Genomic DNA, 47,309 nt, shown 5'->3' with positions numbered 1-47,309 from the left:
AGCTCGGAAACAGCAAGCTCCGGCTGTCGCGCTGGGCCGAGGGCTACGAGCGGGAGCAGGGCCGGATCAGGGTCGAGAGGCGGGTCAAGAACAACGAGCGGCGGCGGGCGGGCGAGGAGGTGCTTCGCCCCATATGGGACCGGCCGCGTCACTGGGCGCGATACCGCCGCGAGGGGATGCTTCCAAGGCGGGCGCGGCGGGCGAGGAAGCCGGTCGACGAGGAGCGCGTCGACATGGAGGCCTGGCGACGTGCCGAGGCCCAGGCTTGGGAGAAGGTCGAGGACGGGCGCTGGCTCGGGTTCTGGCGGCTGGAGACCCGAGCGCGGAAGGAATGGGCCGAGCTGCACAAGCGGCAGGAGGACAACCGACAGAGGCTCGACCGGGAGAGCCGCACACTGCGCGGCCGACTCCGGATCTGGCGGCTCGATCGCTCGCTGCGGGAACTGGTCGGAGCGGTCCGGGGCCGGGAGGATCTGGTCGAGGGCTGGCGCGAGGATCTCGACCGGTACCACAAGGGCGAGCGGGCCGCGCTGGGGAAAGCACACGGTGAAAGCGCCCGCCAGATCGAGCGGAAGGTGCGCGAGGGCTACCGAAGAGGGCTGCGGGACGCGGAGCGGTACGGACGGGCGTCGGGGGAGACGAAGGAGCGCGAAGGGGCATGGGGGCGGGAGCGCGGCCGGAGCGTGACCCGTATTCCGCCCCGGCAGCCCCGGCCCCGAGGCCCCGAGCGTGGCGGGGGAGGGTTCGAGCGATAACCCCTTGATGTTGGCATCAAGCCGGGTGTTTTCGAGGTCGACGGCGTTATATTGACTGATCGTTCTGACGCGAGGAGAGACGCCATGAAGACCCTGCCCGAGCGGATCGTGCGGCACCCCGCTCGACCGCAGAAGACATGCCGAGTTGGCCATTCGCCCCGCCCACCTCGGTGCGCAGGGAACGGTGAATCACGCGCCCTCGGTGCTGGCCCGCGACGCGCTTCCAGAGCCCTTGCGCGCGCGACCCCGTCCACGCCGTTGACGACGATGGTCCGCCGACCCCAACCAGCGGCTGAACCGGACCACGTAGAAGGGAGACTCACCAGCTGATTCACGAATCGTCTCAAGCTCTCTGGAAGGGTCCCGAGGCGCCGGTTGGTACCGGTGACTTCAACGAAGGCCTGTCCACTCTTGAGCTGGAGTTGGACTACCGCACTGGCGAGATGGATCTAGTCGGAGCCTTCTTTGTGCCTTGCCTTCGCCGCGCGACCAGGTATGATCGCGCCGTCGGTTTCTTCCGGTCCACCGTTTTCGAACTCGCTAGATCTGAGGTTCTGGATTTCGTCCGGCGTGGCGGCCGACTCCGCGTCGTATGCTGCCCTGATCTGACAGGAGAGGACATCGATGCATTGCGCGTGGGGTACCGTGAGCGGATTGACATAGCTCATGACCGACTGACGGTCCAGGTCGAAGAACTCCTGAGCCTGCGCGAGCTGCGTCCGCACGCCGAAGTCCTCGCGACGTTGGTCGCGGTCGGCGCTCTTGATCTGAAGGTCGCGATTCGACCCGTCGAGACGGGACACTATCACGAGAAACTAGGTGTGTTCCGAGATCAACACCGACGCATGGTGACGTTTCGCGGCTCTTCAAACGAGACATGGCAGGGTTGGCATAGGAGCGGAAACTTCGAGTCGTTCGAGGTTTTTTGTTCGTGGAAAGGCGGGACCGAAACTCACCGTGTAAGTAATCATGCTGGCTATTTTGAGCGGTTGTGGGTCGGATTGGTCACCGATCTCCAGGTCTTTGAGTTTCCCGATGCCGTCAAGCAGAGACTATTGACGGTTGCTCGTGGTGACGTTGCCGATCTAGAGCTGCCCCAACGCCGTCAAGGAGTATCCCGGACTCCGTTTCCACACCAAGCCGCCGCCCTCGACGAATGGGAACGACGGGGGTATCGCGGCATCCTCGAACACGCCACAGGGAGTGGAAAGACCTACACCGCTATCCTTGCTATCGAGCGCCATATCTCTCCTGCTGGCGTGGCCATCGTAGTGGTTCCCAGCCGAACACTGCAACGGCAATGGAGCAGGGAGTTACAGGAGTGCCTTCCCCAAGCTACAGTCCTTCGCGTTGGCGGAGGTCACGACTCGTGGCGCAACGCGGAGAGACTGGAGCGGTTCACGATGGCAAACGACGCCTTGGGCCCGCGGATTGTCCTAGCGACGCTGCAAACCGCGGCTAAGTCTGCTTTTCGACATCGCGTTCTTCCGCGAGACCGCCTACTTCTGGTGGTGGACGAAGTCCATCAAGCCGGCAGCACCAAGCATGCCGAGCTGCTCAATCTGGACGCGGATCGTCGCTTGGGGCTGAGTGCTACCCCACGCCGGTTTGGCGATCCCTTTGGCACGCAGCTTCTAATGGACTATTTCCAAGGTGTTGTCCCACCACCCTTCACTCTGTCGGACGCAATCAAGGCAGGTCGCCTTGTGCCGTATGAGTATTACCCCCACACAGTGTCATTGACCGATGACGAAGCAGCCCAATGGGCAGTTCTTACGACGCGCATCGCCCGAGCCATTGCCGGCGTCCCAACCTCGAACGGCGATACTCAGGTGCCGGAACACATCCGTCTCTTGCTGATCAAGCGGTCCCGTATCGGAAAGAAGGCGGTGGGGAAGATCCCCTTGGCCACGCAAGTACTGGTCGATCGTCTTGAGAGCGGCCAACGGTGGCTCGTCTACTGCGAAGACCTCGATCAGCTCACAAAGCTACGAGATGCCATAGCTGCGCACGGAATCCAGGCGGCGGAATACCACTACGCAATGGAAGGGGATCCGGAGGCCACCCTTGATTGGTTCTGCGCCGCGGGTGGTGTGCTGCTATCGGTGCGCTGCTTGGACGAGGGAGTTGATATCCCCGTCGCAACGCATGCGTTGATTCTTGCTTCGTCGCAGAATCCACGCCAATTTATTCAACGTCGAGGCCGCGTACTGAGAAGAGCACCTGACAAGTTCCATGCGGTCATCCATGACGCGCTCGTCGTGCCTCCGCCATTCACTGACGAAGATCAGCGGGCGTTGGCCCAAGCGGAACTTGCACGAGCGCTTGAGTTCGCACTCTCTGCCCGGAACCAGTCTGCGATCGTAGCTGCGAAGAGAATGGCCGCGCAGTGTAACGTCGATTTGGAATCAGTGGAGACAATTGAGCATGAGGAGGACGAGTGAGCCATCCTGAAGCGTTGCAGGTTCTGCTCGAATTGAACCGCCAATCAAAGCATCCTGTCAGTGAGGCATTGGTGCAATCGTGTTTCGCGATTGAGTATGACTCTCGGTTCTCAGACGATCGGACATCAGTCCACGACAGACTTCGCGAAGTGGTAGGCCAAGAACTGATGAGACAAAAAGACCGCGTGGCTAAAGGTACAGCCCAATGAGACTCCGCCGGTTGACTGTCACCAACTTTCTCCCGTTTTACGGCGAACAGACGTTGCGCTTCCCCGCCGATGGCGATCACAACGTCCTCGTGGTTTTCGGCGATAATATGCGAGGTAAGACTAGTTTGCTAAACGCGGTACGGTGGGTGTTTTACGGCGAGGTCCTCGATCGGAATCGCAAACCCCGCGCCTACTGCGATATTGCGAATATGGATTCCGCCGACGAGGGGAATCACGAGTTCGGAGTGACGGCGACGTTTGAGTACGACGGCGTGGACTATGAGCTAGGTCGGTCGATGCGATTGGCACCGGGCGTCAATCGACCTACGAAGAACCGTGATTATACACAGACTTTGTTCTTGCGACGGGGACCTACCGTGCTGCCTTTTGATGCGATCGAAGGCCAGTTGAGTCGGATCGCCCCAAGACAAACGGCCCGCTTCTTTCTGTTTGATGCCGAATTGCTCGCCGAGTACGAAGAGCTATTGATCGAAGATAGCGAGCAAGGGAACCGGATCCGGAACGCTGTTGAACAGGCACTAGGCGTACCGGCTCTCATTAACGGGCGGGACGATCTGACAGGCCTGAGTAAGGAGGCGTCGGCAGAACTTGCAAAGCTCGCCAAGCAGAGGAGCGGGCTAGAGGCACTGAGCAAGGAGTACGAGGTAGCGGATGCCGATTTGGACAGTCTGCGCCGTGATCAGCGGGCGTTAGAAAAACAGAAGGCGGAGCTACAGCAGGAAATCTCGGGATATGACCGGCGCTTGGAGCGTACAGCGCGAGCCGAAGAAGCAAAGAGGGATATCGACCGAGTGTCACAAGAGTTGAACGACTTGCAGGATCGCATGACAAGTCTGGAGCAAGAGCGGCTAGGACACGCAAGCGAGGCATGGCGGGAGATGCTAACCCCTCAATTGCAGAGGGAGATCGATCGATTACGACAGGAACGAGAAAAACTTCAGGCTGCATTGTCGGAACAGGGGGCTAGGCGGCACGAAGTGGAGCAGCTGAACAGCCTCTTAGATTCTGGCGTGTGCCCGATTTGCGTGCAGCCCGTATCCGAAGAGGGAGCGCGTAGCGTTGGAAAGAGACTAACTACCCTAAAGGAGCGTGAGGATGCCACCGAGGATGTCGCGAGTCACCTCGGCGTAGTGGGCTTGCGCATCAAGCAGCTTGGGACCGTGATTCATCGAGGTGCCAGGGAAGGACTGACTGCCGCAGCAGGCGAGCTCGGTGGTCTCGCGGTGCAACAGACGCGACTTGAGAACAGAAAGCAGGATCTCGAAGAGCAGATACGAGGAGTGGATACGCGTGAGATAGCGCGGGTACGCACGCTACGGGATCGACAGGTTAAACTCTTGGGCCAAGTGGAACAAAAGGTCAGGGAGGGAGCGGAAGCCATCAAGCACGCCCAGGTGGCGCAAAAAAGGCGTGCGGAGATCATAAGCCGCGGAGTGTCTGGTGGCCGCGAGGAGGACCGTGCCCGTCTCTATAGGATTTACGGTACGCTCGAATCTGTTTTTAGGAAAGGCGTCGACCGTCTCCGTGATCGCCTACGAGCTTCGGTAGAACGATCTGCCACCGAGGCATTTCTGGAACTCACTACGGATAAGTCGTTTGAGAAGCTAGAGATCAATGACGTATACGGATTGTCCATTGTAGACAGAAAAGGACGCAAGATACCGCAGAAGAGTGCCGGAGCCGAGCAAATCGTGGCACTAGCTCTGATTCACGGCCTGAATCGTACTGGGCAGCGGGCTGGCCCGATCTTGATGGATACTCCTTTGGGTAGACTGGATCCGCGACACCGCCACAACGTGCTCCAGTACCTACCCGTGATGGCGTCGCAAGTTGTGTTGCTGGTACATGAAGGCGAAGTGTCGAAAGAGGGCGGCCTTTCACCGGTTGCATCTCGTGTAGGGGCAAGATACGAAATTGAACGTATAACGTCGTCCAGATCAAGGATTCGAAAGCTGTGAGAGATACGTTGAAAGAACCAACCACGCTAAGCGTGAGCTTAGAAGCGGCGGAGACCTTGCGGCAACTCCAAGAGGCAGGACTGTTTCAAGATAAACTGGATGCCTATCGATTCGCTCTAGCGCTTGCGCTGGCGTCTGGAGAAGAGGGAGCTCGTGCCAAGGGCGAACGACAGACGATGTTCAACAGGGGAACCTTCGATCCGGACGATACGATCTATCAAGCAGTGTTGGCCCTCCGAACATCGACGACTGACGAGCCGGTGTACGAGACGTGTCAGCGCTTGGCGGAGTGGGGACTCGAGGAGTTGCGCCGACGCTTGGTGCAAGGACCGGTCCACCTAGCGGGCATCTTGAATGAAGTCATTGGTGCCGAGAAATGAGTTCCGTTGAGCAGCCTCGACGTCGAACGGCGATACGCGAGATCCTCGCGGCGGGGTTGGAACGATTGGACGAGCGCGATCGGATGGTCCTCGCAAAGCGGTTTCCGCGAGAGGGTGACGGGTCCACGCTGGAGGCGATAGCTCGCGATTTCGGCGTCAGCCGAGAGCGCATCCGACAGATTGTGGCAAGAGCCACTAGGCGAATCGGGGAGGCGAAGCATCTCCGTGTGACTCTACTCGCGAAACTCGGTGTGGCTTTGGCCGACCGACGGCAACCTGCCTTCCTGGAGATGTTGGACACTGAGGATCACTGGTTTCGCGGGATTGACGATAACCCGTCTCTCACCGGTCACCTGATCCGCACTTGGTCCGTCAACACGCTTCACGTATGGCGATGGGATGTCCGGCACATCGTTACTCGGTTGTCGGAACGACACTGGAAGGCTCTATGCCGGGAAAGCACGGACATAGTTGCCGGGTTCGGATCATCGCGGCTCACACGGCAAGACGTTAGCCTGCTCGTGAATGCGACGGCTCGCCAGAAGGGAGCTGGCGATCTCGCCCAAGACTTGGTCAGGATCGTTAACGAGTCTGCACAATACGGTTTCGATCCAGATTCCTCCGAGGAAGTTCTCTTAGGCTTGGGGCGTGACTATAGGACGATCCTTCGCGTAATACTCTTCGAGGCCCCCGCGCCGCTGGCGATGCCGGCCATCTGCGAAAGATATCGCGCACGAGTGGGCCTCAACGGGAGAAGCTTGAAGACCGTGACGAGTGGATTACGAAACGCTCTGCGACAACCCGACGTATATCAGTTTTCGCGACGCCGCTATGGTTCCCGAAGGCACTTCAATCTTACGCAGGTACAGGGCAGAGAGTTACGGCGAGCAGCCGAGGACCTACTCACAACGGACCCCAATCGCCAATGGCATTGTTCGGAGATAGTGCGGTCCCTGTCGGATCGCTTGAGATTCCCCCAAGACGGAATCGACGAATACACGGTGGAGGCCTTCTTGAGGGACTCCAAGAAGGTGATTTCACTGAACAGACTTGTATGGGCGATTCGTGGTTCGCCTGCGGCCGAACAGGAACGCCGCAACATCGAAGATCTCGCCGTCGAAGCGCTAGTACGAGCAGGTGCGCCCCTTTCAACGGGCAGACTTCGGAAGGCTATACGGGCGGTGCGGGGAGTCCGATCCACTCTACAAATCGTGCCGTCCAATCGCCTGATCGCATTGGGACGCGGACGATGGGGGTTGAGGGGGCGGGACGGTGATTCCAAGAACACGGAAGCGGATAGCGACCATGACACGTGATGAAATGTTAGAGCAAGAGCCGAGGGTGTTTTGCCACACGAAGCATGGCCGAATGGTACTTGGCGACTCCCTGCGGTATATGAAGTCACTAGCAGACAAGAGTTACGACTTGATCGTCACGAGTCCGCCGTTCGGGTTAGTGAGGAAGAAGGATTACGGAAACGAGGATGCCGACCGATACGTCGAATGGTTTGAGCCGTTTGGAAGGGAGTTCAAACGCCTACTTAAGGAGTCGGGCAGTCTAGTAGTAGATATTGGCGGGGCATGGAAGAAGGGACAACCAACGCGCAGCTTGTATCATTTCAAGCTGTTGGTGATGCTCTGCGAGGACGTGGGGTTTCACGTCGCCCAAGAGTTCTACTGGTGGAATCCGTCGCGTCTACCGACTCCTGCGGAGTGGGTCAACATCCGGAGGGTTCGCGTAAAAGATGCGGTTAATTCAGTGTACTGGTTGGCTCCAACGCCCTGGCCAAAAGCAACGAATCGAAGGGTGTTGGTGCCATACAGCGACAGTATGAAGTACTTGTTGAAGAACGGATACAGGGCGAAGCGCCGACCGTCAGGACATGATATCAGCACGAAGTTCGAGCGCGACAACGGAGCGGCAATTCCGCCAAACCTGATTGCTATCGCCAACAGCGCTAGTAACAGCTACTACCTAAGATACTGCCGAGAGCGAGGGATTAGGCCCCACCCGGCGCGATTTCCCGACGAACTTCCAGAGTTTTTTGTACGTATGCTGACCGATGAAGGTGACGCGGTCTTGGATCCCTTTGCTGGCAGTTGCGTGAGCGGAGCTGTGTGCGAACGGCTCAAGCGGAGATGGACGTGCGTTGAATCTATCGAGGAGTACCTGGAAGGGGCGAAGGGACGTTTCGAGGCAGGACAGACCGAACGGAGGAATGCGGAAGAGCAAAACAGAGTGAGCCATTACAAGGTCTCGCGACCGGATGCTCTCTGGGTTGGGACGCCAGCTGATCCATTGGTAGAGGACGGTGGGAGGAGGAGGAGTCCGAAAGATCCGCCGACGTCGCCGCCACCGGCTGGGGGAGAAGAAGACGGTTAGTCGCTCTGTCAGCAGTCCGAGCCGGTGCCCGACGTGGAGTCGGGGAGGAATTGGCCCCGCTGCGTTCTCGGCGAAGAGGGAGTGTGGGGCGGGGCTTCCGAGCTTGCCACGGATACCCCATTGGGTTACCATGTTCCCATGCAGACCGTCGCCGAGACTCCAACATTCTCTCGTCAGGCCGACAAGCTGTTCACCGAGGACGAGAGACGCAACCTGATCGACTACTTGGCCGAGCATCCCTTGGCGGGCGACGAGATTCCCGGCACGGGCGGGGTCCGAAAAATGCGATTCGGAGCCTCCGGGCGCGGTAAGCGGGGCGGCGTCCGCGTGATCTATTTCTTCGGGGGCGAAGGAGTGCCGATCTACGCGCTTCTCGCCTACTCGAAGTCCGACAAGACCGATTTGAGCCCCAGCGAGCGCCGAGCGGTGGCCGCGCTCGTGGCCGCCATCAAGCTCCAAGGAAAGCAGAGCAAATGAGCACGTTCGGAGAAGACCTGATCCAGTCGTTGAACGAGGCTTTGGACCATGAGAAGGGCGAGGGTCCCGCCATCGTTCACACCCCGATCTCGCCCCGCGAGGTTCGGATGGAGGCGAAGCTGACGCAGACGCAAATGGCGGCCCTGATGGGAATGAGCCTTTCCGGCTACCGAAAGTGGGAGCAGGGGAGACGCCGCGTGAGCGGTCCGGCAGCGGCGCTTCTGCGCATTATCAAGCACGATCCGAACGCGGTGAGGCATGCACTGGTGCCGTCGCCGTGAGTGGCAGAGCCGGTCGTACCCCGTCCTTGGGAAAGCGTGAGGCCTGCGGGTGAGCCCATTGCTTCTTGGTGGCTGGATGAGGGATCGGGTGCGGATTCGTAGGTCGATGTGGATTGCAAAGCCATGAACGAGCACCCCGCTGATCTCGATTCGGCGTCCAAATCAGGCGCTACTACTCCCGCCATTGACGCCCGATTTTCCCGCTCTGGCAACTCGTTCCAGCAAGATCCAGTACAATGGCAGGAAACGCAGATCGTGCAGCCCTGTAAGTAGTTAGAAGATTTCCTGCCGGGATTCAGACCTTTGGCGACCCGCTGGGCCAGCGCCTGTCCGCGTCGTCCGAGATAGAAGTTGTGGGCGCCCACGACGCCGAACACCACGAGGAGAATGTACGCCACGAGCGGCGTCTGCTTCTTCGCTTCGTATTCGACCATCCGACGATCCATCTTCCGGCCTCCGTTTTCTGCGGGGATACACCAATGTCGCCGGGCCGGCCGGGTCCGGCGATATCTCCGGCGACATCTCCGGGCGACATCGACCGCGCCGCTCGGGCGGCAACGCCTTGCGGGTCGTGCGGCCCTCGGGCGACAATGCGCCTCGCGCCGTCACGGGCTGCCAGGCTCGGCCGCAACCGGTCCCGCGCGGACCACACTTGCGAAACACGCGAAGAGGCTCCGATATGCGCCACCCGACATCGTCCGCCAGCGTCGCCATCCTCGGCGCGGGGAATATCGGGCGCGCCATCGCCGAGGGGCTCGTGGCCGCGGGCTCGCACGCTCCGGCGGAGGTCCACGTCACGCGCCGCCACACGGAGAGGGTGGCGGATCTCGCGGGACGGGGGTTCCCGGTGTCGTCCGACAATCCGGGCGCGGTGGCCGCCTGCGACACGGTGATCGTCGCGGTCCAGCCACAGGCCCTCGACGCGGTGCTGATGGAGATCGCCCCGCACGTGGAGGCCGGGCGCCACCTCCTGGTGTCCGTCGTCTCGGGGGCGTCGATCGCGGCGATCCGCCGGCACGTGGGCCCCGACGTGGCGATCGTTCGCGCCATGCCCAACACGGCGGTCGCCCTGCGCGAGTCGATGACGTGTCTCGCGGCGGAGCCCGACCACGCCGGGGCGCTCGACCGGGTGGCGGCGTTGTTCCGGGCCGTCGGTGCCACGCTCGTCGTGGAGGAGGAGCACATGGTCCCCGCCACGGCCCTCTGCGCCTGCGGCGTGGCGTTCTTCCTGCGGGCGGTGCGCGCCGCCTGCCAGGGCGGCATCGAGATCGGCTTCCACCCCGACGAGGCGCTCCGGATGGCGGCCCAGACCGCGCTCGGCGCCGCGGCCCTCGTCCGTGACCAGGGCCGCCACCCCGAGCGCGAGATCGACAGCGTGACGACGCCGCGCGGCTGCACGATCGCCGGTCTCAACGAGATGGAGCACCGCGGCTTCTCCTCCGCCTTCATCAAGGGGATCACGACCTCCGCCGTGAAGGCGGAGTCGCTCTATGCCGATGACTGATGACTGACCGGGTCCCGCCGTGACCGCGCAGACGCTCTACATCGTCGCCGTCCTGTGCCTCGTCATCGCCGGGACGGAATGGCTCGTGCGCCGGAGCTTCCTGCGGCACGGCGGCACCGCGCTGATGGTCATCATCTTCACCGCGATCATCGCGAACTTCGGTCTGCTTCCGACCTCCTCGACCGATACGAACCCGGTACCGGCCTACGACGCGATTTTCCGTACCGTTGCCCCGCTCGCGATCGTGTGGCTCCTCCTCAAGGTCAACCTGCGCGACATCCTCCGCGCCGGACTGCCGATCATCACGCTCTTCCTCATCGGATCGCTGGGGACCGTGGCCGGCGTGATCGCGGGCATGGCCCTCGTGGACGGGCCGGAGCGGATCGGTCCCCTGTTCGGGCCGCTGGGGGGGATGTTCACGGGCACCTACACGGGCGGCAGCGTGAACTTCAACGCGGTCGCGCTCAGATACGACGTCATGCGCGAGGGCGTGTTGTTCGGCGGCGCGTCGGCCGTGGACTCGATCATGACGACCGTGTGGATGGCCGCGACGATCGCGATTCCCCGCTGGCTGCGGCCGCACTGGCCGAAGTCCCGCTGGGGCGGCGGGCCGGCCGACACGGCGCCGGGTTCCGCCGACCGGGCCCCGGACCTCGGAGTCGACGAGGACACCGAGCGCGTGCATCCGGTCGACCTCGCCCTCGTCCTCGCGATCGGTTTCGGGACGCTGTGGGCTTCCCAGCGGCTGGAGGCGTGGACCGCGGCCATGGGGTTCCCGATCCCCGACATCCTGATCCTCACGGTGATCGCTCTCATCCTCGCCCAGTTCCGGGCCATCACGGATCTCGCCGGCAGCCGGACGCTGGGCCTGTTCTCCGTCTACCTCTTCCTATGCGTGATCGGCGCCCACTGCGACGTGCGGGCGCTCGCCGACATCGGCCCGCTCGGCCTGGCGCTCCTCGTCTTCACCTTCACGATCATCGTCGTGCACGGGTTCATCACCTTCGGCGCGGCCCGACTTCTCCGGCTGGACGTGGACATCGCGGCCGTGGCGTCGCAGGCCAACGTGGGCGGCGGCACCTCCGCGCTCGCACTGGCGCGCAGCCTCGGGCGCGGCGACCTCGTGCTCCCGGCCGTTCTGATCGGGTCTCTCGGCAACGCCGTGGGCACCTTCCTCGGACTTTGGGTCGCTCGCGTGCTCCCGTCGTTGCTCGGATGATCGCATGACGCGGATCCTCGAACGGAGGGCCTTCCCCATGCGGTTCCGAACGCTGACCGCCATCGCCGCCGCCGTCGTCTCGGCCCTCACCTCGACCGCCTCCGGGACGGCCGCCCAGAGCTACGACCTTGTCCTCGCGGGCGGGCGCGTGATGGATCCCGAATCCGGTCTCGACGCCGTGCGTCACGTCGGCATCCGCGACGGGACGATCACCGCGATTTCCGAGTCTCCGCTGGACGGCGAGACGGTGGTCGATGTTTCCGGTCTCGTCGTCGCGCCCGGGTTCATCGACCTCCACGCCCACGGCCAGGACCTCTTCTCGAGCCAGTTGCAGGCGCAGGACGGAGTCACCACCGCGCTCGAACTGGAGAGCGGCACCGGCGACGTGGACGAATGGTACGCGAGCCGCGAAGGGAAGGCCGCCATCCACTACGGCGCCACGGCCTCGCATGGGGCGGCCCGCCGACTCGCCCTCGGCGGGCAGCGGCAAGCGGTCCGGCTCGCGGCCGACCTCGAGCAGGTCGTGGTGATGGAGGACCGGCTGCGCGACGAACTGGGACGCGGAGCGCTCGGCCTCGGCTTCGGCATCCAGTACACGCCCGGGGCCCGGCGCGAGGAGATCCACCGGCTGTTCCAACTCGCGGCGGAAGAAGGCGTGGCGAACTTCGTCCACGTCCGCTACGCCGGACTCGTCGAACCCGGGAGCTCGATCGAGGCCGTGCACGAGATGATCGCGAACGCGGCGTCGACCGGGGCCGGGGTCCACATCGTGCACATCGGATCGAGCGGCCTCGGGCAGGTGCCCACGCTCCTGAGCATGATCGAGGGGGCGCAGGCGAGCGGGCTGGACGTGACGACAGAGGTCTATCCCTACACCGCGGCCTCCACCGACATCCGGGCCGCGATCTTCGACCCGGGCTGGCGGGAGCGGCTTGGGGGCGACTTCGGCGACATCGAGTGGGATGCGACCGGCGAACGGCTGACGGAGGACACATTCAACGAGCGGCGGGAGACCGGTGGCCGGATCATCGCGCACATCATCCCTCAGGAGATGTTCGAACTGGCGCTGGCCCACCCCGCCGTGATGGTGGCGAGCGACGGCGTCCCCTTCGTCAACGGCCAGGGACACCCGCGCGGGGCCGGCACCTTCGCCCGCGTGCTCGGCCGCTACGTGCGCGAGGAGGGCCTCCTCACCCTCATGGACGCGCTACGGAAGATGACGCTGATGCCGGCGCAGCGGCTCGACGCCTATGTGCCGCAGATGGCGAATAAGGGCCGGATCCGGGTCGGGGCGGACGCCGACATCACCGTCTTCGACCCCGCTACGGTCATCGACAACGCGACCTTCCAGTCGCCCACGGAGCCGTCATCCGGGATCGAGCACGTGCTCGTCGCAGGCACCTTCGTGGTCCGCGACGCGGAACTCATCGAGACCGCCCTCCCCGGCCAGGCCATTCGCCGCGACTGAGCCCGGCAGTCGGTGGCACCCGCTCACGCGGTGGCGCCGGCCTCGACGCCGGCCTCGGCGCCGACGCGTGCCAGCCGGCCCGAGATCTCCCGCAGCCGCAACCACTGCTGGTAGTAGAAGGGGAGGGCCATCAGCGATTCCACGAACTGGAAGACGTACATGACGATGGCGAACACGGCCCCGTACTCGACGGTGCGCTCCGCCGAGATGCCGACCGCGAATACCAGCAGACCCATCATCAGCACCCAGTTGATGCCGAAGGTGCCGGCCTCGAGGTCGGAGAGTCGGATGTTCCACCGCGTCATGGCGCGCAGGTGCTCGCCGAGGCGGACGGGATCGCCGCTGTCGACGGCGTCGACCTGTCGTTCGTGCTCATCGTTGAGCCCCTCGTTGTAGCGCGTCGTCAACCTTCCCGTGAGCGCGTACAGGATGCCCGTGGCGATGGCGACGACGACGCATCCCAGGAACACCGAAGCGTTCAGCGTCGAGAGGATCACGATGGTGCCGGCGAGCCCGATGGTGCTCGTGATGAGCTGGGGGAGGGAGTGCTCGAAGAACTCCACGATCTCCCGGAGCATCCCGAGCCGCGCCGTCCGGGTCGAGGTGCTGCGCTCGTCGGCGGAGGCGACCATCTCCTCGCCCAGCCGGACGTAGATGCCGGCGTAGGCGCGGCTGTCGACGACCCGGCGGCCGATCGCGATGAAGATCGTCCCGATCCCGAGTCCGGCGAGTTCGTACAGGCCCCGCGTCGAGCCCGCGAGGACGCCATCGATGGCGCGGCCGATGATGAGCGGAAAGAGCAGCCAGCCCGCGGACTCCAGCACCACCATCGACAGCGTGAGGGTGAGGCGTCCGGCGAAACGCTTCAGGAGCATGTGCATGAACCCTCTCTTCTGTCGGCGGCGTCGGGCCGCGGTGTATTCTCTGCGCCCCAATCGCGCCCAATATGAACCCGGGTCGGCGCGGTGCCGACATCCCAGCGCGGAGGTTTGCTCCCATGCGGTCGATCGAAGCGAGAACACCCACCCCGTCCTTCCCGCGGCGCGCGGGGCTTCTGCTTCTGACGCTGGTACTCGCGGCGCCAGCGGCGGAGGCGCGCGCGACAGCCCCGGTCCAGGAGCCGGCCGGCGACGCGGAGGGCGAGACCGCGCTCTACCAGTCGATGCGCTGGCGCAACGTGGGGCCGTTCCGCGGCGGGCGGGCCGTGGCCGCGGCGGGGGTCGCCGGCGACCGTCTCACGTACTACATGGGGACGGCCGGCGGCGGCGTGTGGAAGACGTCCGATGCCGGCATCAGCTGGCGTCCGGTGACGGACGGGTTCGTGGGCACCTCGTCCGTGGGCGCGGTGGCCGTCTCGGAGTCCGATCCCAACGTCGTGTACGTCGGGATGGGCGAGCACTCGATCCGCGGCGTCACGACCTCGCACGGCGACGGCGTCTACCGCTCGACGGACGCGGGCCGCACCTGGACGCACCTGGGTCTCGCCCCCACCCGTGTCATCTCCCGCATCCGGGTGCATCCCGAGGATCCGGATCTCGTCTACGTCGCCGCCCAGGGGTCGCCCTTCGCGCCGTCACCGGAGCGGGGGATCTATCGCTCGGCGGATGGCGGAGAGAACTGGGAACTCGTCCTCCACGTGGACGAGAACACGGGAGCCTCGGACCTCGCGATGGACCGCACGAACCCGCGCATCCTCTACGCCTCCATGTGGGACCACGACCGCGAGCCGTGGTACATCCGGAGCGGCGGGGCCGGCTCGGGCTTCTGGAAGTCGACGGACGGCGGGGACACGTGGGAGGAGATCAACGCGGGCCTGCCCGATCTCATGGGGAAGACGGCGATCGACGTGTCTCCGGCCGACCCCGACCGGGTGTGGGCGCTGATCGAGGCGGACGAGGACGTGGACGGCGTCTACCGTTCGGACGACGCCGGAAAGAGCTGGTCGCTGGTGAGTTCGGAGCGGCAGCTTCGGGGGCGGGCCTGGTACTACATCGAGCTGTACGCCGACCCGCTGGACCGCGAGACCGTCTACGTGATGAACTCGCCCTTCCTCAAGTCGATCGATGGCGGGCGGAGCTGGGAGACGATCCAGACGCCGCACGTCGATCACCACGACCTGTGGATCAACCCGTTCGACAGCGAGGTCATGCTCTCCGCCAACGACGGGGGAGGGACGGTCACCTTCAACGGCGGCGAGACCTGGTCCACGCAGGAGAACCAGCCCACGGCGCAGATCTACCGGCTCGCGGTGGACAACCGGTTCCCGTACCGCATGTACGGGGGACAGCAGGACAACACGAGCGTGGGCATGCTGGGCTGGGCGACGCACGCCGGCGGCTTGGGCTGGAAGGACTGGATCGACGCGGGGGGCGGGGAATCGGCCTGGGTCGCCTTCGATCCCGACAACCCGCGCTACCTGTACGCGACCTCGATCCAGGGGATCATCACGGAGCTGGACACGGAACTCGGCTCCGCGCGCAGCGTGCAGGCGTACCCGCAGTTCCAGCTCGGGATGGATGCCGAGGATATGCGCTACCGCTGGAACTGGAACGGGCCGGTCGTCGTGTCGCCGCACGATCCGAGGGTCATCTACCACGGCGCGCAGCACCTGCTGCGGTCGAGCGATCGCGGGGTGACATGGGAGGAGATCTCCCCCGACCTCACCCGGAACGAGCCGGAGAAGCATGTCGCGGCGGGTGGGCCGTTCACGAACGAGGCGGCGGGCGGCGAGGTCTACAACACGATCATGACGATGGCCGAGTCCGCGCTGGAGGCCGGGACGATCTGGGTGGGAGCAGACGATGGCCTCGTCCACGTCACGCGCGACAACGGGGAGACGTGGATGGATGTCACGCCGGACGGGATGCCCGAGGGGATGGTGAATTCCCTCGACCCGTCGCCGCACGAGCCGGGCGGCGCCTACATCACGCTCGCCCGCTACAAGTTCGACGACTTCGCGCCCTACATCTACAAGACCGTGGATTACGGCGAGAGCTGGGAGCGCATCGACGCCGGGATCGGAGCCGACCGGCCCGACGCGTGGGCCCGCGTCGTGCGCGAAGACCCCGAGCGCCGCGGGCTGCTCTACGCCGGAACGGAACTCGGGATGTACGTGAGCTTCGATGACGGCGCCTCGTGGCGGAGCCTGGACCTGAACATGCCCCTCACGCAGATCACGGACCTGCAGGTGCAGGCGGGGGATCTCGCCGTGGCGACGCAGGGACGCGGCTTCTGGGTGCTCGACGACCTCTCTCCGCTGCGGCAGCAGGCGGACGCCGAGGCGGCGGGCGGGCACCACCTGTACGCGCCCTCCACGGCGTACCGCGTGAGCTCGGGGCTCGGGGGCCCCGTGGGCCCGACGACATCGGGGCAGAACAAAACGCCGGGCGTCGCGATCGACTACGTCGTGGGCGCTCCGCCGCGGGATCCGGGAGCCGGGGAAGCGCCGGACTCGCCGGACATGCCGGACACCTCGCTCGTGCTGGAGATCCTCGACGCGGAGGGCGCCGTGATCCGCACGTTCAGCACGGATACGGCGATGACGGCCGCGGGTGTCCGGCGCTCGCCCGCGCCCGCCGCGCCGGGCCACAATCGGGTGTACTGGGATCTGCGCGTGGAGAGCGGGCCGAGGGTCGCGGAGTCGTACGCGTTCTTCGGTGACGCGCAGGGATATCGCGTCATGCCGGGCACCTACAGCGCCCGCCTGACGGTGGGAGAAGCGCCGCCGCAGACCCGGCCGTTCGAGGTGCGCGGGGATCCGCGGATACCGGCTGCCGAGACGGACTTCGCGGCGAACGGGCGCTTCCTGGAGTCGGTGTTCGGGGCGATCGTGGACCTCCACGTCGGGCTGAATGACATCCGGGACGTGCGGGCGCAGGTGAACGAGGTCGTCGGGCAGGCGGCGGAGGCCGGCCTCTCCGGGGCGGAGGCGCTCGGAGCGGCGGGCGCCGCGCTCGCGGATTCGATCACGGTGCTGGAAGACCGGCTGTTCCAGAAGCGGCGGGCGGCGCAGCAGGACATGGTCGCCTACGAGGGGCTGCTCAACATGCAGTTGACGGCGCTCATGGGTGAGGTCGATGGCTCCGATCTTCCTCCCCGCGCCGGCGTGCTGGAGCGCTGGAGCGATCTGGAGGCCGAGTGGATGGTGGAGGAGGCCGGGCTCGCGCGGGTACTCGGCGAGCTGCTCGACGCGTTCAACCAGCTCGCGCGGGATTCCGGCGTACCGGCGGTCATCGCACGGAGCCGGCCGCGCGCCGTCTCGTAGCCCATGACGGGCCGCTTGGCGATCGACGGCGGCACCCCGGTCCGCACCGCGCCGTGGCCCGCGTGGCCACGCTCCGGGGCGGCGGAGCGGCGTGCCCTGACCGAGGTGCTCGAGTCCGGCCGGTGGGGACTGGGCGGCGGGGCCGTCCCGGAGCTCGAGGCCCGCTTCGCCGCGCTGCACGGCGCCCGGTACGCCGTGGCCTGCTGCAACGGCACGATGGCGCTTCAGGCTGCCCTCGTCGCCGCCGGGGTGCAGCCCGGCGACGAGGTCATCACGAGCCCGTACAGCTTCGCGGCGACGGCCCACGCGATCCGGTCGCTGGGCGCGGCTCCCGCCTTCGCCGACGTGGCGGCCGGCACGCACAACCTGGATCCGGAGCGGATCGAGGATGCGATCACGGAGCGCACGACGGCCATCCTGCCCGTTCATATCGGCGGACGCCCGGCGGACATGGATCGCGTGAGCGAGATCGCCGCCCGCCGGGGCCTGCGGGTCGTCGAGGATGCCGCGCAGGCGTGGCTCGCGAGCTGGCGGGGCCGCGCGGTCGGCACCCTGGGCGACGCCGGCGCGTTCAGCTTCCAGTCGAGCAAGAACCTCACGGCCGGCGAGGGCGGGATGGTGCTCACGGACGACGAAGCGCTCCATCGGCGGGCGTGGTTGTGGCACGACTGCGGCCGCGAGCCCGGCGGTTTGCCGCACGCGCACGCCGATGTCGGTCTCAACCTCCGCATGACCGAGTTCCAGGCGGCGCTACTCCTCGCCGGACTGGAACGCCTCCCCGCCGAGCAGGCCATCCGCCGGCAGGCCATGGACGCGCTCGCGAAGGGTCTCGACGACATCGACGATCTGCGAACGCCGGACCCGGACGAGCGCATCACCGCGCATGGCTGCCACATCTTCATGGTCCGGCTCGACGAGTCCCGGATGGCGGCGGACCGGCGCGACAAGCACCGCGTGATCGAGGCGCTCCGCGCGGAGGGGATCCCCGCGCATCCGGGCTACACCGCACCGCTCGAAAGAGGGCTTCCGGTATGCGATCGGCTCTGCCGCACGACGATCTGGATCAAGCACCACGTCCTGCTTGCGGGGGCCGACCAGATGCAGGATGTCGTGGACGCGTTCGCGAAGGTCCTGACACGACGGTGAAGGTCCTGACACGACACCGAGGAAGGCGATGAAAAGCTACCAGTTCCGCGAATACGGCGGGCCGCTCGAACCGGCGGAGCGGCCGACCCCCGAACCCACGGGCACCGAGGTGCTCGTCCGCGTCCACGCCTGCGGTCTCTGCCACAGCGATCTGCACCTGTGGCAGGGCTACTTCGAGATGGGCGGCGGCCGACAGCTGGACGTCCGGGCCGTGCGTGAACTGCCCTTTACGCTGGGCCACGAGATCGTCGGCGAGGTCGCCGCGGCCGGGCCCGATGCCGATGGCGTCTCCATCGGCGAGCGCCGCGTGGTCTTCCCGTGGATCGGGTGCACCGCGTGTGAGTTCTGCGACGCCGACCGGGAGCATCTCTGCCACCGCCCGCGCGCCCTCGGCACGCACCTCGACGGCGGCTTCGCGGACCACGTCGTCGTCCCGCACCCGCGCTATCTCTTCGACTTCGGAGACGTCGCGCCCGAACTGGCCGGCACGTACGCCTGCTCCGGCCTCACCGCCTACAGCGCCCTCCGCAAGGCGGAACGCCGGCTCGAGGATCAGCTCGTCATCATCGGGGCCGGCGGCGTCGGCTTCGCCGGCATCCAGCTCGCGAAGGCGCTCTTCGACGCCGAACTCATCGTGGTCGAGGTCGACGACGCGAAGCTCGAAGCGGCGCGGCGGGCCGGGGCCGCGCACGTCGTGGACGCCCGCGAGGACGACGCGCCCAAGCAGTTGAAGAAGCTCACGAACGGTGGCTGCGCCGCGGTGGTCGACTTCGCCGGCTCTTCGGCGTCCACGGCGCTCGGCTTCCGGACGGTCGCCAAGAGCGGAAGCCTCGTGGTGGTAGGTCTGCTCGGAGGCTCGCTCTCCGTCCCCCTCCCCCTGCTCGTGCTCAAGGATCTCACCCTCGAGGGGTCCGATCTCGGGAGCCTCGCCGAGATGGGGGAGCTGATGAAACTCGTCCGCGCCGGGCGCATCGACCCGATCCCCTACGCGACGCGGCCCATGGACGAAGCGGAAGCGAGCCTGCGCGACCTGGAGGAGGGCCGGATCGTGGGGAGGGTCGTCCTTACGGTGTGACGGTTTTCCCGGGGATCAGCAGTCGACGAGTTCGATCCTGTCGGGCTGGTTCGGCACGGCGCACAGGAACTCGAAGGGTTCGTCGCCGACCGCGTCGTAGGAGTGCGGCGTCCCCGCCGGGATGTAGACGACATCCCCGGACTTCACGTCGTGCACTTCATCTCCGATCGTCACCCGGGCCCGTCCCCGGAGGACGTACTGCTCGTGTTCGACGATGTTCGTGTGCCGCGGCATCCCGCCGCCCGGCTGCATGACGAAGCGCCGCAGCGCGAAGTTCGGTCCCTGGTCCGGGCCGATGAGAACCTGCGTTTCCGTGCCCGATCCGGCGGTGACCGGCGTCAGCCCGAACTCCGAGACATGTCGAACGCTCACTCGATCCTCCTCCTGGATTCGTCGTCGCGTGCGCTCGAAAACTTGCCCGTTAGCCGGCCCGGTCGCCAGATTCGACGGCCTCGCGGGCGTAGCTCAGTTGGCAGAGCGTCAGCCTTCCAAGCTGAAGGTCGCCGGTTCGACCCCGGTCGCCCGCTTTCAACATTACGAAATCTGCGATACGACCCTTTCCGTCTTCCGTGTTTCCCGATCGGGAAATTCTGCTTCACACTAGTTCTGAATACCTGCAAATATTCCCGATCGGGAAAAATACGGTTGACAAGCGGCTGGGAAACACCCGATATTCCCGATCGGGAATATCATGAGAAAACGAACCGTCACGCCTTCCGATATCGGCGAAATCGTCCGTACCGCGCGCAAGCACGCGGAACTGCGCCAGCATGAGCTTGCGGGTGTCGCGGGAGTGGGTCTGCGCTTCATCGTAGATCTTGAAGCGGGAAAACCGACCGCGCAGATCGGAAAGGTCCTTCAGGTGCTGGCGGCGCTCGGCTGTTCCGTCGAGATCGTTCCCCCACCCAGAGGCGACGCGACCGCACCCGCCAGCGTTCGCGACACGTGAGCCGCGTCCTCGACATCTGGTGGGATGGGCGGCTCGTCGGCCGTTTGACGCAGCCGCGGCCTGCCACCCTCCAGTTCGCGTACGCGGAGGACTGGCTGCGGGACGGCCGGGCCCCGGCACTGTCCGCATCGCTGCCCAGGCGTGCGGAACCATACCCCCGCCGCGAATGCCGCCCGTTCTTCGCCGGCCTCCTGCCGGAAGAGATCCAGCGGGACCGCGTGGCACGATCGCTGGGCGTCTCCCCCCTGAACGACTTCGCCCTTCTGGATCGTCTCGGAGGCGACGTGGCGGGCGCGCTCCAACTCCTGCCGCCCGGAGAAGCGCCGACAGATCTCGAATCCGATTATTCGCCTCAACCGCTCGACGACGCGGCACTGATCGAGGTGCTCGACAGGCTGCCGTGGCGCCCCCTGCTCGCCGGCGAGGCCGGCCTCCGCCTGTCGCTCGCTGGCGCCCAGTCGAAACTGCCCGTCGTCACGGTCGACGGTCAGATCGCTCTTCCGGCGCCGGGGCAGCCCACGACTCACATCCTGAAACCGGCGATCCCCGACTTCCCCCACACGACGGAGAACGAGGCCTTCGTGATGCGGCTCGCGCGGGCGGTGGGCCTGGATGTCGCATCCGCGGAGCCCCGAAGAGTGGGGGACCGAACGCTGCTGTTGGTCGCACGGTATGATCGATCGACGGGACCGGACGGTCGAGTCCGCCGCGGTCACCAGGAGGATTTCTGTCAGGCGCTCGGGATACCGCCCGAAGCAAAATACGCGGCGGAGGGTGGTCCGGATCTTAAGGGTGGCTTCGAGCTCCTGCGGCGGGTGGCCCTCCGCCCCGCCGTCGACGTTCTCAAGCTCCTCGACGCCACGATCTTCAACCTGATCGTCGGCAACGCCGACGCGCACGGGAAGAACTTCTCACTCCTGTATGACGCCGCCGGACCTCGTCTCGCGCCGCTCTACGACCTCGTGATGACGGCCGCCTACCCGGAGCTGTCGCCCGCTCTCGCCATGCCCATCGGGGGGTGTGCAGGGCTTGCCGAGATGGATGCTCGCCACTGGGCGGCCTTTGCCGAAGAAACGACGGTCGGACTCCCGCTCATCCGGAGGCGGGTTGCCGAACTCGGGGAGTCGGTGATCCGGAAGGCACACAACGTGGCGCAGGAGCTAGTGACTCCGGGGCTGGATGCAGAAGCGCTCTCGCGATTCCGCGACACCGTCGTGGGCCGGGCCGAGCAATGCATGGCATCGACCTCCGCCGGAGCCGGCCGGGTCAGCCGAACTCCCACGGGTTCGTGACGACGACCTCAAGTCCGTCGAAATCCGCCACGTTCCTCGTCGCAATCGAAAAGTCACAGGCCTTGGCCGTTCCGGCGATCAGCGCATCTCCCAGGTCGAGCATACGTCCTCGCTCGCGAGCGTCCGCGCGAAAGCGTGCGGCCCACACGGCGGCTTTCTCGTCCACGGGCAGAACACGGTCCTCGTAGCGGCGGATGAACCCCGACAGCACGCCGCGCAGCGCGTCTCGCCGCCTTCCGTGAGGCAGGAGGCGCAGGCCGAACTCCAGTTCATGCAACACCAGCGCAGACAGCCATAGGTCGTTTCGTGCGGACAGGAACGCGACCACGGGTGGGGCGGGGGTCCCTTTCGTCAGCTCCGAGATCACGTTGGTGTCCAGCAGGATGCCGCTCATTCGGTGTCGTCCCGGACGTCATCCGAAGCGAAGGGGATCGGTCGCGTGGACCCCCGCTCCCGGGGAATCTCGAGATCCAGCCCGCGAGGCATGTGGTCGATCAGCCACCGGCCGAGAGGCTGCCGGATCGGAGCCTTCTCCCGCCAAAGGCGTTCGGACACGACGACGAAGGACCTCCGAACGCCGATACGCTGTGGTCCCTGTTCGTCCGCGAGACGCAGGATCTCGGACAGGCGCGCCTTCGCCTCGGCGATCCTCCATGTGCGTGCGAACTCCGAAGTGTCCACCGACCTGCTCCTTCCATCCGATGACCGACTCAGTCCCTGACGGGGAAACTGGACCAATATAGACCATATTCCCGTTCAGAATCAACGTTGCCGCGGATCAACGCGCCCGTCGTCGTCTTGCGGGTCGCTGCCGTGGGTTTGAGCTTCGGGCGCGTGCGTTCGGCATCTCCGTTCCCCAACGCTGGATGTGACCGATGGCTGCAGAACCCCGCGACTTCAACAACGCGATCCAGTACGAGCCCGACGAGACACCCCCTTACCGGATCGCCATCGGCCTCGCGCTTCAGTACGTCGTGCTCACCATCGCGGCCATCGTCATCACGGTGGCGATCGTGGTGCGGGCGGCCGGCGGCTCCGAGGACTACCTGTCTTGGGGGAGCTTCGCGGTCCTGATCGTGAGCGGCGTGACCACGGCCGTGCAGGCCGCGCGCATCGGGCGCATCGGGGCGGGGTACGTCCTCCTCATGGGGACATCGGGCGCGTTCATCGCGGCCTCCGTGACGGCGCTCGTCCAAGGCGGTCCCGCCCTCCTCGCGTCGCTGGTCATCGCCTCCTCCCTCTTCCAGTTCGTACTCTCGCGCCACCTCGCGTTCCTGAGGCGGATCGTCACGCCGGTCGTGGCGGGGACCGTGATCATGCTGATCGCCGTCACGATCATGCCGCTTCTGTTCGATCTTCTGCGCCAGGTCCCCGAGGGCGCCTCGTCGCTGGCGGCGCCGGTGACGGCGGGTGCGACCGTGATCGCGACGCTGCTCATCGTGCTCCGGGCCAGCGGTGTGATGCGGCTGTGGGGTCCGGTGATCGGCATCCTCGTCGGGTGCGTGGCGGCGGTCTCGTTCGGCATCTACGACTTCGAGCGCGTGGCGGCCGCGCGGTGGGTCGGTCTCCCAACGGACGGCTGGCCCGGCTTCGGCTTCAGCCTCGGGCCCGCCTTCTGGGCGCTGCTGCCCACGTTCGTGTTCGTGACGCTGATCGGCGCGATCGAGACGGTGGGCGATGCCGTGGCCATTCAGCGCGTGTCCTGGCGGCGCAGCCGAGCCACCGACTTCGGAGCGGTGCAGGGCGCGGTCGCCGCCGATGGGCTCGGCAACCTGCTCTCGGGACTGCTGAGCACCGTCCCCAACACGACCTATTCATCGAGCATCTCGCTGGCCGAGATCACCGGCGTGGCCGCGCGCCGCGTGGGCGTGTGCATCGGCCTGACCTTCTGCGCGCTGGCGTTCCTGCCCAAGATCGCGGCGATCGTGCTCGCCATCCCGGACCCGGTCATCGCCGCCTACGGGTTCGTGCTGATCGCGATCCTGTTCGTCATCGGGGCGCGGGTCGTCATCCAGGACGGCATCGACTATCGCAAGGCGGCGATCGTCGGCGTGTCGTTCTGGGCCGGCGTCGCGTTCCAGGAGGGCGCGCTCTTCAACGAGTACCTGAGTCCCGGGCTGGCGCCGCTGCTCGAGAACGGGATGACCGCGGGTGGCCTGGTTGCGATCCTCCTTACGGCGCTGCTCGAGTTCACGGGCTCACGGCCCCTCCGCGTCGAGACGACGCTGAACGTGGAAGCGCTCCCCACCATCCGGAACTTCCTCGACAAGTTCTCGATCCGGCGCAGGTGGCCCATGGAGATGAGCGACCGGCTGCTGCAGGCGGCGGAGGAGACGCTGCTGCTCCTTCTGGAGGAGGCGAAGGAGGAGGAAGGCGAAGAAGATCGGCGTCTGCGCGTCGTGGCCCGCAAGTGGGAGACCGGGGCGGAACTGGAGTTCATCTCGGCAGGTGGCGCCGGGAACATCGAGGATCAGATCGCCGTGCTGGCCAGCCACGGCACGGCGGAAGTGCAGGAGCACGAAATCTCGCTTCGCATTCTGCAGCACCTGGCCACGTCCGTGAGGCACCAGAAATACCACGACGCGGACATCGTCACGGTACACATCGAGGGCCCCACCCGCGGCGGAGGCTAGTTGCGACGCGACACCAGGTCAGGGGACGAGACCGCCCGCGGAGGCGAGTAGTCGGTCGCGGTCGAGCACCTCCCCGCCGAGAATCACGGCGTGTACGCGGCGGGCGTTGGCGATGTCCTCGAGCGGACTGGCGTCGAACAGCACGATGTCGGCCAGCATGCCGTGCGCCAGCGTACCCCTGTCGGTCAGCCGCAACGCCTCCGCGCCCATCCGCGTCGCGGAGATCAGCGTCTCCGCCGGCGTCATGCCGGCCTCCACGTGGGTCTCCATCTCGCGCTGGAAGGCGAGCCCCGGCGGCGCGTTCGCGACCAGGCCGTGCGACCCCATGGTGACGGGGCCGCCGGCCTTCGCGTAGCGCACGGTTAATGCGGCCATGTTCCGCATCGCCGCCCAGTGCACCTCGCGGCCCTCCTCGCTGAACTCCGGCTCGAAGACGGCCAGCGTGCCATCGAGGTTGACGTTCCGTTCGAGCATGAGGTCGATGAGCGCGTCGGCGCGCGGCCCGGCGGGGTCCAGCGCCGCCCACAGCGCGAATCCTCCCTCGCCCCGGTGGATGCTCTCGCGCAGCACCGCCTGCCGGAACTCCTCCGCCCGCTTGGGCGAAACGAGCGAGCGGCCAAGGGACCTCGTGTGCTCGATCCCGTCCAGCCCCAGCCGGATCGCGGCCACGGGGTCGACGATCTCGAGATGGCCGTGGACCGGCACGTTGCGGCGGTCGGCCTCTTCGATGACGGCCGCCACCTGCGCGAGCGAGAGCCGGAAGTACACCTTCAGCGACGTCGCGCCTCGATCCATCAGTTCGTTCGCCGCCATCCGGGCGTCCGTCTCGTCCAGCAGGACGCGCGAGATGGTGGGATAGGCCGTATTGAACCCGTCGAGGATCGGCCCGGAAAAGAGGAGCCGCGGCGCCGGGAGCTCCCGCGCCTCCACGGTGCCGAGCCAGTCCTCGTTGTCCGCGATCCACTGCCCCATCTCCCGCAGCGTGGTGACGCCGTTGGCCAGGAAGAGGAGCGGCAGTTCCGGGTTCGCGTCGGTACCCGTCCCGTCGATCGAGGCATGCGGGCCCGGGGAGTAATGGAAGTGGAGGTCGATGAACCCCGGCGTGAGGAACTTGCCGTTCGCATCGATGCGCTGGGCCCCGGCCGGGATCTCGACCTGTCCCGCGGGCCCGATGCGCTCGACCCGGTCCCCCCGGACGAGCACGGTCGCGTTCTCGTGAACGGCGCCCGTGCCGTCGAACACCGTACCTCCCTCGATCGCCAGCCACCGTTCCTGCGCGGCGAGGGGAGCGAAGACGGCCATGATCCAACCGAGGACGAACAGGACTCTGGCAGCGCGCACGATGTGGCCTCCCGCGTCAGCGACGGCATCTCGGGGGGCTCGGGTCTTTCCGGCCCTCCCGACCGCATCTACGCTGAGGAAGATTACGACTCGGCACAAGGAGAACATCATGCCCGAAGGCGCGTCTCTTCGCGGTGCATGGCTTCGTCGCGGAATCCTGTCGGCGCTCGCGGCGCCCCTGTTCGGCCTCGGTCAGACCGCGGGGCAGGACCGCGACACCCTCTCCGATGAGGTCCGGTCCCATCTCAGCGTCTCCGCGCCGGTCGTGGCGCTCGAGAACGTCCTCCTGTTCGACGGCACCGGCGGACCCGCGCGCTCGGGGCAGACCATCGTCATCCGCGGGAACCGGATCGAGAGCGTCGGCGCGGCGGGCGAGGTCGAGATCCCATCGGGAGCGGAGCGGCTGGATCTGGAAGGCCACTCGGTCATGCCGGGGATGGTCGGCCTCCACAACCACATGTTCTACTATCAGTCCACGCCGCGCGCGTCGCAGATGCAGTACTCCGGTCCCCGGCTCTATCTCGGGGCCGGCGTCACCACGGTGCGGACGACGGGAAGCGTCGCCCCGTATCAGGATCTCTCACTCAAGGGCGCCATCGAGCGCGGCGAGACGCCGGGCCCCCGACTCCTCATCACCGCCCCGTACGTCATCAGCCCCGGTCCCGATGAGCGGCTCCGGGATCTCGGCATGTACGCGATCCGCGACGAGGAAGCGGCGCGCCGGTACGTGCGCTACTGGGCCGCGGAGGGGGCGGAGTGGATCAAGGCCTACACGCAGATCACGCGCGAGGCGCTCGCCACGATCATCGACGAGGCGCACCGGCAGGGGATGAAGGTCACGGCGCACCTCTGTTCGGTGGGGTTCCGCGAGGCCACGGCGATGGGGATCGACAACCTCGAGCACGGCCTGTGGGCCAACTCCGAGTACGACACCACGCGTGAACCGGACCGGTGCAGTCCCAACTATCAGCGAAGCATCGCCGAACTGGACATGGACGACCCGCGCGTGGACGAGACGATCTCCGAGATGGTCGATGCGGGGGTCGCCATGACCTCCACGTTGGCCGTCGCCGAGCAGGCCACGCCCCTCGTCCCCGACCTCACGGAGCGCGACCTGGAAGCGCTTCCGGATCACGTCGTGGAGGCGGAGATGGAGCGGCGGTCGATCTTCCGGACGACCGAGATGCCGTGGATGATCGACCTGTTCGAGAACCTGCTCGCGTTCGAACTCGCGTTCGTGGAGGCGGGGGGCGTGCTCGCGGCGGGAGTAGATCCGGCCTGGGGCGCGCTACCCGGCTACGGCGACCAGCGGAACTTCGAGATTCTCGTCGAAGCGGGCTTCGACCCGGCGGTCGCCGTCCGAATCGTGAGCGCGAACGGAGCGCGCATTCTCGGCCTCGACGGCGAAGTGGGGACCGTCGCCCCCGGCAAGCTCGCCGACCTCATCGTGATCGAGGGCGACATCGAACTCCGCCCGTCGGACATCCGCAACGTCCGCATCGTGTTCAAGGACGGCCTCGGCTACGACCCGGACAGCCTGACCGCCGCCGTCGCCGGCCAGGTCGGCGTCCGCTGACCCCCGCCGCTAGCGGATCTCTACGTCGTCGAGTTCGAAGGTGAACGAGCCGAGCGGGGCCTGGGCCACGAAAGCGAGGGCGGCGATGATCGAGGGGTCGGCGGTGGCGAAGCCCTCGAGCGGGATCTCGACCACGGCCCACTCCGGGCCGGCGACGAAGGGGACCGTGGGGGGCACGGTGGCCGCGGCCCCCTCGCCGAACAGCATCGCGGTGTAGCTCCGTCCGTCTCCGCGGGTGCGGAAGCGCAGGACGCTGCGGCCGGAAAAGTCGACCGCCTGCATCGGTTGGTCGCCGGTGAACCAGATCGCGCCCGCCCAGGGGAAGGCGAACCCTGCCCGGGTCTCTCCCCGCACGACGAGCGCCCCGTCCTCCACGGCCAGGTCCGCCGTGGAGGCGCCCCCGTTCATCGCGTCCGTCGTCACCTGCCAGCCGAAGCCGAAGCCGGAGTCGAGCCCGTCCTCGAAGTCGACGACGACCGGCCCCTCCGGAGCCGGTGGGATCTCGGGCGACGAGGCGGTCGCGGCGGTTTCACGGAGGACGGGATAGCCGTCCTTCCAGATCGTGACGATGTCGGCGGTGCGCGCGAGGTCCTCCTCCACGTCGCCCCGCACCAGCAGGAGGTCGGCGATGGTGCCCTCGGCGATGCGGCCGCGCTCGGGGACGGCAAATGCGTCCGCGGCGACGGACGTGGCCGCGGCGAGCGCCTCATGGCTCTCCAGGCCGGCCCGCGCGAGGAGCCGAAGCTCCCCGTGCATCGAGAGGCCGGTCGCCGTCCCGGGATTCGGCGCGTCCGTGCCCGCGACGATCCGCACGCCCGCCGCATGGAGCCGCCGCACGTTCTCCAGCGCGACCTCCGAGTCCGGCCCTTCGGGCATCTCGAACCGGTTGCTCAGCGTCTGCCGCTGCATCGGCGAGACCAGCGCTTCGTCCGTCTCGTCGAGGATGCGCAGACCGGTGGAGTCGCCGAACAGTCCCATGATGACGGAAAGGGTGGGGACGACGAAGACGCCCGCCTCCGCGAAGCTGCGAGCGCCCTCCTCAGAGATCGCGGCGTCGAACCAGGTGTGGACCAGGCCGTCGGCCCCCAGCGAGAGCGCCTCGAGCGCCGCCTCAAGGTCGCTGACGTGGACGACGGCCAGCAGCCCCTCGGCGTGGGCGGCCCCGATGAGCGCCGCAATCGTCTCGCGCTCCAGAGAAGGGATCTCGCCGCGGTACGCGGCTCCATCCTCGGAGACGATCTTGATCCAGTCGGACCCCTCCGCCTTCCGCGCCCGCACCCAGGCGTCGGCGCCTTCCGGGCCCGTGAGCGGCTCCACCCCCAGCCCGAACTGCGTGCCGTGACCGCCGGGCGCCGTCGCCAGCATGCCGGCGGAGAAGAGATCGGCTTCGGCCGTCCGCGCGATTTCGTCTCGGGTCGTCCGCGCGGCGGCCACGAGGCCGGGGTCCGTGAACTGATCGAGCACGGAAGTCACGCCGAAGCGAAGCGCATCGCCAAGCGTCCCGCCGAACGTGTGGACATGGCCATCGATGAGGCCCGGGAGCAGCGTATGTCCCCGGCCATCGACGCGGGGCAGGTCCTCCGGCAGCCGGAGCTTCGCGCCCACCCGCCGCACCCGTCCGTCCTCCACCCACACATCCTGGTTCCGCCTGAAGGCCTCGCCGTCGAACAACGTCACGTCGACGATCGCGAAGCTCTCCTCCGGCGGCTCCTGTTCCGGGGCGGCCGCGTCACCCGGGACCGGGAGCGTCGCCAGCGCGCCGGTGAATCCCACTACCGCGGCGAGGAGAATCCACAGGCTCCGCAGGACGGTGCGGTGCTCCGTGTTCATGACATCCCTCCCCCACGGATCGAGACGGCGCCGCTCTCCGCCCGCCGGAACCCGACCGCGGCGACGATGAGAAAGGCGATCGATTGCACGGCAAGCACGGCGACGTGCAGGGCCGTCGCCTGTCCACCGTCCATCGCGATGACCTTAAGTGCGAGCTGCGCGTGGTGATAGGCGGGCAACACGTTGGCGAAGTCCTGCAGGGCCGCCGGAAACAGCGTGATCGGGATCCAGAGCCCCGACAGCATGGCCATGGGCAGGAAGACGAGATTCGTGATGGCCACCGCGGCGCGACTCTTCGACCACGCTCCAACGGCCAACCCGAGCGCGCAGAAAGGGATCACCCCGGCGAGTACGACCCCGGCCAGAGCGAACCACTGCCAGCGGTACAGCATCACGCCGGCCCCGTGGGCGCCGATAAAGAAGATCCCCAGGACGACGGCCGCCCCGAAGGTCAACGCCATCCCCACCTTGGCGAGCAGATAGGCTGCCGCGGGCATCGGCGTGGTACGCTTGAGCAGCAGAGCGCCGGAGTCGCGTTCCGTCGCCAGTCCGGCCCCGAAGCCGAACAGCGAGGGTCCCAGGACGCCGAAGACGCTGTAGGTCGCCAGCATGTACGTGGGTGCCGCGACCGAAAAGCCTCTCCCGCCCATGACCACGCCGAAAAACAGGTAGAAGATCAGCGGGAAGAGCAGCGTGGGGATCGCGAAGGCGGGCTCTCGCAGCACCATCAGGAACTGGTACCGGGCCTCCAGCACGTAGATGCGCCCGCGTCGCGCGAGTGTTGCCGTCGTCATGAGACAGGCTCCGAGGCGTCGGGTGCTCGCGTCAGGGCGAGGAAGGCCTCTTCAAGTCCGGCGCCGACGACGGTCAGGTCGTGCAGGTCCGGGTCCAGATCGAGGAGGGCGCGTACGAGATCCTCCGGTCGTGAGGTCAGGACCTCCAGGTACCGGCCCCGGGTCTCGGACCTCACGACGCCCGGAAGGGAGGCCACGCGGTCGCGGTGAACCCCGGTGACGCAACGGACCCGGCGGGCGGCCGTATGCGACTTGATGGTCGCCGGCGAGCCCTCCGCGATGACCCGCCCGCGATGTAGGACGACGATGCGATCCGCGAGCGCGTCCGCCTCCTCGAGGTAGTGGGTCGTCAGAACCGTGGTCCGCCCCGACTCGCTGAGTGCGCGAATCTCATCCCACAACCCGCGCCGCGCTTCCACGTCCAGGCCCGCCGTGGGTTCATCGAGGAACACAAGCTGCGGGTCGCCACACAGAGCGAGTGCGAACATCACCCGCTGCTTCTGTCCCCCGGAGAGCTTGCCGAACCTGCGTCGCTCCAGTCCCTCCAGCCCCGCCATGGCGAGCAGCCGGGAAGCCGGCGCCGGCGCCGGATAGTAGGCTCGGAAAAGGTCGATGTGTTCGCCCACCGTCAGCGTATTCGGGACGCCGGAGATCTGGAGCATCGCGCCTCGGCGCGCGCGAACCCCGGGAGCCCCCGGCCGCTGTCCGAAGACGGTCGCTTCTCCGGTCTGCACGGGCACGCTCCCGAGCAGCAGGCTGATCGCGGTGGTCTTGCCTGCCCCGTTGGGCCCCAGCACCGCCAGTACCTCGCCGCGCCGGACCTCCAGATCCACCTCCTCCAGCGCGACGACAGGTCCGTATCGATGCGTCACGCCCGACAGTCGGGCGACGGCTTCTTCAGGCATCCTCGTTAGAGATGGGCAGAGGGGTTAGGGACGGCGCAACGGGCCAGACTCTCAGCGGAGCTTACGCACCCCGCCGCCGGAGGTTTCCGGTTGCGCGGCGGAGCTAGGCTCGGACGGGAAGAAGCTGCTGCATCATGTGGACGGGCGCGCGGTATTCGCCCCCGTCCTCTTCGAGCAGGTTGTTGGCGAGCAGCCAGTTCAAATCACGCGTGAGCGTCTTCGTGGTCTTCGTGGAATAGAGACGCGCCAAGCCGGGAGCCAGGTCGGGAATGTCGCGCTTCCTCGCCGGCTCCGCGTGCCGCCCCAGGACGAGGACCACCTCCCGACGACGGTTCATGGCGGGCGAGCGACGCCGCTGTCCGAACGTCGAATACACGTAGTGTTCCCATGCCAGCCATGACTGGACCCCTTCCACGTAACGACACTGTTCCTCGAGGCCGTCCAGAAACCCCTGAAGCGAATAGACGACGAACCCGAGTGCGTCCCCGCGGCCCGCATTGGCGCGGCTCGAACGATCGAGCTGCCGGTAGTATTCCGCGCGAGTGAGATTGTAGTGGTTGCTCAGGAGATGTGTGGCGGGAGAGGGAACCCCAGCGCGAGCCAGGATGAGGAACTCGGTGAGCCGCGCCGCACGACCGTTCCCATCGCCGAAGGGATGAATCCAGGCGATGTACAAGTGTGCGAGGACCGCCCGCAGAACCGCCACTGCGATCGCACTGTCCAGGTGCTCCTCGAGATCCGGCCAGACTACGTCTTCCTCCAGCCATTCACACAGCCGTTCGAGGAGGAACAGGCAGTCTTCCCGCGGCGCACCCGAATATCTTCCCACGCCAACGGAGAACGTGGGCACCTCTCCCGGAACGACTCCCTCTTCCAGGTGCTCTTCCAACCCCGCGAGGACGAGGCGGTTCGCTTCCCGGATCCAGTCCGGAGTGAGGCGTGGCGGTTCACCGGCGGTAATCCGCCGAAAAATGTCTTCGCAGGCGCGAAGGACGTTGTCGACTTCCCGGCCCAGGTACTCCTGCGAGATTGGAAGTTCGAGTTGTCCGTCGAGTCTGTCCCGAACCTGCTCTTCGGTAAGCGTGTTCCCTTCGATGGCCGTCGTTGCGCGGGCCCCCTTGATGAGGTAGAGCTTGTGCATCTCCGCTGCTGCGGCGGGAGGCAGAACCGCCCGGGCGACCTGCTCGCAGCGAGCCGCCACCTGTCCCAGCAGGGGCCACAACTGCGGCGTGGCCCGCTCCAGACGCGCGCGAAAACTGATCCACGGATGACTCCGTTCGTACGGCCGTTCGTCCGTCATCCTGCCTTCCTGCCGATGTCGCGGCGATTATGTGCCTAGTTTTGTCCGCTAGTATGTCCAACGATGTGTCCAGATTATGGTCTCGTCTCGCGCCCCGTGCAAACTGCCGGCGCGAGATGTCCCGCCCTCCTCCCGGGTCATGCTCCGGGGATCAGAGGTCCATCACGCGTTGGATGTCGCGGTCGATGGGGTCGGGTTTCGTGAGGAAGGAGATGGAGAGGAAGAGGACGAGGGACACGAGGAGCGCCGCGGCGCCGTGGTCGACGCCGTAGGGGAGACGCACGGTGCCGAAGCCGAAGCCGGACCGGAGGCCGAAGTTGACGAGCAGGCTGCTGGCGACGGCGACGTTGGCCGCGAGGACGTTGGCCCGCTTCCAGTTGAGTCCGATCGCGATGACGGGGACGAGACCCGCCGCGAACGTGCCCCAGCCGAACACGCCGAGAAGCGCCACGAGGTCGCCGGAATACAGCGCCACCAGCGCGGCCGAGATCGCCAGCAGGACCGTGATGACCCGCGCCCACGCGAGTTCGTTGCCCAGCGACCGGCCGCGAATCGCGTTGGGCAGGTCGTGCATGATGGCGGCGGTCCCGATGTTCAGGAACGCGTCCGCGGTGGACATGATCGCGGCGAGCAGCGCGGCGAACACGACGCCGGCGAGCAGCGGATGCGTGAACGCCTGCAGGAACTCCGGCGAAGCCGCGTCCGGCGTCGCGAGCGCCGGGTGCCCGCCGGTAATGACCAGCGCCCGCATGGCGAAGCCGATCCCGATCCAGAGCAGCGCCGCGAAGCTGTACGCGATGACGCCGACCGGGATCACGTAGCGCAGTTCCTTCATGCGCCGCAGCATCATGAACTTGGTGATGATGTGGGGCTGCCCCGCCACGCCGATGCCGAACACGAAGAACCACGCGAGCCCTCCCATCAGCCCGATGGTTCCCCACGGGCCGCTCGCCGCGCGGTCGTCGGCCGCCACGATCCGGCTGATCTCGGCCAGCCCACCGTCGAACGTCCCGAGCACGGTGACGAAGACGAAGACGGAAGCGACGACCATGATGGCGCCCTGGATCACGTCGGTGTAGACGGAGGCCACGATCCCGCCGGTCACCGAGTAGAAGATCAGGACGGAGCACGAAATGGCGACGCAGAGCGCCAGGCTCGGGTTGTCGATCACCCCCGCGTCCGCGAGCACCCCCTGCAGCACGATCGACATCGCGAGGATCTGCGTGGCGAGGTAGCCCAGCACGCCGAGCAGGATCACGACGGCCACGGAGGCCCGCACCGACTCCGAGCCGTATCGCGCCGCGGCCACGTCCGGCAGCGACACGCATTCGCGAAGCTCCGACACGAGGCGGAGGCGTTTCGCCACCAGGTTGAGGACGATGATGTTGGAGATGACGATCGTCCCGAGAATCCAGATCGAACTCGTCCCCATCGAATACATGAGGCCTGGACCGCCCACGAACCCGAACCCGCTCATCGTGCTCGAGAAGATCGCGAACGCGGTCACGAACATCCCCAGCCTCCGGCCGGCCACGAAGAAGTCGCTCGCCGACTTCGTGCGGCGGAGCGACCAGAGTCCCACGCCGACGCAGAGCGCGAGGTATGCGATCACGGCGAGGAGCGTGATCAGGGCGCGATTCGCCTCCACCGCCCGCTATCCCTCGCCGCCGCCGGTGGCGTCGGAGTCGCCGCTCCCCCTCGATTCCGCGACGATCTCGTCGAAGCGGGCCTGCTCACGGGGGCCGAAGTAGGCGCTCTCGAACGCCCATGTGATGGCGAGAAGGGGAATCCACGGCGCGAGCGTGAGCCCGTACACCAGCAGGGAAGTCGGGGCCGTGAAGCCGAGGACGATCGTCGTGTCGCCGGCGGCATAGGCGTCGAAGGACCACATGAGGACGACGAAGAGGAGGACGTAGCCCACCATCCACGCGTTGACCGCCCGCCGGATCCAGTGCCCCTGGCGGAACCCGATCAGCATGGTGACCCACATGGTCCCGAGCATGGCGATGCCGGCGACGTACGCGGCCCACGCCGGGGCGCCGAGTTCGCCCGCGTCGATCCCCACCAGCATCGGGGCGTGCTCCGGATGGGGGAGCGGCGTGGCGCGGCCGGCCCCCGTCCCGACCGCCCAAACGAGCAGGCCGAGCAGGACGGCGCAGAGCCCGAGCAGCAGCGCCATCAGGCGCGTCATGTGAGCGTGGTTGCGGATGGGAGTCCCCCGTCAGGCTCGAGAAGGGCCGAAGTTTGCCACGCCGTGAGCCCCGGCGCGAGGCCGCGCAGGCCGCTTCCGCCGCGCCCGCCCGTATCCGCGCTGGACTTGAGGAGTCGGTCCTGTGAGTTTGGCGCTTCCCGGGCGTATCGGTGCCGGGGACGGGATGCCACGGACACCTGCCGACGCTCCTTCACCGACGTTCCTTCACCAACGCTCGCACACGACGTTCAGACACGACGTTCAGACAGGACGTTCAGACACAAAGCGCGGAGACGACATGACTGCACCGGCGCGGGTCGCCATCACCGGGGCCGCAGGAAATATCGGATACGCCCTTGCCTTCAGGATTGCGGCAGGGGACATGCTCGGGCCGGACCGGCCCGTCACGCTTCAACTGCTGGAGATTCCGCCCGCGCTCGACGCGCTGCGCGGCGTCGAGATGGAACTCAACGACTGTGCCTTCCCGCTCCTGCACGGGGTGGTCGGGACCGCGGATGTGAACGAGGGATTTGACGGGGTCGACTACGCGCTGCTCGTGGGCGCCAAGCCGCGGGGGCCGGGGATGGAGCGGGGCGACCTGCTGGCCGACAACGGGAGGATCTTCGGCCCGCAGGGTCGCGCGCTGAGCGACCGCGCGTCGCCCGACGTGCGCGTCCTCGTGGTCGGAAACCCGGCCAACACGAACTGCCTCATCGCCGCGGCGAACGCCCCGAAGCTCGACCGCCGGCAGTTCGCGGCCATGACCCGCCTCGACCACAACCGCGCGATCAGCCAGCTCGCCGAGAAGACGGGCACGCACGCGACGGAAATCCGGCGCATGACCATCTGGGGCAACCACTCGGCCACGCAGTACCCGGACATCAGCCAATGCACGGTGGCGGGCGCCCCGGCCGCCGACCTCGTTGACGAAGCGTGGTACCGGGACACCTTCATCCCGAAGGTCCAGAAGCGGGGAGCGGAGATCATCCAGGCGCGCGGCGCCTCCTCGGCGGCGTCCGCGGCCTCCGCCGCCATCGACCACGTGCGGACGTGGGTGCACGGGACGCCGGAGGGTGACTGGACGAGCATGGCCGTGCACGCGGACGGGCGCTACGGCGTGGCCGAAGGCGTCGTCTACTCGCACCCCGTGACGTGCGCGAACGGCGACTACTCCGTCGTCGACGGCCTCGACCCGGGCGACTTCAGCCGCGAGCGCATGGAGATCACCGACGCGGAGTTGCGCTCCGAACGCGACGCCGTCGCCGACCTCCTCGGCTAGCAGCCCTGGCTAGCCGTCGCGGAGGATGCGGGCGGCGGCAGCGGCGCCGGGGCGGCCGTTGAGACTGCCGCCCGGGTGGGTGCCGGCCCCGCACAGGTAGAGTCCGTCGATCGGGGTCCGGTATCGGGCCCAGCCCGCGACGGGGCGCCCGAAGAAGACCTGGTCGAGCGTCATCTCGCCGTGGTGGATGTTCCCTTCGGGCAGCGCGAACCGGTCGGCGAGGTCGGCTGGCGTCAGCACGTGCCGGTGCAGGATCGCCCTCTCGAGGTTGGGGATGTGTTCCGCCAGCGTCGCGATCACCGCGTCCCCCAGCGCCTCGCGGCGCTCGTCATTCCATGATCCGTCGGCCAGTCGGAAGGGTGCGTACTGGGCCGCTACGGACAGGAGGTGACGCCCTTCCGGCGCGAGCGACGGATCGAGCGCGGTCGTGAGGACAGCGTCGAGGACCGAACGTGCGGACGGACGGCCGTACTTCGCGTCGTCGTACGCGCGCTCGATGTAGTGGATGCTCGGTGCCACCGTGATGGCGGCGCCGGCAAGCATGGCGGACCGGGCCGCGTCACCGCCGGAGCGCAGGCGCGGGGGCTCGCCCAGCGCGAGGTGCACCTTCGCGACGACGCCCCGGTACTTGATGTGGTCCAGCGCGCGGGCGAACTCGGGGGCCAGTTCGCCGGGGTCGACGAGGCCGAGCAGCGTGCGGCCGGGATCCGCGGACGAGACGACGCGGGATGCCGCGATCTCGCCGCCCCCGGCGAGGGTGATGCCCGTCGCGCGCCCGTCTTCGACGCGGATCGCGGCCGCCTCGCGGCCGAGGCGAATCTCCGCGCCCGCCGCGACGGCGACGCGCTCAAGAGCGGCGCCGAGCGCGCCCATCCCGCCGCGCACCTGCCGTCTTCGCCGCACGACCCCGCCCGCACCCACCATGTGGTGGAGGAACATGTAGCCGGTGCCCGAGGCCAGCGGCCCCTGGCAGATCCCCCGCACGCCGTCCGCCGCGAGCGCACCCTTGAGCGCCTCGCTCTCGAACCACTCGTAGAGCAGTTCCTCCACCGTCATCGGGAGGAGCCGCATCAGCTCGAGGGCGTCCCGCCGTCCGAGGCGGTTCAGCTTCGCGCCGAGGCGGAGGAGTTCCCACAGGTCGCCGCGGTCCGCGCCCGCGATCCGCGGCGGCAGCGCGCCGTACAGCACGGCGAGGGCTCGGCTCGCCCGCGACATCGCGCGCACGAACTCCGGCCAGCGGGCGGCGTCCCGTGCGGAGAAGGGCCGAATCCGATCCGCCGTCCGGGCCGGATCGCTCTCCAGGATGAGCGCTCCCCCGTCCGGCTGCGGCGACACGACGCAGGCCGTGGGAGACATGAGGTCCAGCCCGGCGCCCGTCGGTCCCGGCGCCTCCAGGCCGAGGTCCGCCATGACACGCGGATCGATCCCCGTCAGGCTGTGCGCGCCGGTGTCCACGCGATATCCGGGCCACAACTCCTCCGTGGCGGCGCACCCGCCCGCGGCCTCGCCCCGTTCGACGACGACCACGCGGAGCCCGGCCCGCGCCAGGTAGGCCGCCGCGACGAGACCGTTGTGTCCGGCCCCGATGACGACGGCGTCGTACGCCCGAGAGCTCACGCTCGACTCCCTCGATCTGCCGACCCGCCCCGCGGGCGCCGACGCAGGTCCCGGAGGATCTCGAGCGCGGCGAGCCGCCCCGAGGCCCCGCACACGCCGCCCCCCGGATGCGTCCCCGAGCCGCACTGGTAGAACCCGCGCACGGGCGTCCGGTAGTCGGCCCACGCGGGCGACGGACGGAAGAAGAAGAGCTGCTGCGGCGTCAGCTCGCCGTGGAAGATGTTGCCCTCGGTGAGCCCCAGTTGCTCCTGCATGTCCAGCGGCGTGAGCACCTGCCGGTGGAGGATGGAGCCCTTGAGGTTCGGGATGTACTCCGAGAGCGTATCGACGACTGCGTCGCCGAACGCCTCCCGCTTCGCGCCGTCCCAGCCGCCCTCGATGTCGAAGGCGGCATACTGGACGAAGATCGACATCACGTGCCGTCCCGGCGGTGCCATCCCGGGGTCGATCATCGACGGAATCACGATGTCCATGTACGGCTGCCGCGAGAATCCGCCGTACTTCGCGTCGTCGTAGGCGCGCTCTAGGTAATCCATGCTCGGACTGATGGAGAAGGCGCCGCGCAGGTGCGGCCCCCCGCCCGGCAGGCAGGAGAACTCCGGCGCCTCCGAGAGCGACAGGTTGACCTTGCCGGAGGAGCCGCGGATTCGGAAGCGCCGGATCGCCTCCACGAGATCGTCCGGCAGCTCTTCCGGGTCGAGCAGGCCGAGGAAGGTGCGCTTCGGATCGACCCCCGACACGACCGTCTTCGCCGTGAGTTCCTCGCCATCCTCCAGGACGACGCCTGTCGCCCGTCCGTTCGCCGTGAGCACCCGCTCCACCGAGGCCCCCGTCCGGATCTCGGCCCCGTGGGACCTCGCCGAGGAGGCGATGGACTCGCTGACCATCCCGTTCCCGCCCCGCGCGAATCCCCACGCCCGGAACACCCCGTCGATCTCGCCCATGTAGTGATGGAGCAGGACGTACGCCGTCCCCGGAGATCGAGGTCCGAGGAATGTTCCGATGATTCCGCTCGCGGACATCGTCGCCTTCAGTACATCCGACTCGAACCACTCGTCGAGATAGTCCGCCGCGCTCATGGTTCCCAGCTTGAAGAGCGCGTGGAACTGCTGCTCGTCGAGGCCGCGCGCGTGCCGTCCCAGCATGAGCAGCGTCTTCAGATCGCGCAGCCCGGGAGAGAGCGGGTCGGGCGGCACGACGCCGAGGAGAGGTTTCACGGCCCACGCGAGCCGGTACATGAGCGTCGCGAAATCGTCGTACGCCTCGGCGTCCTTCGGAGAATGGCGGTAGAGGTCGCGTCGCGTCTGGTCGTGGTCCGCCCAGCGCCCGAGATAGTCGCCGTTCGGGAGCGGCGTGACCGTGCTCTCGAGGGGGAGGATCTCCAGCCCGTGCCGCGCGAGTCGCAGGTCGCGGATGATCTCGGGCCTCAGCAGGCTCACGACGTAGGAGGCGACGGAGTACTTGAAGCCGGGGAAGATCTCCTCCGTGACCGCGGCTCCGCCCACCAGGTGCCGGCGTTCGAGCACGACCACGCGAAGGCCCGCCCGCGCGAGGTAGGCGGCGTTGATGAGGCCGTTGTGGCCGCCCCCGACGATGATCGCGTCGTACGCGTTCGTGGCGCTCACGGCGTGGCCCGCTTCCTGTCGGGGTCGAAGAACGGCGTCTTCGCCACCGTGGCCCGGGCCCGGCGCCGCCGGTGCTCGACCGTCACCTCGATCTCAAGTTCGGTGCCGACGGCGGCGGACTCCGCTTCGAGGTGCGCCAGTCCCAGGTAGGTCTTGAGGGTCGGCGACCAGCCCCGGCTCGTGGCGTATCCCACCTGCCGTCCACCCGCGTACAGCGGCACGCTGTCGCGCAGGGTCGTGCCCGGCAGTTGCGGCGGGAGGCCGATGGTCGCGTACGCCGCCTCGAGCGACTCCCAGTCGAGGACGATCCCCCGGAAGCGCCAGGCGAGCGGGCGAGTCCGTTCGGCGCGGAGGGCCGCCCGGCCCACGAAGTTCGACGCGTCGAGCGACACGGTCCAGCCGAGGCCGAGTTCGTACGGAGACGACTTCTGGTCCTCGATGATCGCACGGTGGGCCGGGATGAAGTCGACGTCGACGAGGAGCAGGCCGGCCTCCAGGCGCGCCATGTCCAGGGCGAGCATGCCCGCCGGGGCGAGGCCGAACGGCTCACCCGCCGCCGCGAGCGCGTCCCACAGCGGTATCGCGTCCGCGGCGCCGACCCAGATCTCGTAGCCCAGGTCGCCGGTGTAGCCCGTGCGCGAGATTTCCGCGGCGATCCCGGCGATCCGCGCCGACATCACGCGGAAATAGCGGAGTCCCGCCACATCGCCGTCGGTGATCCGCTGGAGCAGATCGCGCGAACGGGGCCCCTGGAGGGCGAGCGCCGCCACCCGCTCCGTCTCCTCCGCGATGGTCACGTCGAGGCCGCGGCCGTTCTCGTGCAGCCACTTCAGCGTCGGTTCGGCGGAGGTGAGGCGGAAATCGGACCCGCCGAGCCGGTGCAGCGTGCCGTCGTCCCGCACCTTCCCCGCCGCGTCGCACCACGGCGTGTAGTACACCTGTCCCACGTCCTGCCGGTCCACATCCCGCGTGACGACCCGGTTCGCGAGCGCCGCCGCGCCCGGGCCCGAGAGCCGGTACTTGTAGAGCGGCGAGACGTCGATGAGCGCGCACGCCGAGCGGATGGCCTGGTACTCGTGCTCGTGCGTCGGCTCGTACGAACTCGCCGAGAGATGCCCGGCCCAGCGCCGCCAGTTGCCGGCCTGGCAGAGCGGGCCGGTTCGCTCGTGAAAGGGCGTTCCCCGGACGACGGAAGGCGCTGGCACGGTGGTGTTCCGCGGGTGGCCGGCTGCCGGATCCGCGCGCTAGCCCGGCAACCGCAGGGCGACGAGTTCCGCGGGCACGCCGCGTCCCGCCACGGCGGCGACGATGTACTGACGCCCGTCGTGCATGTACGTCATCGGAACGCCGGTCTGGTGCGACGGCAGTTCGATCTCGGCCAGGATCTCGCCCGTCTCCTTGTCGTGCGCGCGCAGGAGGCCGGTGAGGTCCGCCGACATCGTCCCCCCGCCCGTTCCCGCGAAGAGCAGCGTGCGCGTGGCGAGGAGTCCCGCCCGGCTGGGCCGCCCCGTGCGCGGGACGTCGACGCCTTCCAGCGCCGGGTGTTCCTCCACGAACGACGGCGTGTGGTCGTTCGCGACCTGCCACACCATTTGTCCCGTATTCATGTCGAGCGCCGAGATCCGTCCCCACGGCGGCTTCAGGATCGGCAGGCCCTGGGGGCCGCCGACGCCCCGGGGACGTCCGGCGATGTAGCGCATGTTCGACGATTCGGGATCGTTCACGAGGCCGATCACGCTGCCGCGCGTCGCGGACCCCACGAAGAGCCGCTGGGTCTCCGGGTCGTACGCCGCGCCCGGCCAGTTCGCCCCGCCGAGGCTGCCGGGGGTGATGAGGGTTCCCTGGTTGCCCCCCTCGACGATCACGGTCGGCGGCGTGAACAACTCGCCGAGCGTGAGGTTCTTCGCGATCTCGAGCGCCTCCGCCTTCAGTTCCGGCGTGAGGTCGATCAGATCCTCCTCGGTCGCGCCCTGCATGTCGAACGGCACGGGGAGCGCCGGGAAGGGCTGCGTGGGTGCGTACCATTCCCCCGGCACGTCGCCGGCGGGCACCGGCCGTTCCTCGATCGGCCACACGGGCTCGCCCGTCACCCGGTCGAAGACGTACGTGAAGGCCTGCTTCGTCACCTGCGCGACGGCCGGGATCTCCCGCCCATCCACCGTGATGTCCATCAGAACCGGCGCCGCCGGCGGATCGAAGTCCCAGATTCCGTGGTGCACGGTCTGGAAATACCACACGACTTCGCCCGTGCTCGCGTCCACGCACACGAGGCTCTGCGAGTAGAGGTTGTCGCCGGGGCGATGGCCTCCGTAGTAGTCGCCCGTCCCCGCCTCCACCGGCAGATAGACGTAGCCCAGGTCGAGGTCCGCCGTGAACGGCGTCCACACCGCGGCGTTCCCGGTGTAGTCCCAGGATCCGTCTTCCCACGTCTCGTGGCCGGGATCGCCCGGCTGGGGGATGGTGTGGAAGGTCCACAGTTGCTCGCCCGTCCGCGCGTCGAACCCTCGCACGTGACCCGGCGGCATCTCCTTGGTCGGCGGACGTCCCCCCTGCGGGAGCGCGGCCCCGACAACGATCACGTCTCCGACGACGACCGGGGGAGAACTCGAGCCGATGCGGTCGTTCACCAGGTCCAGTTCCCGCCCGAGTCCGAGCTTGAGGTCCACGATCCCGTCCTCGCCGAAGGCCGGGTCGGGGAGGCCGGATTTCGCGTCCAGCGAGACCATGTGGTAGGCGGGGGTGATGAGAAGCACCCTTTCCTCGGCGCCATCCGTCCAGTAACCGACGCCGCGCCCGGAGTTGCCGCGCGGCGCGTGCCGGCCGCGTTCGCCCTCGTCGAGCCGATACATCCAAAGCGTCTCGCCCGTCTCCGGGTCGATGGCCACCGCCGCCCGCCGGAATCCCGCGGTGGCATAGAGGACCCCGTTCGCGTACAGCGGGGTCACGCGGTAGTAGCCCTCGGGGGTCGGGCCGAAGTTGCGCGCCTGCCAGCGCCACGCGATATCGAGGTCACCGACGTTCGAGGCGTCGATCTGGTCGAGCGGCGCGTAGCGCGTGGACCCGGCGTCTCCGGCCCAGTAGCGCCATTCTCCGCCCATCGTACCGGTCTGCGCGACCAGCGCGGACGGTGCGGCACCGAGTCCAGCGCCGAGTGCCGCGCCGAGTGCCGCGCCGAGCATGATCAGGCTGCCCAGCCAGTTGGAACACCTGTGGCTTCCGTTCATACGTTCCACTCCGCGTGACTTGTGCGAAGCTCCAAGCGACCCCCGGGGCTTTCCCCGGCAACGCCCTACAGTCCGATGCGACGCTCCGGCGGGCAACACTTCGCCTTTCTCGAAGCCTCGGCCGAAAGCTCGCGAATTTCCGGCACGCGACACTAGATTTTGCGTCGTCGGAAGCGCGGGAGATCCATGAGACTTCGTGGCTTGGTGATACTGACAGCGGTGATCGCGCCGACCCTGTCTTGCAGCGGGGAGGCGACCGGGCCTCGGGGCAGTCTCTGCGATACGCGGCACGGGGTCGAGGTGTGCGTGGACCGGCCCGAGTACCGGTCCAACGGCGCCATCCTCGTCACCACGCGAAATGTGTCCGACCGTCCCATCTTCAAGGATGCGTGCGGTACGACCGTGCTTCCCGTGCCTGATTCCGAGGAGGACTTCAAGCCGCACTACAATGCGAGGCGTCACTGCGGCCCGGCGGTCACACGAACCGTGGTCATCGAGCGCATGGTGAGGCTCGAGCCCGGAGCGTCGACCCGGGAGACCCTGCGGTTGGGTTACTCTCCGCAGGGCTTCTTTCACGTGACCGTATGGCTTCTGACGCCGGACGGGGCGTTGGCTTTCGACACCCCGGCCACGAGCGGCGTCTTCGTCATTTTCCCGGGAGCCGACAACTGAACCACCAACCCCTGGACCTCCGGAGATCGAGGGTGTCACGCAGGCTTGCCGCGTCCATGTTCGCCGCCGCGCTCGCGCTTTCCTGCGCAGAGGACGCGACCGGACCGTCCACCTCGCTCTGTGCGACGCAGCACGGCCTCGAGGTCTGCGTGGACCGCCCCGAATACGAACCCACGCAGTCGATCACGGTCACCTCGCGGAACGTATCCGGCGCTCGAATCTTCAAGGACTCCTGCGCGATCAAACCCGTGGGCGTGACAAACCTCGAAGTGGAATTCGAGGAGTCGTACAACCCCACGCTGCACTGCGGCCGCGGAGCCACGCGCGCCGACATCGTCCAACACATGGTCGAACTCGAACCCGGAGACTCGACGCGGGAAACCTTGACGCTTCCGTTCTTCTCGTTCCAGGGGTGGTACCGCGTGAACGTGTGGCTTCTGGATGCGGAAGGGAACCTCGCGGTGGAGACTCCGGCGACCAGCGGGATCTTCCTCGTCTACCCGTCCGTGCGAGGATAGCCGGCATGCTTCGCCCCGACTCGTGGCTCGTTTTCCTGACCGCGCTCGCTGCGTCGGGGACTCCGGCGCCGTCGGCGGGCCAGGCGCCGGCCGCGGTGCGTGAATACCATGCGCCGCGGGCCGTCTCCCCGCCCGCGGTCGACGGATCGCTGGACGACGCGGTCTGGCGCGTCGCGCCGTGGACGGAGCCCTTCGTCGACATTCGCGGCCAGGGCTGGCGCGAGCCTCACCTCGCGACGCGCGCCAAAATCGCGTGGGATGAACGCTTTCTCTACGTGGGCGCCGAACTCGAAGAGCCGCACCTCTGGGCGACGCTGGCCGACCGCGACGCCATCCTCTACCGGGAACACGACTTCGAGGTCTTCCTCGACCCGGACGGCGACGGTCTCGCCTACTACGAACTCGAGATCAACGCCCTCGGGACCGAGTTCGACCTCTTCCTCGACAGGCCGTACCGCCGACAGGGAAGCGCGGACATCACCTGGGACATCGAGGGCCTGCTCACGGCGGTGCATCTGGAGGGCACGCTGAACGACCCCTCCGACGAAGACACCGGCTGGTCGCTCGAGATCGCGATTCCCTGGTCGGCGCTCCGCCCCCCCGGCGCAGCCGCCGACGCCGCGGTCGCGGCCCCCCGGCCCGGCGACGCGTGGCGGGTGAACTTCTCCCGCGTACAGTGGCCGCTCGTGGTCGTGGACGGACAGTACCGGAAGCGGCGCGAACCCGTGGACTGGAGCGACCATCCCGAAGACAACTGGGTGTGGTCGCCCCAGGGGGAGATCGACATGCACATACCCGAGAAGTGGGGCGTCGTGCGCTTCGTCGCCGACCGGGACCGGTCCCCGTGAGGCGCCGGGAGTTCGTTTGGGCCGCCGGCGGCGCGGCGGCGCTGGGGGCGGCCCTTCCTGCCTGCGCGTTCCCGCCAGATCCGGAAGCGTCGTTCACCCTGTGGACGTGGGTGCACGGAGATCGCGACCGCGACGCCGCCGCCTGGCGCGAACGGTTCGCCCGGCTGCGCGAGGCCGGCTTCCACGCGGTCCTCGTGGGTGGCGGCGATATCGACCTGGTTTCCGGAGCGGCCCACGCCGAGGGACTCGAGTATCACCGCTGGTTCTGGACGATGAATCGCAACGGCGACGCCTGGGTGCAGGAGAACCGCCCGGAGTGGTTCACCGTGAGCCGCAACCTGGAGAGTTCGCTCGATCACCCTCCCTACGTCGGCTACTACAAGTGGGTCTGCCCCTCGCGCGGCCCCGTGCGCGAATACCTGCGCGGCCGCATCGCGGACCTCGCCGCCCACCCGGCCGTGGACGGCGTCCACCTCGACTACGTGCGCCACTGCGACGTCATCCTGCCGCGCGCCCTCTGGGAGACCTATGACCTCGTACAGGACGTCGAGCACCCGGAGTTCGACTTCTGCTACTGCGACGTCTGCCGCGAACAGTTTCGCGCCCTGGACGGGCGGGATCCGCTGGAGATCTCCGACCCGCCCGCCGACGAGGCCTGGCGCCGCTTCCGGTGGGACTCCGTGACGGGCGCCGTGCGCCAACTCGCCGAGGCCGCTCGCGAGCACGGGAAGCCCATCACCGCCGCCGTCTTCCCGACCCCTTCCATCGCCCGCACGCTCGTCCGCCAGGACTGGGACCGGTGGCCCCTCGACCGCTTCTTCCCGATGCTCTACCAGAGCTTCTACCTCGAGGACATCCCCTGGATCGGCGAGGGCGTGCGCGAGGGCATCGCGGCCCTCGAGGCGGCGGCCTCAACGGCGGGCGCGCGCGACGCCCCGCCGCTGAATGCCGGACTCTACCTGCCCGCGCTCGATCCCGGCGCGCTGGCGGAGGCTGTCGCGACCGCGCGCGAGGCGGGCGCGGCCGGCGTATCGATGTTCGAGATGGACGGCCTCACGGACGAACACCTCGCCGCCCTCCGCGACGCCACGACCTAGCGGTCCGTGCAGGAGCCCCGCGTCGGGCTCTTGTCCCCCGGGGACGAGCCCACCAACATCGATGGACCGCGACGGGCTACCGCCAACCGCAGGAGTCTGCCATGTCTCGCCGCATCCTCGGACTCGGAATCCTCGCCGTTCTCGTTTCCGCCGCCCCCGCCTCCGGCCAGCGCCGCGCGATGACGATCGTGGATCTCATCGACATCCCCGGTCTCGCCGATCCCCGGATATCGCCCGACGGGTCGGAGGTGCTGTACGTGAGAACGGACACCGACTGGGAAGCCAACGGCACGCTGTCCCACATCTGGCGCGTTGCCATGGACGGCTCCGGCACGACGCGCATGACGAACGGCGAGGGCGGTGAATCGAGCCCGCGCTGGTCGCCCGACGGCTCGCGCATCGCCTTCGTCGCGAACCGGCACGATACGGAGCACAGCCAGGTGTTCGTGATGCCGACGCGCGGCGGCGAGGCTGGCGCCGTGAGCGAACACCCGACGCCCGTGGGTTCGATTTCGTGGTCCGGCGACGGCGCCTGGATCTACTTCATGGCGGTCGACGAGAAGTCCGAGGCCGAGCAGGCGCGTGAAGCGGTCAACGACAACGTGTTTCGCTATGAAGAGGACAAGCTCCCGACCGGACTGTGGCGGGTTTCGAGCGAGGGCGGGGCGGCGGAACGCGTGACGGAGGCCGGCCTGATGGTCCGGGGGTATTCGGTCTCGCGCGACGGCACGCTCCTCCTCGTGCAGTTGGCACCCACCGCCCTCTACGACGACCTGCTCAACTCCGAACTGTGGGTGATGGGCCCGGACGGGACGGGCGCCCGCCGGATCACCGACAATCACGTGGGCGAAGTCGGCGCAGCCCTTTCACCGGATAACGGCCACGCGCTCTTCGTCGCGAACACCAACGACGAACTGAGCGACTTCTACTTCAACCAGCGCCTGTTCGTCGTCCCGACCGATGGCGGCGACCCCGTCTCGGTGGTGCCCGGCGGAAGCTTCGACGTGAACGCCGCGGTGTGGTCGCGGGACGGCCGCTCGATCTACTTCCGCGCCAACACCGGCGTTCGCCAGCAGATCTACTCGGTGCCCGCCGATGCCTCGGATGCCGGGCGGGCCGACGCGGTCACCGAGGGAGACCACTCGGTCGGCGCCTGGGACTACCACCCGTCGTCCGGAACGCACCTCTATTCCGTAAGCAGTTCGACCAACGCGGGAGACCTGTGGGCGATGGCCGGATCCGGGCAGCCCCGGCAGGTCACGCACCTCTTCGACTACCTGGCCGAAGAGTTCTTTCTTCCGCGCATGGAGGCCGTGCAATACGCGGGCGACGACGGCGTCGAGGTGGAGGGTCTCATCTTCTATCCCATCGACTACCAGGAGGGCGAGCGCTATCCGCTCGTCGTGCAGACGCACGGAGGTCCGCCGTCCTCCGACAAGTTCCGCTTCGCGCGCTCCAGCAACTACGAGACCGTGCTCGCCGCCCGCGGCTGGTTCGTCTTCAAGCCCAACTATCGCGGGTCCACCGGGTACGGCGACGACTTCCTGCGCAACATGATCGGCAACTACTTCGACCAGGCCCACAAGGACGTGATGGCCGGAGTGGACTATCTCGTCGAGCGCGGACTCGTGGACGGCGACCGCATGGCGAAGATGGGCTGGAGCGCCGGCGGCCACATGACGAACAAGATCATCACGTACACGGACCGCTTCAAAGCCGCGTCCTCGGGCGCGGGGGCCGTGAACTGGATGTCGATGTACGCGCAATCCGACGTCCGCATCTACCGCACGCCGTGGTTCGGGGGCACGCCGTGGTCCGAGGACGCTCCGATCGAGCAGTACATGGCCGACTCGCCGCTCTTCGACCTCCACAAGGTCGTGACCCCGACCCTCGTGCTCGTCGGGGAGAACGACGAGCGCGTGCCGATGCCGCAGTCCGTCGAACTGTACCAGGGGCTGAGGCACAACGGCGTGCCGACGCACCTCTATGTGGCGCCCGAGCAGGGGCACGGCTGGGTCGAGCTGCAGCAGCGCCT

Annotated in this window: 39 protein-coding genes and 1 tRNA gene; 24 read left to right on the top strand and 16 right to left on the bottom strand. The window is 67.5% G+C overall.

Annotated features, from left to right (window positions below; translation table 11 throughout):
• A partial coding sequence (locus OXN85_07475) for a hypothetical protein (GenBank protein MCY3599795.1) occupies nucleotides 1-755 on the top strand: 755 nt, incomplete at its 5' end.
• Between the two features lie 449 nt (nucleotides 756-1,204).
• On the opposite strand, the gene OXN85_07470 is transcribed toward OXN85_07475, so the two are convergent.
• Nucleotides 1,205-1,558: a hypothetical protein gene (locus OXN85_07470; protein ID MCY3599794.1), complete on the bottom strand. Its 354-nt coding sequence runs from the start codon at nucleotides 1,556-1,558 to the stop codon at nucleotides 1,205-1,207.
• 42 nt (nucleotides 1,559-1,600) lie between these two features.
• Between OXN85_07470 and OXN85_07465 the strand changes: the two genes are divergently transcribed.
• From OXN85_07465 to OXN85_07425, 9 genes are all read left to right on the top strand, one after another.
• Entirely contained in the window at nucleotides 1,601-3,199 is a 1,599-nt protein-coding gene (locus tag OXN85_07465) for a DEAD/DEAH box helicase family protein (GenBank protein ID MCY3599793.1), read from the top strand.
• A 205-nt stretch (nucleotides 3,200-3,404) separates the two neighbouring features.
• The gene (locus OXN85_07460; GenBank protein ID MCY3599792.1) at nucleotides 3,405-5,387 is read left to right on the top strand and encodes an AAA family ATPase; all 1,983 of its coding nucleotides are present in this window, start codon (nucleotides 3,405-3,407) and stop codon (nucleotides 5,385-5,387) included.
• Nucleotides 5,388-5,395: 8 nt separating this feature from the next.
• On the top strand, nucleotides 5,396-5,767 hold the full coding sequence (locus tag OXN85_07455) for a hypothetical protein (GenBank protein MCY3599791.1): 372 nt from the start codon (nucleotides 5,396-5,398) through the stop codon (nucleotides 5,765-5,767).
• A 1,368-nt stretch (nucleotides 5,768-7,135) separates the two neighbouring features.
• Complete coding sequence (locus OXN85_07450; protein MCY3599790.1) at nucleotides 7,136-8,149, top strand: site-specific DNA-methyltransferase; 1,014 nt, start codon at nucleotides 7,136-7,138, stop codon at nucleotides 8,147-8,149.
• Between the two features lie 138 nt (nucleotides 8,150-8,287).
• Nucleotides 8,288-8,626: a type II toxin-antitoxin system RelE/ParE family toxin gene (locus OXN85_07445; GenBank protein ID MCY3599789.1), complete on the top strand. Its 339-nt coding sequence runs from the start codon at nucleotides 8,288-8,290 to the stop codon at nucleotides 8,624-8,626.
• Entirely contained in the window at nucleotides 8,623-8,907 is a 285-nt protein-coding gene (locus tag OXN85_07440; protein ID MCY3599788.1) for a helix-turn-helix domain-containing protein, read from the top strand. The genes OXN85_07445 and OXN85_07440 overlap by 4 nt, the downstream gene beginning before the upstream one ends.
• Nucleotides 8,908-9,586: 679 nt before the next feature.
• On the top strand, nucleotides 9,587-10,411 hold the full coding sequence (proC, locus tag OXN85_07435; protein MCY3599787.1) for a pyrroline-5-carboxylate reductase: 825 nt from the start codon (nucleotides 9,587-9,589) through the stop codon (nucleotides 10,409-10,411).
• 19 nt (nucleotides 10,412-10,430) lie between these two features.
• Nucleotides 10,431-11,630 carry a DUF819 family protein gene (locus tag OXN85_07430; GenBank protein MCY3599786.1) on the top strand — a complete coding sequence of 400 codons (1,200 nt, stop codon included), beginning with the start codon at nucleotides 10,431-10,433 and terminating at the stop codon, nucleotides 11,628-11,630.
• Nucleotides 11,631-11,634: 4 nt separating this feature from the next.
• On the top strand, nucleotides 11,635-13,098 hold the full coding sequence (locus OXN85_07425) for an amidohydrolase family protein (protein ID MCY3599785.1): 1,464 nt from the start codon (nucleotides 11,635-11,637) through the stop codon (nucleotides 13,096-13,098).
• A gap of 23 nt (nucleotides 13,099-13,121) precedes the next feature.
• Here the strand turns inward: OXN85_07425 and OXN85_07420 are convergent, their stop codons facing one another.
• A complete protein-coding gene (locus OXN85_07420; protein MCY3599784.1) occupies nucleotides 13,122-13,979 on the bottom strand; it encodes an ABC transporter six-transmembrane domain-containing protein in 858 nt (285 codons plus the stop codon).
• Between the two features lie 116 nt (nucleotides 13,980-14,095).
• Between OXN85_07420 and OXN85_07415 the strand changes: the two genes are divergently transcribed.
• From OXN85_07415 to OXN85_07405, 3 genes are read left to right on the top strand one after another with little or no spacing between them, the layout of a single operon-like run.
• Nucleotides 14,096-17,362: a glycosyl hydrolase gene (locus tag OXN85_07415; protein MCY3599783.1), complete on the top strand. Its 3,267-nt coding sequence runs from the start codon at nucleotides 14,096-14,098 to the stop codon at nucleotides 17,360-17,362.
• A gap of 3 nt (nucleotides 17,363-17,365) precedes the next feature.
• Nucleotides 17,366-18,508: a DegT/DnrJ/EryC1/StrS family aminotransferase gene (locus OXN85_07410; protein MCY3599782.1), complete on the top strand. Its 1,143-nt coding sequence runs from the start codon at nucleotides 17,366-17,368 to the stop codon at nucleotides 18,506-18,508.
• A gap of 28 nt (nucleotides 18,509-18,536) precedes the next feature.
• A complete protein-coding gene (locus OXN85_07405; GenBank protein ID MCY3599781.1) occupies nucleotides 18,537-19,583 on the top strand; it encodes an alcohol dehydrogenase in 1,047 nt (348 codons plus the stop codon).
• Nucleotides 19,584-19,598: 15 nt separating this feature from the next.
• On the opposite strand, the gene OXN85_07400 is transcribed toward OXN85_07405, so the two are convergent.
• Entirely contained in the window at nucleotides 19,599-19,955 is a 357-nt protein-coding gene (locus tag OXN85_07400; protein ID MCY3599780.1) for a cupin domain-containing protein, read from the bottom strand.
• Between the two features lie 82 nt (nucleotides 19,956-20,037).
• On the opposite strand from OXN85_07400, the gene OXN85_07395 reads away from it, so the two are divergent.
• The 3 genes from OXN85_07395 to OXN85_07385 all read left to right on the top strand — a co-directional run bounded on the left by OXN85_07395 (nucleotide 20,038) and on the right by OXN85_07385 (nucleotide 21,824).
• A tRNA-Gly gene (locus OXN85_07395) sits at nucleotides 20,038-20,110 on the top strand.
• A 164-nt stretch (nucleotides 20,111-20,274) separates the two neighbouring features.
• Nucleotides 20,275-20,532: a helix-turn-helix transcriptional regulator gene (locus tag OXN85_07390; GenBank protein ID MCY3599779.1), complete on the top strand. Its 258-nt coding sequence runs from the start codon at nucleotides 20,275-20,277 to the stop codon at nucleotides 20,530-20,532.
• On the top strand, nucleotides 20,529-21,824 hold the full coding sequence (locus OXN85_07385) for a type II toxin-antitoxin system HipA family toxin (protein MCY3599778.1): 1,296 nt from the start codon (nucleotides 20,529-20,531) through the stop codon (nucleotides 21,822-21,824). Before OXN85_07390 ends, OXN85_07385 begins: the two co-directional genes overlap by 4 nt.
• On the opposite strand, the gene OXN85_07380 is transcribed toward OXN85_07385, so the two are convergent.
• Both OXN85_07380 and OXN85_07375 read right to left on the bottom strand, forming a co-directional pair.
• Nucleotides 21,799-22,218 carry a type II toxin-antitoxin system VapC family toxin gene (locus OXN85_07380; protein MCY3599777.1) on the bottom strand — a complete coding sequence of 140 codons (420 nt, stop codon included), beginning with the start codon at nucleotides 22,216-22,218 and terminating at the stop codon, nucleotides 21,799-21,801. The two genes, OXN85_07385 and OXN85_07380, sit on opposite strands and share 26 nt — an antisense overlap.
• A complete protein-coding gene (locus tag OXN85_07375) occupies nucleotides 22,215-22,505 on the bottom strand; it encodes a hypothetical protein (GenBank protein MCY3599776.1) in 291 nt (96 codons plus the stop codon). The genes OXN85_07380 and OXN85_07375 overlap by 4 nt, the downstream gene beginning before the upstream one ends.
• A gap of 194 nt (nucleotides 22,506-22,699) precedes the next feature.
• Between OXN85_07375 and OXN85_07370 the strand changes: the two genes are divergently transcribed.
• Complete coding sequence (locus tag OXN85_07370; protein ID MCY3599775.1) at nucleotides 22,700-24,457, top strand: hypothetical protein; 1,758 nt, start codon at nucleotides 22,700-22,702, stop codon at nucleotides 24,455-24,457.
• 18 nt (nucleotides 24,458-24,475) lie between these two features.
• On the opposite strand, the gene OXN85_07365 is transcribed toward OXN85_07370, so the two are convergent.
• Complete coding sequence (locus tag OXN85_07365) at nucleotides 24,476-25,798, bottom strand: amidohydrolase family protein (GenBank protein MCY3599774.1); 1,323 nt, start codon at nucleotides 25,796-25,798, stop codon at nucleotides 24,476-24,478.
• A 109-nt stretch (nucleotides 25,799-25,907) separates the two neighbouring features.
• Between OXN85_07365 and OXN85_07360 the strand changes: the two genes are divergently transcribed.
• A complete protein-coding gene (locus tag OXN85_07360) occupies nucleotides 25,908-27,374 on the top strand; it encodes an amidohydrolase family protein (GenBank protein MCY3599773.1) in 1,467 nt (488 codons plus the stop codon).
• 9 nt (nucleotides 27,375-27,383) lie between these two features.
• Here OXN85_07360 and OXN85_07355 read toward each other — a convergent pair whose 3' ends face one another.
• The 6 genes from OXN85_07355 to OXN85_07330 all read right to left on the bottom strand — a co-directional run bounded on the left by OXN85_07355 (nucleotide 27,384) and on the right by OXN85_07330 (nucleotide 34,394).
• Entirely contained in the window at nucleotides 27,384-29,204 is a 1,821-nt protein-coding gene (locus OXN85_07355; GenBank protein ID MCY3599772.1) for a CIA30 family protein, read from the bottom strand.
• Entirely contained in the window at nucleotides 29,201-29,998 is a 798-nt protein-coding gene (locus tag OXN85_07350) for an ABC transporter permease (protein MCY3599771.1), read from the bottom strand. Before OXN85_07350 ends, OXN85_07355 begins: the two co-directional genes overlap by 4 nt.
• Nucleotides 29,995-30,870 (bottom strand): ABC transporter ATP-binding protein, encoded by an 876-nt coding sequence (locus OXN85_07345; protein ID MCY3599770.1) that lies wholly within the window; start codon nucleotides 30,868-30,870, stop codon nucleotides 29,995-29,997. The genes OXN85_07350 and OXN85_07345 overlap by 4 nt, the downstream gene beginning before the upstream one ends.
• A 136-nt stretch (nucleotides 30,871-31,006) precedes the next feature.
• Nucleotides 31,007-32,203 carry a Fic family protein gene (locus OXN85_07340; protein MCY3599769.1) on the bottom strand — a complete coding sequence of 399 codons (1,197 nt, stop codon included), beginning with the start codon at nucleotides 32,201-32,203 and terminating at the stop codon, nucleotides 31,007-31,009.
• 151 nt (nucleotides 32,204-32,354) lie between these two features.
• Nucleotides 32,355-33,851 (bottom strand): hypothetical protein, encoded by a 1,497-nt coding sequence (locus OXN85_07335; protein MCY3599768.1) that lies wholly within the window; start codon nucleotides 33,849-33,851, stop codon nucleotides 32,355-32,357.
• A 6-nt stretch (nucleotides 33,852-33,857) separates the two neighbouring features.
• On the bottom strand, nucleotides 33,858-34,394 hold the full coding sequence (locus OXN85_07330) for a hypothetical protein (GenBank protein MCY3599767.1): 537 nt from the start codon (nucleotides 34,392-34,394) through the stop codon (nucleotides 33,858-33,860).
• Between the two features lie 298 nt (nucleotides 34,395-34,692).
• On the opposite strand from OXN85_07330, the gene OXN85_07325 reads away from it, so the two are divergent.
• Nucleotides 34,693-35,673, top strand: coding sequence for a malate dehydrogenase (locus OXN85_07325; GenBank protein ID MCY3599766.1), 981 nt, complete (start codon nucleotides 34,693-34,695; stop codon nucleotides 35,671-35,673).
• A gap of 9 nt (nucleotides 35,674-35,682) precedes the next feature.
• Here OXN85_07325 and OXN85_07320 read toward each other — a convergent pair whose 3' ends face one another.
• Genes OXN85_07320 through OXN85_07305 form a run of 4 tightly spaced genes read right to left on the bottom strand, consistent with a single transcriptional unit; the run spans nucleotide 35,683 to nucleotide 42,139 of the window.
• On the bottom strand, nucleotides 35,683-37,290 hold the full coding sequence (locus OXN85_07320; GenBank protein ID MCY3599765.1) for an NAD(P)/FAD-dependent oxidoreductase: 1,608 nt from the start codon (nucleotides 37,288-37,290) through the stop codon (nucleotides 35,683-35,685).
• On the bottom strand, nucleotides 37,287-38,915 hold the full coding sequence (locus OXN85_07315) for an NAD(P)/FAD-dependent oxidoreductase (protein ID MCY3599764.1): 1,629 nt from the start codon (nucleotides 38,913-38,915) through the stop codon (nucleotides 37,287-37,289). Before OXN85_07315 ends, OXN85_07320 begins: the two co-directional genes overlap by 4 nt.
• On the bottom strand, nucleotides 38,912-40,120 hold the full coding sequence (locus OXN85_07310) for an aminomethyltransferase family protein (GenBank protein MCY3599763.1): 1,209 nt from the start codon (nucleotides 40,118-40,120) through the stop codon (nucleotides 38,912-38,914). The genes OXN85_07315 and OXN85_07310 overlap by 4 nt, the downstream gene beginning before the upstream one ends.
• Nucleotides 40,121-40,159: 39 nt before the next feature.
• On the bottom strand, nucleotides 40,160-42,139 hold the full coding sequence (locus OXN85_07305; protein MCY3599762.1) for a PQQ-binding-like beta-propeller repeat protein: 1,980 nt from the start codon (nucleotides 42,137-42,139) through the stop codon (nucleotides 40,160-40,162).
• 201 nt (nucleotides 42,140-42,340) lie between these two features.
• On the opposite strand from OXN85_07305, the gene OXN85_07300 reads away from it, so the two are divergent.
• The 5 genes from OXN85_07300 to OXN85_07280 all read left to right on the top strand — a co-directional run.
• On the top strand, nucleotides 42,341-42,811 hold the full coding sequence (locus tag OXN85_07300; protein ID MCY3599761.1) for a hypothetical protein: 471 nt from the start codon (nucleotides 42,341-42,343) through the stop codon (nucleotides 42,809-42,811).
• A gap of 32 nt (nucleotides 42,812-42,843) precedes the next feature.
• Entirely contained in the window at nucleotides 42,844-43,329 is a 486-nt protein-coding gene (locus tag OXN85_07295; protein MCY3599760.1) for a hypothetical protein, read from the top strand.
• Nucleotides 43,330-43,334: 5 nt separating this feature from the next.
• Complete coding sequence (locus OXN85_07290; GenBank protein ID MCY3599759.1) at nucleotides 43,335-44,177, top strand: carbohydrate-binding family 9-like protein; 843 nt, start codon at nucleotides 43,335-43,337, stop codon at nucleotides 44,175-44,177.
• The gene (locus tag OXN85_07285; protein MCY3599758.1) at nucleotides 44,174-45,274 is read left to right on the top strand and encodes a Tat pathway signal protein; all 1,101 of its coding nucleotides are present in this window, start codon (nucleotides 44,174-44,176) and stop codon (nucleotides 45,272-45,274) included. The genes OXN85_07290 and OXN85_07285 overlap by 4 nt, the downstream gene beginning before the upstream one ends.
• Before the next feature lie 101 nt (nucleotides 45,275-45,375).
• Nucleotides 45,376-47,309: S9 family peptidase (locus tag OXN85_07280; GenBank protein ID MCY3599757.1), on the top strand; the 1,934-nt coding region annotated here is incomplete at its 3' end.

Origin of the sequence: Candidatus Palauibacter australiensis (assembly GCA_026705295.1) — a bacterium.
GTDB lineage: Bacteria > Gemmatimonadota > Gemmatimonadetes > Palauibacterales > Palauibacteraceae > Palauibacter > Palauibacter australiensis.
The sequence above is the reverse complement of the archived record's forward strand: the minus strand, read 5'-3'. Positions and strand labels throughout refer to the sequence as shown.

Coding starts and splice junctions, on each gene's coding strand:
- OXN85_07465 (MCY3599793.1), top strand. CDS start 1,601: ATGGTGACGTTTCGCGGCTCTTCAAACGAGACATGGCAGGGTTGGCAT.
- OXN85_07460 (MCY3599792.1), top strand. CDS start 3,405: ATGAGACTCCGCCGGTTGACTGTCACCAACTTTCTCCCGTTTTACGGC.
- OXN85_07450 (MCY3599790.1), top strand. CDS start 7,136: ATGGTACTTGGCGACTCCCTGCGGTATATGAAGTCACTAGCAGACAAG.
- OXN85_07445 (MCY3599789.1), top strand. CDS start 8,288: ATGCAGACCGTCGCCGAGACTCCAACATTCTCTCGTCAGGCCGACAAG.
- OXN85_07440 (MCY3599788.1), top strand. CDS start 8,623: ATGAGCACGTTCGGAGAAGACCTGATCCAGTCGTTGAACGAGGCTTTG.
- proC (MCY3599787.1), top strand. CDS start 9,587: ATGCGCCACCCGACATCGTCCGCCAGCGTCGCCATCCTCGGCGCGGGG.
- OXN85_07425 (MCY3599785.1), top strand. CDS start 11,635: ATGACGCGGATCCTCGAACGGAGGGCCTTCCCCATGCGGTTCCGAACG.
- OXN85_07420 (MCY3599784.1), bottom strand. CDS start 13,979: ATGCACATGCTCCTGAAGCGTTTCGCCGGACGCCTCACCCTCACGCTG.
- OXN85_07415 (MCY3599783.1), top strand. CDS start 14,096: ATGCGGTCGATCGAAGCGAGAACACCCACCCCGTCCTTCCCGCGGCGC.
- OXN85_07410 (MCY3599782.1), top strand. CDS start 17,366: ATGACGGGCCGCTTGGCGATCGACGGCGGCACCCCGGTCCGCACCGCG.
- OXN85_07405 (MCY3599781.1), top strand. CDS start 18,537: ATGAAAAGCTACCAGTTCCGCGAATACGGCGGGCCGCTCGAACCGGCG.
- OXN85_07390 (MCY3599779.1), top strand. CDS start 20,275: ATGAGAAAACGAACCGTCACGCCTTCCGATATCGGCGAAATCGTCCGT.
- OXN85_07380 (MCY3599777.1), bottom strand. CDS start 22,218: ATGAGCGGCATCCTGCTGGACACCAACGTGATCTCGGAGCTGACGAAA.
- OXN85_07370 (MCY3599775.1), top strand. CDS start 22,700: ATGGCTGCAGAACCCCGCGACTTCAACAACGCGATCCAGTACGAGCCC.
- OXN85_07360 (MCY3599773.1), top strand. CDS start 25,908: ATGCCCGAAGGCGCGTCTCTTCGCGGTGCATGGCTTCGTCGCGGAATC.
- OXN85_07355 (MCY3599772.1), bottom strand. CDS start 29,204: ATGAACACGGAGCACCGCACCGTCCTGCGGAGCCTGTGGATTCTCCTC.
- OXN85_07350 (MCY3599771.1), bottom strand. CDS start 29,998: ATGACGACGGCAACACTCGCGCGACGCGGGCGCATCTACGTGCTGGAG.
- OXN85_07340 (MCY3599769.1), bottom strand. CDS start 32,203: ATGACGGACGAACGGCCGTACGAACGGAGTCATCCGTGGATCAGTTTT.
- OXN85_07330 (MCY3599767.1), bottom strand. CDS start 34,394: ATGACGCGCCTGATGGCGCTGCTGCTCGGGCTCTGCGCCGTCCTGCTC.
- OXN85_07325 (MCY3599766.1), top strand. CDS start 34,693: ATGACTGCACCGGCGCGGGTCGCCATCACCGGGGCCGCAGGAAATATC.
- OXN85_07305 (MCY3599762.1), bottom strand. CDS start 42,139: ATGAACGGAAGCCACAGGTGTTCCAACTGGCTGGGCAGCCTGATCATG.
- OXN85_07290 (MCY3599759.1), top strand. CDS start 43,335: ATGCTTCGCCCCGACTCGTGGCTCGTTTTCCTGACCGCGCTCGCTGCG.